The organism is Vibrio sp. 1069 (assembly GCF_033340555.1).
Genome location: NZ_JAWOWP010000007.1, coordinates 130,055 through 187,725 on the forward strand (window position 1 = coordinate 130,055; position 57,671 = coordinate 187,725).

Below are 57,671 nucleotides of genomic sequence, written 5' to 3' on the forward strand. Positions count from 1 at the left end.
GGCCAAGGAGACTGAACAATGTAGCGTGTGCCTATCAACATCGACGCAACGATATTGAAGAATGCAAACCAGTGACCCCAACCAACTAGTCGAGATACACGTTCGCCGTATGAGTTTCCGCTGTCTACCATGTATGTGTTCTATTGTCCGTGATTAGTGTGTTTTTGGTGTTTCTAAAGAAGACATCAGCGCCTGAGCAAATTTTTCAGCAATCGCTTTGCGTTGTGAAGCAGCAACACGTTGATTTAAGACATTGGTTGCGATATTTCCGGCAATCATTAGCGTCAACTCAGGAGAAGCAGCATGTTTTTCAAGAACTGTTGCTACTTCAGCAAGAATTTTTTCTACTTGCTCGTCAGTATATTTAGATGTAATCGGCATAAAGACTCTAATAATGATAGTAAAAGCGGCTTATGATAACCTACAATGCCCATCAACTAAAACCTTGTAGCAAGATAAAATCACTATGAGTCTTCATCTTTCAAACGTTATTCTGCATCAACTGTGCAAAAACGATCAGGACGAGCTGGTTGTAAACTTTCGTCCAGCATCATTAGAGAACGATGCATCTACAGAAAACTTAGTCGCTGAGCTTCACCGAGTATTCCATTCTAAAGCTGGTAAAGGTTTTGGCGCTTTCCAGTCAGACAGCGAATTTCAATTTTGGCTTCAAGAAATGCGCAAAGGAGAGCGAGATTTTTACGACTTCTCACAAATTAGTGCAAATCGCTTGAAAGAAGAGTTGATTAAGTACCCATTTGCGGATGAAGGTATCTTGGTTTTCGCTGAGTATCAGAGTTTAGCAACGGACTACTTGTTCATCGGTATCTTACCAATGAATCAGAGTTTAAAAGTGACCGAAGGTTTGGACATCAGTGCGACAGATTACTTAGATATCACCAAAATGGATATTGCCGCACGCATCGACCTGTCGAGCTACGAGACCGACAAGGAATCCAATCGTTATCTGCAATACATTAAAGGACGCGTTGGCCGTAAAGTGGCGGACTTCTTCCTAGATTTTCTGCAAGCGGATATTGGCTTAGATACTAAACAACAAAACTTAGTGTTGATGCAGGCGGTGGATGATTTTTGTGCTGACTCGAAGCTAGAAAAGCAAGAAGTGAACGAGTACAAGAAACAAGTTTACGACTACTGCAATGAGCAAATTAAATCCGGTGATGAGGTTCAAATCTCAGAGCTTTCCGGAGAGCTTCCTCAAAGCCAAGATGGCACGAGCTTTATGGATTTCACCAAAGAGCAAGGGTACGAGCTTGAAGAGTCTTTCCCAGGTGATCGTGCGACGGTTCGCAAACTGACTAAATTTGTTGGAGCTGGTGGTGGTTTGAATATTAGCTTCGATAGTCTCTTACTTGGCGAGCGTATTTTTTATGATCCAGAGACGGATACCTTAACGATTAAAGGGACGCCTCCAAATCTAAAAGATCAGTTAAGTCGCAATTAAAATCATATCGTTAAATAAAGAGAGCAAACGGCTCTCTTTTTTTATGTGAATAAGAAACATCCATAGTATATGCTTGTAATTAATGGAGATATGCGAGGGGCAAGTGTTGCTGAAGCTAAAAGAAGGAATACGGCGGTTTGTTTGGTTCTGGTTCGTTTTGTGGTGTGTTTTAGCACTTGGCATTTGGCTGCAAGCCAAACAAACGATTCAAACGATTTCGACTGTAAATGAGTTAGGAAGTAAAGTTGAAGAAGTCAGGCACTTTTTTAACTTCGATCTGCCTTACCGTGTTAAACACGTCGATCAAATTTCACTGAAACTTCAGTTGGCTTATGCAGTTCGCTTACAGCTTGAAAGTGAGTTTTCTGAAGGGAAAATCACACCAGACATCACTCAATTACTTTATACGACCGACCGATTTTTAGAAAGTGCTCGAGCTTTTGTAAGAAGTGACAGTGAATTGGTTTCGTTAGCAGAACAGTTACGAAGCAGCCGTGCTCGAACAGAAAACTCTGAGCAAATTCAGGCAATGTACTATCGCTTAGGTGCGCTTGTTTTTGAGTCTGTCTTTAGTGACTCTGCAACGAATAGCGATACTTACCGTGACTTAGACCGACTTTTTATTGAATCAGAGACGCTCTCTCCCGAAGAGAGAAGCGCTCTTCAGCGCCAGCTTGCTCAAACCTCAAGCGCACTATCTGCTCAGGCACAGGGCAGTTATTTATCCAATCACCTGCTTAATCCAGATTTCCCGAACCAGTTAACTTCGATAAATGATCAGTTGGAACAGAAGCTAATGACTTTTATTGTTTGGTTGTCTGTAATCAGTGGTTTGCTCCTTTTCCTCATTTCATGGGGAGCCTTCTCCCCAAAAACGAGTCAACCGATACGACTACCCAGAACCGATGATAAAAAGTCAGAGCAAGTTGGCGATGATGAAAATGGAGCTAACGCTGTTCCCTCAGCTCAGTCAGAAAATTTTCAAAACGTCCAAATGAACGAAGAAAGTTGTAATGAGGTGAATTCATCACAAGTGGAAGTAGTGGAACGTGAGCCGTACATAGATATCAATAAAATGTTAGATTCTCTGTCTGGTGACGAGGGCGCTGTGCGGATGTTACTGGAGGTCTTTATTCAGGACCACTCTGGCGATGGCACTAAAATGTATCAGCTGTTAGAAGAGGATAAAGAGCAAGCGCAAAGAGCCGCGCACAGTCTTAAAGGGGTCTCAGGGAGTTTAGGTGCAATGCCATTGCACTGTATTTCGGGTGATATTGAACTGTTGATTAAACAAGGGCAAAAAGTGCCGGAAGAGAAGTTGGCATGTTTAGATGATGTCCTAAAACAAACCATACTTTTTGCTAATAATGTTCTCAATAGTGAAAAGATAACAGAAGCGCTAACAGATTGATATTGCTCTGACTTAATGTCATAAGAGTTGAGGTAATAAAGGTTCGAACTATATGACTTAGTTCGCTTTATTCCTGTTCTATACAATTTGTTAAAGGTGTTTTCATGTCCGTTCGCCGAATGTCTTCAATGATGTTGATAGGGCTGGTTATGATGCTTTCAGGGTGCTCCCTGCTCGAAGTCAAGATCGAGAGTCAAACCGTCCCTCTTACCAAACAAGAGCTCAATATGCGTCTTTTGACTCGTGAGTATGCGCAGCAGTTTTTTGCTCAGGTTGAGCAAGCAGCAGACGCACTACACGAACAATATGAGCCTCATGATAAAGTTCATCAATCTTATATTTTACTTTGGAAGATAAATGCTGAAGAAGGCATCCAAGCTTCTGCATACCAAGTGTCCCCAATGGCTGCACTGATTGATACATGGACTTTCACGCTACAAATGGAACAGTTCTTTACTACCGCTTCTGGTAATGAGCTCTTTGCGTCTGATGAGGCTAAGTTAGTTTCCGTTTATTTAGCGAAAGAGGTAGATAAACTGGCTCAATCTTTATTGAAGAAAGAAGCATACATCAAGACAAAAACGTTTGTTGCAGAGTTCGCCAAGCAGCATCCATTCGCTGATTTAAGCATGATTAGGACTCCGGCTTACCGTAGGTGGTTAGATGCAAACCAAATTAGCGAAGAGGAAGCCGTTACAACGCTAGGCACGATGCCAGAAGCACTCGGGGATGTCTCTGATCGTCTAAGTCTGGTATCAGAGCAGACACCAAAAATTATGACGTGGAAAGCGCAGTTGTTGGCCTTGAATAGCTCTGCCAGTATCGAAAAAGTCAATGCGGCGCTCAATAGTTTGCAAGTTACCGCTGATTCGATGAGGGATTTTATCGATAACAACCCAGAGTACATGCGTTATTTGGCAGAACAAATGGCGCTGGAGTTACAACCTTTGGTTGACGATATCGATCAAAGGACGGAGGCGCGTTTATCTCAGTTGGGTGAAGAACGCCAAGCTATAGAGCTGATGGTTGCCAGAGAGCGCCAAGAAATCGCACAGATCATTACCCATGAGCGCGAGAAGTTTGCTCAAGATATGGATCGAGTGTCGCAAGAGGTTGTGAATCTCGCAATGACTAAGCTGATTGAACTTGTCAAAAGTACCATCATCTACTTTATTCTGTTCATTGCCGTTATATTCTTTGCACCGCTTGGCTTGGGCTATTGGTTTGGGAAGCGTGCAGCCGTGAAAACGCCAGTCAAAAAAAGCTAACGATTTGTTTTGGAAATAAAAAAAGAGCGCTTTAAAGCGCTCTTTTTTAGTATTGAATTCGAAAGGGAGGTTCTTCCTATCTCTGCGAAGTTAAGCGGTTTGCTGCTTTAATTCGCCTTCAGCTTCTTCAACTGCTTCTGCTGTTGGTTCGCACTTATCAACAAACCAACCCATGTAAGAAGTGAAGATCGTTACGATGATACATACAAAACTCAGCCACATGAACGGGGCATAAGACAGTGTAGCAACACCCAAAATACTGGCCATGTAGATACCGTTGTCACTCCAAGGGACCATACCTGAGGTTAGCGTGCCGCCAAATTCTGCGTTACGAGACAAATTCTTACGTTTGTAGCTTAGACGGTCATAGTTCTTCGCACAGATTTTTGGGGTCAGGATAAGTGAAACGTACATCGCTGAACCAAATACGTTGCCCATAAAGGCCGTACCAATTGTGCTTGTTGCCAATGAACCTGCACTTTGAACGCGTTTTTCAAACAGCTTCGCGATAGTCTCTAGCACGCCTACTTTATCTAGTAGACCACCAAAACCAAGGCCGAATACGATAACCGCTACCGACCCAAGCATTGAAGACATGCCGCCACGGTTAAGGATTGAGTCAATGAAATCTACGCCAGATGAGATTGCAAACGGAGCCCAAGCCGTGTTGAACGCGGTTAGGAAATCGACATCTTGGATCATCACTGCCCAAATAATACCTAGCAGAGAACCAAAACTGATCACTGGGAATGAAGGCATACGCATCGCTAGAAGTGACAATACGATGATCACAGGAACAAATGAGTAAGGGGTGATGTAGAACTGCTGTTCCATCGCTTTAATGACAGAGTCTACCTGGCTCATGTCAACTTGACCTGCGTAGTGGAAGCCAAATGCAGTAAACATAATGCCTGTAATAATGTAGCTAATGAGTGCTATCGGCAACATGCCTTTGATATGTTCCATCACTTCAACGTTAGACATAGATGAAGCAAGGATTACTGAATCCGATAGAGGCGACATTTTGTCACCAAAGTAACAGCCTGAAAGTACGGCACCTGCAGTGATTGGCGCAGGAACACCAAGACCTTGACCGATACCCATCATTGCAATACCTGCCGTGCCAGCCGCACCCCAAGACGTGCCAGTCGCTAGCGCAGTCAATGAACAGATGATCATGGTCGCGAGCAAAAAGATGGAAGGGTGGATTGCTTTAAGGCCGTAGTAAATAATGGTTGGAACAATACCACCAGAGATCCAAGTACCTACAAGCGCGCCAACGGCCAAAAGGATTAAAACGGCTCCAAGTCCATTGGAAATGCCATTTAGTGCTGCTTTTTCCAGATCTTTATACTGATGGCCAAGCTTTATGCCCAATATCATGACAATGAACCAACCGATGTATAGCGCTAGCTGAATCGGTAGGTCTAGCTTGGCTGTGAACGAAAATGCCAGCAGGAGAAATAAACCGAGCGAGATAAATACCTGTATCAAGCTTGGTAGGCGTGGTGTAACTTGCTTCATATGTGCCTCTGTCAATCTTGGAGCAATAGAGGAAGGCGCTCCTTGTTGTAATCGCGCATAACATACATTAACAAAAATTATATTTCGAACATTTGGTGTTTTATCTTGATGTTCGTCGGTAAAAACGTTTGCTTGTGAAATTAACTGTTAGTTTGTTTTAACTTTTTTGGTTTTAAATGTTGTGTAATGTGAAATTATTGTGCTTCATGTGTTATTTTCTCATTGAGTGGTAAGACCAATTAGGGGGCTAAAGTGCTTTCCCTACTTGAAAAATGGTTAAAACCGCAAACCAAACACTAAAAAATCTCGTGTCACCCGGTTTTTCAGAGGAAAAGGTTAAAAAACGCGCTTATTTACAAAATAGGGGTTGAGATTTTGCTGTGAAAAATTAACTATGGGGTAGGTTTTTTAATACATGGAGAGTTAATACGATGAGAGTTGGTTTAGTTGGTTGGCGCGGTATGGTTGGTTCAGTCCTTATGCAGCGTATGGTTGAAGAGAAAGACTTCGACCTAATCGAACCAGTATTCTACAGTACTTCTCAAGTTGGTATTCCTGCTCCTAACTTAGGAAAAGACGCAGGCTTACTGCAAGACGCGTATGATATTGAAAGCTTAAAACAGCTTGATGCGGTAATCACCTGTCAAGGTGGTAGCTACACAGAAAAAGTTTTCCCTGCACTTCGTCAGGCTGGTTGGAAAGGCTACTGGATTGACGCGGCCTCTACGCTACGTATGGCTGAAGATTCGATCATCACACTTGATCCAGTGAACTTAAAGCAAATCCAACAAGGCATCCACGGTGGCACGAACACATTTGTCGGTGGTAACTGTACGGTTAGTTTAATGCTAATGGGGCTAGGTGGTCTATTTGAGAAAGGCCTTGTTGAGTGGACAAGCGCAATGACTTACCAAGCCGCATCTGGTGCTGGTGCGCAAAATATGCGTGAATTGATCTCGCAAATGGGCGTTATCAATGACTCTGTGAGCTCTGAACTTGCAAACCCATCAAGCTCTATCCTAGATATTGATAAGAAAGTTGCGGATACAATGCGCAGCGGTTCTTTCCCTACCGATAAATTCGGTGTGCCACTAGCTGGTTCGTTGATCCCATGGATCGATGTGAAGCGCGATAATGGTCAGAGTAAAGAAGAGTGGAAAGCGGGCGCCGAGGCGAATAAAATTTTGGGTTCTCAAAGTTCACCTGTCCCAATTGACGGTACTTGTGTGCGTATTGGCGCGATGCGTTGTCACTCTCAAGCACTTACTATCAAGCTTAAACAAAATGTACCAATGGACGAAATCGAAGAAATCATCGCCACTCATAACGATTGGGTGAAAGTGATTCCTAACGACCGTGACATCACTGCTCAAGAGCTAACACCGGCAAAAGTTACGGGCACAATGTCTGTACCAGTGGGTCGTCTACGTAAGATGGCAATGGGTGATGATTTCCTAAATGCTTTCACTGTTGGTGACCAACTGCTTTGGGGTGCTGCGGAGCCGTTGCGTCGTACTCTGCGAATTATTCTGTCTGAGAAAGCATAATCACATCAATCCTTTATTTGATGACAAAATAAAAGAGCTCCTTAGGGAGCTCTTTTTTCATGCGTCGTCTTCCGTTCGAACGACTCTTTTGTCTGGATCGGCCAGTTCACTACCACAATGTTTACAGTAAATTGCGTCAGAGTCGTGCCCTGCGTGGGAGCAGTTTGGGCATTTCACCAATACTTTGTGCGATTGCATCTCTTGGTGCAGTTCGGCAGTGAAAATACCTGTAGGTACCGCCAAAATGGAATAACCCAGTAACATGGTGAGTGATGCAAGCCCTTTACCTAGGTCTGTTTGGGGGACCAAGTCACCATACCCAACCGTTGTGATGGTCACGATCGCCCAATAAATACTTTTAGGAATGCTAGTAAATCCGTTTTCAGGTCCTTCAATGATAAAAATCAACGAGCCGAAAATCGTTACCATAATGGCGACGGAACTAAAGAAGATAAAAATCTTTCTGCGCGCCATAAGCAGTGAACGTAAGAGGATATTGGACTCTTGGAGGTATCGGACTAACTTGAGTATGCGGAATATTCGCATCACTCGCAGCGCCCTGATCACACCCATAAACGAAGCGGATGGGAAGAAGAGTGCTAAATAAGTGGGCAAAATCGCAAGTAAATCGACGACACCATAAAAACTCTTTGCGTAGGCGGCAGGTTTGGGGGAGCAATAAAGCCTTAGAAGGTATTCAATCGTGAATAGGCCAGTAAATGTGTATTCAATAAACTTCAGCTCTTTTTCCCACTCGGCACGAACGGAGGGTATCGAATCTAACACCAGTACGATTAACGAGCTGATGATCGCGATAATGAGAGCAATATCGAACGTTTTACCAGCTTTGGTATGAGTACCAAAAATGGTGACATATAGAGTATGTTTAAGAGAGTCAGTCGTCATGACAAAGCGATCCATTGTTGAATCGCTCTATCATACAATTTTATAGAAACTCAGGCTAATCCTGGAAATAAGTTGCGTAAGCCATTCGCAATGAACTCTATGCCAAGCGCGCCCAATATCAAACCCATGATACGAGTAATGACGTTGATTCCAGTTTGACCTAAAAATCGTACGATCAATGGGGCAGAGCGGAACAATAGCCATGAACAAAGGCAGAACAAACCAATCGTAATACTAATGCCCACGGTATCGAACATGCTTGGGTAGCGTGCACCATAAACAATAGTCGAACTGATTGCACCAGGCCCTGCCATTAAAGGCATTGCAAGAGGGACCACACCAATCTGTTCACGACTGACGTATTCCGTTTTCTCTTGTTTGTTCTGCTTATCTTCCCCCAGTTTACCGCTCATCATCGAGAATGCGATGCTAAGTAATAGCAACCCGCCAGCGACACGAAACGAATCCAGAGAAATACTGAACATGTCTAACAGTAACTGACCAGCAAAAAGCGAAATGATCAGGATGATCGCAACAGCCACATTTGCTGTTGTTGCCGTATTGCGCTTTTCGTCTGGAGTCATATGCCCGGTTAGTGACACAAACACAGGCATGATACCAACAGGGTTTACTGCGGCGACCAAACCGAGAAAAAACTGCAAGAAGATAGCAAGTTCAAAAGTTTGCATGTTGCGTACTCATCAAAGTTCACATTAGTGAAAAGGAGAAGGGGTAATTTGGGCGTAATGTAAGGCAAAAGTTAGGTTGTAAGAAATGAAAAAAACTAACGCATTCCCTGCCATTTAAGTGAGAAAAACTAATTCTTTAATAAACTGTATCTAATCTGGAAAGGAAATGTTACGTATAAAGTTGCTGATAAATTGCGCTGTTTTACATAAACGTTAACATTCGCACATTTTTGATAAAAACCAAGGTGGTTTGTAGAGAGATGTATTCGGTTCGATATACTCTCAGTAGCACAAAGAATTGGGCCTACATGTAATTTTGTTGGTTAAAAATGAAACTTTTTTACAGGTTGTTGTAGTTTCTTTTATTTATTTGTCCATTTGCTTCTTTTTTACTCAATAAAAAATGAAAGTTAATTTATTTGTTTATCAGTGATTTATGTCATTTTGGTGTGGTGAGGCACCACTTTGGTAGTATTTAGGTGGTGAGAACTGATCCAAGTCAATTTTTTTCACACTATGAAATATTATACTCAGTCCTGAAAGCAATTTACTAAGACGTTTGTTTTCTAAGTGACTGATAAACAGTAAAAACGATAAGTAATAGCCTTAGTAAAAAGTTTTTAATATTTGTTAATTTTAGGAGATTCCCTATGCCTGTAACTAATATGGCTGAACTAGATGCAATGGTTGCTCGCGTTAAGAAAGCGCAAGAAGAGTTCGCTACTTACTCTCAAGAGCAAGTAGATAAAATCTTTCGTGCAGCATCGCTTGCAGCTAACCAGGCCCGTATCCCGCTAGCTCAACAAGCGGTAGAAGAATCTGGTATGGGTATTGTTGAAGATAAAGTAATCAAGAACCACTTCGCTTCTGAGTTTATCTACAACAAATACAAAGACGAACAAACGTGTGGCATCTTAGAAGAGGATGACAACCTAGGTACTATGACTATCGCTGAGCCTGTAGGCATCATCTGCGGTATCGTACCAACGACTAACCCAACTTCCACAGCGATCTTCAAATCTCTAATCTCTTTGAAGACTCGTAACGGTATCATCTTCTCACCACACCCACGTGCGAAAAACTCAACTAACGATGCAGCTAAACTCGTTCTAGATGCAGCAGTAGCAGCAGGCGCACCAAAAGACATCATCGGTTGGATCGACCAGCCTTCTGTTGAGCTTTCAAACGCTCTAATGAAACACGATGACATCGCGCTTATCCTTGCAACTGGTGGTCCAGGCATGGTTAAAGCCGCTTACTCTTCTGGTAAGCCAGCAATCGGTGTAGGTGCAGGTAACGTTCCTGTTGTTATCGATGAAACAGCAGACATCAAACGTGCTGTTGCTTCTATCCTTATGTCTAAGACTTTCGACAACGGTGTAGTATGTGCTTCTGAGCAGGCTGCAATCGTAGTTGACGAAGTATACGACGAAGTGAAAGAGCGTTTTGCTTCTCACAAAGCGTATGTCCTAAGCAAAGCAGAAGCTGATAAAGTTCGTAAAGTGCTTCTTATCGATGGCGCGCTAAACGCGAAAATCGTAGGTCAGCCAGCAGCAGCAATCGCTGAAATGGCAGGCGTTAAAGTTCCAGCAGACACTAAAGTTCTTGTTGGTGAAGGTCTGGGCAAAGTATCTCACGATGACGCATTCGCTCACGAGAAACTATCTCCAACTCTAGGTCTATTCCGTGCTGACAACTTCGAAGACGCGGTTGCTCAAGCGGTAACTATGGTTGAGATTGGTGGTATCGGCCACACATCTGGTCTTTACACTAACCAAGATACTAACGCTGACCGTATCCGTTACTTCGGTGACAAGATGAAGACAGCTCGTATCCTAATCAACATCCCGACTACTCACGGCGGTATCGGTGACTTGTACAACTTCAACGTTGCGCCATCTCTAACGCTAGGTTGTGGTTCTTGGGGTGGTAACTCTATCTCTGAGAACGTAGGTCCTAAACACCTAATCAACAAGAAAACTGTAGCGAAGCGAGCTGAAAACATGTTGTGGCATAAACTACCTAAGTCAATCTACTTCCGTCGTGGTAGCCTTCCAATCGCACTGGGCGACCTAGAAGGTAAGAAACGTGCATTCCTAGTAACTGACCGTTTCCTATTCAACAACGGTTACGCAGATGACGTAGTAAGCCTACTAAAAGCTCAAGGCATGGAAGTTCAAACATTCTTCGATGTTGAAGCTGACCCAACACTGTCTGTAGTAGAAAAAGGTGCGGCTCAAATGGCTAGCTACCAACCTGACGTTATCCTAGCGCTAGGCGGTGGTTCACCAATGGATGCAGCGAAAATCATGTGGGTAATGTACGAGCACCCAGAAACTCACTTTGAAGAACTAGCAATGCGCTTTATGGACATCCGTAAACGTATCTACAAGTTCCCTAAAATGGGTAAAAAAGCTGAGCTTGTATGTATCACTACAACTTCAGGTACTGGTTCAGAAGTTACTCCATTCGCGGTTGTTACTGACGACAAGACTGGTGCGAAATACCCACTAGCTGACTACGAAATCACGCCAAACATGGCAATCGTTGATGCGAACCTAGTAATGAACATGCCTAAGTCTCTAACAGCATTTGGTGGTTACGATGCCGTAACTCACGCTCTAGAAGCTTACGTTTCTGTTCTTGCTAACGAATACTCAGATGGCCAAGCTCTTCAAGCACTTAAGATGCTAAAAGAGTACCTACCATCAAGCTATGCGAACGGTGCAAATGACCCAATCGCTCGTGAGAAAGTACACAACGCAGCTACTATCGCTGGTGTTGCATTTGCGAACGCATTCCTAGGTGTTTGTCACTCAATGGCTCACAAACTGGGTGCTGAGTTCCACTTGCCACACGGCCTAGCTAACGCACTACTTATCTCTAACGTGGTACGTTACAACGCGAACGACAATCCAACTAAACAAACTGCGTTCTCTCAATACGACCGTCCACAAGCACGTCGTCGTTACGCTGAAGTTGCTGACCACCTAGGCCTAAGCCAAGAAGGTGACCGCACTGCTCAGAAGATTGAACGTCTACTAGCATGGTTGGATGAACTAAAAGTTAACCTAGACATCCCAATGTCTATCCAAGCGGCAGGTGTTGCTGAATCAGATTTCGTAGCGAAACTGGATGAGCTAGCGGTAGAAGCGTTCGATGACCAATGTACTGGTGCGAACCCACGCTACCCTCTAATCAGCGAACTTAAAGATGTGTTGATGGCTTCTTACTACGGTAAAGCATTTGTTGAAGGCGAAACTTTCGAAGGTACAACTGTTATCAAGAAGAAAGCAGACCAAGAAGCAGCAAAAGCAGCACCTAAAGCAAAGAAAGAAAAAGCTGACGCGTAATTAAAAAATCGAGTGAGCAAGGTTTTCGCTAGCACGAAACCTTAATCGGGAAAAGGTTAAAGCCCCAGTCAAGTGACTGGGGCTTTTTTATTTTGGTGCAGGAGTTACATCTGGCTCGGGAAAACAGAGTTGCTGTGTATGCTTACACTTCGGTCGCAACTACTCGGCCACTGAAGTATTCATTCGCGACGATGTATGCTGTGTTGCGGACTAGTTCGTCTTGGATCTCAGCCCAGTGCCTCTCGTTGAGCTCTTCTTTTGTATGATTTACCGAGGGAATAACGCCGCCCACTCGAATGTTGAATGGTGTGAGTTCTTTTGCCCAGCTGTGAGTAAAACCTGACACCAACGCCGCCATGCTTTCAACTCCCGTAAAGTCTTCATGGTTGTCATGAGAAATGACGTTAACAATGACGCCTTTCTTGTTTCTGGCTCGAAAGCGCTCTGCTCCTACTTGGCCGTAGGTATAAAGGAAGCGTGCCGCAGACGACAAGTGATCAATGTAAGTACTCATTGGTTCTGGCGCCATTAAGCCAGGCATAGGGGAGCTGGTCCAGCAATTAACAATCACATCTGGTGTCGCACGTAGCTGTGATTCTATCTGGTCAAACAATAAGTTAATGGACGTTGTGTTATCACTACACACATTCATCGCATACACTTTGTCAGTGAAAGCGCTGATTTGCTCATAGCTCGCTCTCAAAGCGCTAGAATTTTGGTCACAAAGAATCAACGTTGCTCCAAGGTGAGCAAAGTGATTTGCACAGGTTCTTCCTATAACCGAACCTGCAGACGTGACGAGAATAATTGATTCTTTGATATCCATAGCACCTTCACTGTATCCATATGTGAAAAACAATACACCAGTGGTTTGTGCTAATAGCATGGTTGAAATTCGTTGGGTTCAGTGTGAAAGGCTTCAAACTAACGCTTTCGAGTGAGGACTATTGTGCGGTAATTTGTAAGATGTCACATTTCTGACGTGTAGGTATTGCAAGCTATTGGATAAAAAGCGGATCTCTATGCTTTAGCTTGAATTTGATGCTGACGTTGAGCCGTCACTAGCTGATTATATAGCCCAGCATCTGGGATCAGTTGTTTGTTGCGTTCGCCCAATCTGCGTCGCTCATGACCAGATAGGTTGTGATAAACCTCCTCTGGTAGGTTGAATGTGTCTTCAGGCAGGTAAGTCAGCGCATCTGGTTTTAGGTAATGGCTCAGCTTTGCGGAAGGCAATCCTGCATCGTGAAACTGTTTCGCTTGTTCAGCTGCGAGTTCATAGCTGCTGCTATCAGAACGAAGAGCTTGAGGTTGCGATAAACCCAATTGTTGGCGAAGAATACTGTCACTGGTGATGACTTCCTGGACCTCTTCAACTGGGACCACATCGCGAACATCATTAGAGAACATAGACAGAATCAGCGAGAAATCCGCACGACGACCTTCGTGTACGGCATGGTTAATACCATTACCGAACTGAAGTTCGTTGATAATTGCAGCTTTGTCTAACGTATGAATTTGCATGATGTTCCTCGCTCGATGCTCTTTTAACGGCGTGGATAAGAAAAACTTTAGTAAAAGAGGGAATTATTTAAAGGTGCTAGGGAAGGCGAAACAAAAAAGCCCGCTAAATAGCGAGCTTTTGAATAAGACTAAATTGAACTTAGGGGGAAGTATATTACTTCGCTAGGTTCTCAGCTACGAAGTCCCAGTTTACTAGAGCCCAGAAGCCGTTCATGTAATCAGGACGTACGTTGCGGTAATCGATGTAGTACGCGTGTTCCCATAGGTCAACAGTTAGAAGTGGTGTTGTACCTTCTTCTGTTAGAGGAGTAGCAGCGTTAGATGTGTTAACGATCTCTAGAGAGCCGTCAGCTTTCTTAACCAGCCAAGTCCATGAAGAACCGAAGTTGTTGATTGCTGAATCAGTAAACTTCGCTTTGAATTCTTCAAAAGAACCGAATGCTGCGTTGATAGCGTCTGCAACTGCGCCAGTTGGCTCGCCGCCCGCATTTGGAGCAAGACAGTGCCAGTAGAACGTGTGGTTCCAGATTTGCGCTGCGTTGTTGAATACGCCACCAGTAGAAGTCTTGATGATCTCTTCTAGAGTTTTGCCTTCGAACTCAGTACCAGGGATAAGACCGTTAAGCTTAACAACGTAAGTGTTGTGGTGCTTACCGTGGTGGTAGTCTAGAGTCTCTGCTGAGATGTGTGGTTCTAGTGCGTCTTTCGCGTAAGGAAGAGCTGGTAGTTCAAATGCCATTACTCGATTCTCCATTGATTTGAAAGGATGACCTTTCGATTGCTTCCAGTGTTTTTTATAGCTATGTCGCCTTTAAGGCTGACTTGCTAAGTATTTTAGCAAGTTTTTACTTTATTAAAACCCCGATATGAAAATATTTTAAGAGGTTAGCAGTGGTGAAGTGCTGCATTGCTCGCCAATAAGCAACCTAAAATTAAGCCTTATTAATTATATGGTTTTTATTCTGTCGTTATTGAGTAGAATGTGGCAAATAAATAAAGTTCAAACCCATGAATGAGGAAGCGATGGAAACTATCGACAAAATCAAACAGCAGATCTCTGAAAACTCAATCCTGCTGTACATGAAAGGATCACCGAAACTACCTAGCTGTGGTTTCTCTTCTCAAGCGTCACAGGCACTAATGGCATGTGGTGAGAAGTTCGCTTACGTAGACATTCTGCAAAACCCAGATATCCGTGCTGAGTTACCAAAGTACGCGCAATGGCCAACTTTCCCTCAACTATGGGTTGAAGGTGAGCTTATCGGCGGTTGTGACATTATTCTAGAAATGTTCCAAAAAGGTGAACTGCAGCCTCTAATCAAAGAAGCAGCAGCGCGCGCTGAAGATCAAGCTGAGTAATTCGTAAATACTCACATTTAGCGATAGAATACGAAGGAGCCGTACTGGCTCCTTTTTCTTTTTAGGTTAGTGGAATGAACATAAAGCTTTGTTCTGACTGCCTATCTCGTAAACCTCGCGAAGCCATGTAAATTCCGCCTAGTGTATACAAAAACTTCAATATGCATTTTAATGCATTTTGGCGCGTAATTACGATGTATGCCGCCATCTATTTCGTAAAGTCGTTTTCAAACATCATTGCTTACAGGTCTTGACAAGGGAGTTGCTACAAATGGTATTTGGTTAAGGAATTACACTAAAGGCAATTTGAGTCCCCCAGAATTTTGAGGCCAACTTATTTCGGTACAAAATGCACTCGAAGAGTAAGCCCCATCATAAATCGGCATTGGACGCTAAAAATCAAGTTTTGGAAGGATTATGACAGTTTACAAGATAATAGATAATTTAAGAGAATTTCAAACGATCTGCTCTGGTCCCGATGAAATCGCTAGCCAGTTAGGTGACTTCGACTATTTTGAGAGGATCTTGTTACAGGCAATTAAAAATCAATCTCTGCAAGATATTTGGAAGCCTGTGGAGGTAAAGTTTCAAGATGTATTTAAGTACAATTCTCTATTGCCTGATATTAGTTTGTGGGCGCGAACATATCTTGTTTTATCTCCGAGGGCATATGAAATATTGAATGCTTATCTAACTGAACACGGAGAGTTTTTACCTGCTAACTACCAAGGTGGGCAATGGTATTTATATGCATCACTGACTTTTGGACAAGAAAACAAGAGAAAGTGCGTAGAAAAAATCGCATATGGGAGCCGAGATGGGTTAGATACCCTTGTTTTTATTGACGATGATGTTAAAGACAAAATGGTTTTCAAGTCTCGGCTAGAAGGAGCGGGCACCTTGTACTGTACAGATAAGTTTAAGGCTTTGTGTGAACAAAATCAGCTCAATGGCATCATGTTTTCTTCTAATTTGACAGACCCATTTAATTAGTGATTTTTATTAATATGAAAATACTATTTCTCTGATACTGGGGTTTGGAAGCACTGTAATGGTCGACGAGAAAATTAGCTTTCTCCTCTAAAACGCAGCTTTTTTAGGCCTGTTTCCTTCATGAAGAATGATTTGAAAAGTAACTTACCCATAGGTAGCACCTGGTAGTAAAACATGAGGAGTTGATAGATTAATGACGGTTTATAAAATTTTCGACTGTCACAATGAATATAAAATCGTGAGCACTACGCTTAGTTCTGTAGCTAGGCAGTTAGGTGACATTGATTTAATAGAAAAAATCGTTGTGCAGCCATTAGAAAACTTTTCTTTCAAAAGTATATGGGGTGAAGTAGATATTGAGTTTGAAGATGTTCTCAAGAAAGACTCATTACTTCCTGATATCAGTTTATGGTTACGGGTTTTCTTAGTGCTTTCCCCTAAAGCTTATGCATCTTTAAAAGAGCCATTGAGCAAAGTAGGCGAGTTCTTATCGATTCGTTATAAAGGAGAGGAATGGTACCTGTATACACCGTTGGAGTTTGGGCAAGAAGATGAAGATAAGTGCGTCCAAAAAATTGAATATGGCAGCTTAGCAGGTGTAGAGGTGTTAGTATTTAATGAAAGCGACGTTGCAGAAAAGGTTGTTTTCAAGTCAAAGATGCTAGGAGCGAGCTTTCTGTATTGTACTGAACATTTTAAGAGTTTGTGCGAACAAAATGAGCTAGGTGGGCTAGAGTTCTCAGCTGACAGACTTGTTTATCTAACCTAAGATCTACAATGAAACTTAACACGCCTCGTATAGACTGGCTTTAGAGCGAATTATTAAGATACAGCAGTTTTTCAACTTATGAGACTGTATAATTACTCTGAGATTTTGAAATGATTTTAAAGGTTTAATTATTAAAGTGGATATAAAGCTTTACTACGTGCATGACCCAATGTGCAGTTGGTGTTGGGGTTACAAACCAACGCTGGATAAACTAAAACAGCAACTGCCAGGTGTGATTCAGTTTGAGTATGTGGTTGGTGGTCTTGCGCCAGATACTAATTTACCGATGCCGCCCGAGATGCAACAAAAACTCGAAGGTATTTGGAAGCAGATTGAGCGCCAGTTAGGCACTAAGTTTAACTACGATTTCTGGAAGCTTTGTACGCCAGTTAGAAGCACTTACCAATCTTGTCGTGCGGTTATTGCAGCGGGCTTTCAAGACTCTTATGAGCAGATGCTAGAAGCGATTCAGCATGCGTATTACTTACGTGCGATGCCTCCTCATGAAGAAGCCACTCACTTGCAACTAGCGAGAGAAATTGGCTTGAATGTTCAGCAATTCAAGAATGACATGGATGGCTCTTTCTTAGAGGGTGTGTTCGAAGATCAATTGAGCCTTGCAAAGAGCCTAGGTGTGAACTCTTACCCTAGCTTGGTTCTTAAAATTAACGACGCTTATTTTCCGATTGCCATCGATTACCTGTCGACAGAAGCAACCTTGAAGCTGATTCGTGAGCGTATTATTGACAATATGCCAGCGCAATAACCACAGTTATGAATAACAAAAAGCCGCTCATTGAGCGGCTTTTTCGTAACTAAATGTATATCCATCCAAGCAATAGTATTAAAGCACCATTGCTGCAATCCAACCAAAGATGATTAGAGGGATATTGTAATGGATAAAGGTTGGAACGACTGTTTCCCAAATGTGCTCATGTTGACCGTCGGCATTTAGACCAGATGTAGGGCCTAATGTAGAGTCAGAAGCTGGAGAGCCTGCATCACCTAACGCAGCCGCAGTACCTACCAGTGCAATCGTTGCCATCGGCGAGAAGCCGAATGCTAGCGCAAGAGGCACATAGATAGTTGCAAGGATTGGAATCGTAGAGAACGATGAACCAATGCCCATTGTTACCAACAGACCAACGATCAGCATCAGTAGTGCAGCTAAAGGCTTATTGTCACCGATGCTGGTTGATAGCGATTGTACTAGTGTTTCAACACCGCCAGTTTGCTTCATTACTGCTGCAAAACCTGCCGCTGCAATCATGATGAAGCCAATCATTGCCATCATGTGTACACCTTTAGTGAACACGTCGTGCGTCTCTTTCCATGCAATAACGCCGCCGAAAGTAAACACCATAAAGCCAGCTAGAGCACCGATAATCATTGAACCCGTGTAAAGCTGAACACCCAATGCAGCGACAATACCAAGTGCCGCAACTAAGATGTGCTTTTTATTGATGACATGATCGGTTTCGTCAACGACAGTCAACTCAGTTTCTTTGTAGACACGCGGTTTACGATAGCTAACAAAGATAGCCAGTAATAGACCAAACAGCATGCCTGCACCTGGCAGTAACATGGCGGTTGGGACTTGGCTTGCAACCACGTTTTCCAAACCGTTGTCATGTAGGTTCTTTAATAGAATGTTGTTTAAGAAAATACCGCCGAAACCAACAGGTAAGATCATGTAAGGTGTGATCAAACCGAAGGTAAGAACACACGCGACCAAACGTCGGTCGAGCTTAAGTTTCGCGAATACGCCCAAAAGAGGTGGAATCAAAATTGGAATAAAGGCGATATGGACCGGAATTACGTTCTGAGATGACATCGTGACAAGCACTAACGCCACCAACACGGCGTACTTTAAGCCAGTAGTGGAAGCGGAGTTTTCTTTACCATTTAAGCGCTTGATAACACTTTTGGCCAGTAGATCCGTGATGCCTGATTTCGAGATGGCAACAGCGAAAGTACCTAACATGGCGTAGCTTAGCGCGATAGTTGCACCGCCACCTAGACCACTTTCAAATGCGGCAACCGTATCCCCAAGGCTCATGCCTGCGACTAGGCCGCCTACGATGGCACTAAACGTGAGGGCAACCACCACGTTTACGCGCATCAATGCTAACACGAGCATGACGCACACTGATATAACGACAGGATTCATACTTTTCCTAATATGTTGTGTTTACTTATTATTCTTCGTCGACAAGCGGCCAACCGCCGAGGGCCTTCCATTTGTTGACAATACCGCAGAATAATTCTGCTGTTTTTTGTGTATCGTAAAGCGCAGAGTGTGCTTCACGGTTATCAAATTCCATCCCGGCTGTTTTGCATGCTTTAGCGAGAACTGTTTGGCCATAAGCAAGGCCACTTAATGTAGCCGTATCAAAAGTAGCAAAGGGATGAAAAGGGACTCTTTTTAGTTTACAGCGTTCATTTGCTGCATTTACAAAACCCAAGTCGAATGCTGCGTTATGAGCAACCATAATTGCACGTGAGCAATCTGCGGCTTTTTGTTCTTTGCGAATAAGCTTATAAATTTCCTTTAGCGCCTCTTGCTCAGAAACAGCACCACGAAGAGGGCTGAAAGGGTCACGAATACCATTGAATTCAAGCGCTTCTTTTTCTAAGTTAGCGCCTTCAAATGGCTCCACATGAAAATGAATGGTGGAGGCCGGATGCAACACGCCATGTTCGTCCATTTTCAACGTAACGGCACAGATTTCTAAAAGTGCATCAGTTTGAGCATTGAAACCAGCGGTCTCAACGTCTACTACCACAGGGAAATAACCACGAAAGCGTTTTTTCAAGGTTAGAGCTTCATTTTCTAGTGTCATGTTGGCTTATTTTTGTGTGACGAAGGCTGCATTATTGCAGATTATACCGATGAGAAAAACCGCAATTTAAGAGAAAACCGGAATTCTATTTTGCATCCAATCAATAAGTTTGTATTGCATATTATGTAGACGTTTATTCGCCATACTTTGCATCATGTAAACCGATAAAACATGAGGAAGTAAAACGCTAAGTGGCGGTTAAGGTGATTGGAACACGGTGGCTCACATTAATGGCAGTGTGACAGATAACCCTATATTGGCGAGATTTTTGCATTCCGGTTGAAGTGGTTTTATTGATGCAAATTGACGGCAACAGACTGCCGTTTAAGAGACAGTATTAGATGAAGAAATGGCTGATTACCAGTGGTGTTGTATTTTCGTTGTTTAGCACAAGCAGCTTCGCTTTGATGGGCAAACGTTATGCTGCAACTCCACAGCAATCTCAATGGGAAATGGTGGTCAATACACCATTAGAATGTCAGCTTGTACACCCCATTCCAAGCTTTGGAGATGCGGTATTTTCATCTCGTGCAAATAAAAAAATCAATTTAGACTTTGAGTTAAAAATGCGTCGCCCGATGGGAGAAACACGTAACGTCAGTCTCATTTCTATGCCGCCACCTTGGCGACCAGGTGAACACGCCGATCGAATTACAAACTTAAAGTTTTTTAAACAGTTTGATGGTTATGTCGGAGGGCAAACAGCATGGGGCATTTTGTCTGAGCTGGAAAAAGGCCGTTATCCGACTTTTAGTTACCAAGATTGGCAGAGCCGAGATCAGAGAATTGAAGTCGCATTGTCATCAGTACTATTTCAAAACAAGTACAACGCGTTTAGCGACTGTATTTCCAACTTATTGAAATATAGTTTTGAGGACATTGCTTTTACGATTTTGCACTACGAAAGACAAGGTGATCAGTTAACCAAGGCTTCTAAAAAGCGTTTATCACAAATTGCAGATTATATCCGACATAATCAAGATATCGATCTCGTGCTGGTGGCGACGTACACAGATTCAACCGATGGTAAAAGTGCGAGTCAAAGTTTATCAGAGCGACGTGCAGAGTCACTTCGTGACTATTTTCAGTCTCTAGGGCTACCGGAAGATCGAATTCAAGTGCAAGGGTACGGCAAGCGTCGTCCTATTGCAGATAACGGTTCGCCAATAGGAAAAGACAAAAACCGCCGAGTCGTGATATCTCTAGGGCGAACCCAAGTGTGATGCATATAAAAACGCCGAAGCTGAAAGCTTCGGCATTTTTGATTTACTGACGTTGTTAATAATATTTTAGTGGTATTTTGCCAAGCACGTTTCGGTGATTCCTGCTGTATAATTTGAATGTTAGTTTAAGCGGAATTTGGCAATGACTTCGCAATTGGTGGCGGTATCGATTTTTTCAACCTGTTTGGCAATAGCCGGATTAGGGTGACGCTTCATAAAGTCTATCAACGCCTTAGTACAGCATCCTATCGAGTCGATAAAGTTTGCACACTCTTTATTTGGGCATTGTGGGATAAGTGTTAAGACCTTCTCAGAGGCCAGTTGAAGGTATTTGAGTTCATAGTCAGTATCTCCAGCCCAACGCCAGAACTGAGCTAAGTTATGACAAGAAATCACAGAAATTAATAATCGCTCGTCCGCCTCAATTTCCACACATTCGCTGATATCTTCACTCAGGCTTAGGGCTTGCTGGTAATGAAGAATGCTGCGAACAGGGTCATCTAGTTGAAGTGCCGTATCGGCTAGAAGTGTGTGTTTTTCCCATTCACTGATCATTATCGTAATCCCGCATATCGAAGTTGCGGATAAATCTAAACGATAACTATTATCAAGTAAAGGGTTTTGTTTATAAAAGGACAGGCAGATCGCAGACCTGCCTGTAATCGGAGTTCAACTTGCAGTACAAGTGATTATTAGAAGTGCCGCTTAGCCTTCAAGACCTGATGAAGCTTGCTTGTTTTGAATAAGCTCAATCATATAACCATCTGGGTCTTTTACGAATGCAATGTGCGTGCTTCCGCCTTTTACTGGACCTGGCTCACGCGTCACATTACCGCCCGCCGCTTTGATAGCGTCGCAAGTTGTGTAGATATCATCAACACCAATGGCGATATGACCAAAAGCAGTACCTAGGTCATACTCAGTTTTACACCAGTTGTAAGTCAGTTCGATCACTGCACCTTGGGATTCGTCACCATAACCAAGAAACGCTAGCGTGTATTCGTACTCTTTATTTTCGTTAGTACGAAGCAGCTGCATGCCCATAACTTCAGTGTAAAACTTGATGGATTTGTCTAGATCACCTACGCGAAGCATAGTGTGGAGAATTCGACCGTTTGACATTTTTTGCTCCTAGCTTTGATTTACAAATAGCATTAGCTATCTGGGTATACTTTCTCTTTATATTCGCACAAATCTTCGATAATACAGCTACCGCAGCGAGGCTTTCTTGCTACGCACGTATAACGACCATGAAGAATGAGCCAGTGGTGCACATCGAGTTTGAACTCTTTTGGCACAACTTTTAATAGCTTCTGCTCGACATCATCAACCGTTTTTCCCATCGCAAATTTAGTGCGATTCGACACGCGATAAATGTGCGTATCGACGGCAATAGTTGGCCAACCAAAAGCGGTGTTGAGCACGACGTTTGCGGTCTTGCGACCTACGCCTGATAGCGCTTCTAACGCGGCACGATCTTCAGGAACTTCACCATTGTGTTTTTCCAACAAGATCTTACAAGTCTTGATTGTGTTTTCTGCCTTTGAGTTAAACAAACCGATGGTCTTTATGTATTCTTTTAAGCCATCGACTCCCAAATCAAGAATGCTTTGAGGTGTATTCGCTACAGGGAAAAGCTTGTCGGTGGCTTTATTGACGCTTACATCGGTTGCTTGAGCTGATAGTAATACAGCGATTAGCAGCTCAAAAGGGGAGCTCCAGTTAAGCTCAGTTTGAGGATTCGGATTGTTTTCTCGTAATCGCTCAAGAATTTCGATTCTTTTTATTTTGTTCATTGCTGACTTCCAATACCGTCTCTGCGGTTTATGAAAAAGGCTCCTATGACAGAGCCTTATCTTGTTATGCGTTAGTGACGCGAGCACGTTCTATGGTTGGTTTTTCTTCTTTTGGTTGACGTGCCTGAATTGAATTATCTATGACATTTTTGAGCGCTATCAACAGCCCAACACCGATAAATGCACCAGGTGGGAGAAGCGCTAACAGGAAGCTATTGTCAAATTGGAAAACTTGAATCCGTAGAGCTGAAGCCCAGTCTCCTAGGAGAAGGTCTGCTCCGTCGAATAGTGTGCCATTACCAATCAATTCGCGCATGGCACCTAAAACAACCAAGACGCTCGTCATACCAAGGCCCATCCACAAACCATCTAGCGCAGCGGGTGCAACATCATTTTTTGACGCGTAAGCTTCTGCTCGGCCAATAATAATGCAGTTCGTTACAATCAGAGGAATAAAGATACCTAGAGACAGGTACAAACCGTACGCATAGGCATTCATTAACAACTGAACGCAGGTAACGAGTGAGGCAATGATCATAACGAATACAGGTATACGGATCTCTTTTGGCACATAGTTACGAATAAGAGAAACTGTTACGTTGGATCCAACTAGCACGAGTAAGGTTGCAATACCAAGACCTAATGCATTGGTTATCGTGGAAGAAACCGCTAGTAGTGGACACAGACCCAGCAGCTGTACGAGAGCAGGGTTATTGCTCCACATACCGTTTTTCATCAGCAATTTATTTTCACTCATTACTGCTCTCCTTCACAGCCCAAAGGCTGGCTAAGAATGTCTTCACGAGATTGGTTTACGTAGTTAACGGTATTTCGCACCACTTTTACGACGGCTCTAGGCGTGATCGTTGCACCAGTAAATTGATCGAAATCACCACCATCTTTACGAACTTTCCATGAGTTCCAATTGTTTTCCGTGACTTGTTTGCCCGTAAAGCTCAGGATCCAGTCGGTGACACGAAGATCGATTTTATCGCCCAGACCAGGGGTTTCTTGGTGGTTTAGGACGCGTGTCCCCAAAATATTGCCCTGATTATCAATCCCAGTAATCACTTTTATCTCACCATTGTAGCCATCTGGCGCGATAGATTCTATTGCGATTGCTGTTGGTTCACCATTCTTCGTGGCGAGGTAGGCTGGCATCGCACGTAATGTCCCCAGATCTGGAGACGTGACCATTGTACAAGCTTGTGTGAGTGCGTTGTCATGCATGTTTTCTGGAATGACTTGATTCAAAACAGAAAGTAATTGTTTTTGCTCTTGTTCCTTGATTTGGTCTTTTGTTAGGTACTGAGTAAGGGCGACTAATCCGGTTGTTGCACATGCAAATATCGCGAGTGTCAGACCATTTTTTCTAATAGCGGTTAACATGTTTACCTCAGTGACCGTAAGTTCTAGGTTTGGTGTAGTAATCGATCAGTGGCACACACATATTTGCAAGCAACACTGCAAATGCAACACCATCTGGGAAACCGCCCCAACTGCGAATGATAAAAACCAAAGCACCAATAAGCGCACCGAAGATTAAACGTCCTTTGACGGTGGTAGACGCCGAAACGGGATCGGTTGCAATAAAGAATGCGCCAAGCATGGTTGCACCAGATAACAAGTGTAAAACTGGCGACGCAGTTTCCCCTGGCGTCAGCAACGTGAACACTAGGCTAAACAGAGTCAGACTCGCAAGGAAACCTGCTGGAATATACCATTGGATGATACGCTTTTTGATCATGACTATGCCGCCAAGAAGGTAAGCAAGGTTTACCCATTGCCAACCAATACCACCTAAGCCATCAAATATTGGCTGCGACATTACTTCGCTTGGAGTGGCACCTGTAAGAATGCCAGTCTTAAATGCATCAAGTGGTGTCGCCATTGTCACGCCGTCAACTCCTGAGCGAACTTGCTGAAGTGATAAGCCGTCGTAATCATAGCCCGTAAAAATTAAAGAGAGTGTATCTGCAAAATTTACATGATCAGGTATGAGTGATGTCGGTGCACTCCAACTCGTCATTTGTACTGGGAAAGAGATCAACAAGACCACATAAGCGACCATTGCAGGGTTGAATAAGTTTTGTCCAAGGCCACCATAGAGGTGTTTAGCGATTACTATCGCAAAAATAAGCCCGATCACCATAATCCACCACGGAGACCATGGTGGTATAGCAACGGCTAACAACCAAGCGGTAACTATTGCACTGTTATCACGTAGCGCTCTCATTGGTGAGCGTTTACGACAGATCATGACTAAGGCTTCAAGGGATACAGCGACTGCAATGGCAAAAATCAGTTGAATAAGCGTACCCCAGCCAAAGAAGTAGGTTTGAGCTACTAAACCTGGAAGTGCGCAAAGTGCCACCCATTTCATTAAGTCTGGCGTACTACGACGACTGTGGGTATGCGGTGAACTGGCAATAAAAAACGACACTACTCGTTCTCCTCAGTATTATTTTTATTAGCTTCTTGTTGCGCTTTGCGTGCCTTCGCGCGCGCAATTGCTGCGGCAACCGCGGCTTTCTTCGGATCCTCTTCTGGTTCTTCGGAAGCTGCTTCTTCAACAGGCTCTGTTTGCGTTTCTTGCTTCGCTTTGCGCGCTTTGGCACGTGCAATGGCAGCTGCCACGGCGGCTTTTTTCGGATCTTCGGTTTGCTCGGCAGGTGCTTCAGCTTCTTCCGCTTCAGTTGAGTCTGCTTGTTTCGCTTTACGAGCCTTCGCGCGTGCAATTGCTGCGGCAACCGCGGCTTTTTTCGGATCCACTTCTGGTTCTTCAGAAGTTGCGTCTTCAACAGGCTCAGTTTGCGTTTCTTGCTTCGCTTTGCGCGCTTTGGCTCGAGCGATGGCAGCAGCCACGGCAGCTTTCTTCGGATCTTCGGTTTGCTCGGCAGGTGCGTCAGCTTCTTCCGCTTCAGTTGAGTCTGCTTGTTTCGCTTTACGCGCTTTGGCACGTGCAATGGCAGCAGCCACTGCGGCTTTCTTCGGATCGTCGGTTTGCTCAGCAGGTGCTTTAGCTTCTTCCGCTTCAGTTGAGTCTGCTTGCTTCGCTTTTCGCGCTTTGGCTCGAGCAATTGCAGCGGCAACTGCGGCTTTTTTCGGATCGTCGGTTTGCTCGGCAGGTGCGTCAGCTTCTTCCGCTTCGGTTGAGTCTGCTTGCTTCGCTTTGCGCGCTTTGGCTCGAGCAATTGCAGCGGCAACTGCGGCTTTTTTCGGATCGTCGGTTTGCTCAGCAGGTGCTTCAGCTTCTTCCGCTTCAGTTGAGTCTGCTTGCTTCGCTTTGCGTGCTTTGGCACGTGCAATGGCAGCAGCAACCGCGGCTTTTTTCGGATCGTCGGTTTGCTCAGCAGGTGCGTCAGCTTCTTCCGCTTCAGTTGAGTCTGCTTGCTTCGCTTTACGTGCTTTGGCACGTGCAATGGCAGCAGCAACCGCGGCTTTTTTCGGATCGCCGTCTTGCTGCGCAGACGTTTCCGATTCTACAGATTCAGTTGAATCTTCTTGTTGTGCTTTTTTCGCTTTAGCTCGGGCGATGGCGGCCGCAACTGCCGATTTTTTATCATCAGCGTTATTGTCTGGCGTTTCGCCTTGTTCTTTTTGCGCTTTCCGTTCGCGAGCAAGACGTTTGCGTTCTTCGCGCAGTTTTGCCATTTCTGAGTTATCAGGTTCACTAGAGCCTGCTTTAGCTGCTGCCGCTTGTTTAGCCTTCGCTTTGGCAATGGCTGCCGCTACGGCTGGTTTTACTGCTGGCTCTGCTTTTTCAGTGGTTTCTGTCTTTTGAGCTTTCACTCGTGCGATCGCTGCTGCTATCGCATCATCGCTACCAGAAGACTTCATCTCTTTTCGGCGTTGATCGGCAGCTTTCTTGAAGCGATTTTCACGTTCTGCTTTTTCGCGTTCCATACGCGCTTTTTTCTCTTCAAAACGCAGTTTTGCTCGCTCTGCAGCTTCCGCTTCTTGTGTTCTAGTTCTAATTTCTGCTTTCGCTTGGCGGTAGTACTGTACAAGCGGAATTTCACTTGGACATACAAACGCACAAGCGCCGCACTCGATACAATCCTTTAAGTTTAATTCTTCGAGTTTGTCATACTCTTCAGCTTTCGCATGCCATTGCAGTTGTTGAGGCAGCAGCGAAGCAGGGCACGCTTCTGCACATTGGCTACAGCGAATACATTCCATCTCATACTGGTGCGGAGAGATCTCACGACGAGTCGGAGCAAGGATACAGTTTGCTGTCTTGGTAATCGGCACTTGGGAGTGAGGAAGGGTAAAGCCCATCATTGGCCCACCCATAATTAAACGCTGTAACTTCTTATCTGCTTTATAGCCAAACTCATCCAACAGTGCTTGTACTGGTGTCCCTAACAATGCCCAAACGTTGCGTGGTTGTTTGAAGGTTTTACCAGTGAGAGTCACGATGCGCTTTATCATCGGTTCACCGTCGATGACTGCGCGTTTTATAGCGTAAAGAGAACCAACATTCTGAACCAAAATACCAATATCGGCTGGAATCGCGCCACTTGGTACTTCTTTATTGGTTAAAATTTTGATCAGCTGTTTTTCACCGCCAGAAGGGTATTTAGTCGGGATAACGCGAATAACGATATCTTTGTTTATAGCCGCAGCTTCTAGCGCTTTGATTGCTTCTGGCTTGTTGTCTTCAATGCCAATAATCGTGAGCTTTGGTGTCAGGATATGTTCGACAATTTCGATACCTTGAATAAGCTCTTCGGCATGTTCTTGCATGAGCTTGTCATCAGACGTGATGTATGGCTCGCACTCTGCTGCATTAACGATAAGAATCTCGGTACGAGCAAAACCTGATTGGATTTTTTTTGCAGTAGGGAAGCCTGCGCCACCCATACCAGAAATACCAGCGAGACGAATAATATCAATCAGTGCGTCAGGGGTTTCTTGTTGGTAATCTGCGACGGGTTTTCTCTCACACCACGCATCTTTCCCATCAGGCGTGATGACTGCGCACAACTCACTTAACCCAGAAGGGTGCGCGACAGTTCGTGGCTCAATCGCGGTGAGCGTACCGGATGTTGGAGCATGCACTGGAACCGTAAAGCCGGTCTCCGATTGCGTTAATGGCTGACCTTTTAATACGTAGTCACCTTCGGCAACCAGTAGGTTACCCGCTTTACCAATGTGCTGTTTTAGCGGCAATACAATTTCTGACGGGATAGCCGCATGAGCGAGTTCAGTTTTGTTGGACTGCTTTTTATTTTCTGCCGGATGCACACCACCTGGGAAATCCCAAAGCGCGCCTGTACGAATTTGTTCAATCAAAGACAACATGTGAAACCTTACTTAATTGAATCTTTCACGTTCGCTGCATTGTCGGCAGCATCCGTAATGTTAAGTACTGGAATGGAGTGAAGTTGCCACTTCCAGCTTTCTGTGGTCGTTGCCACAGGAATCATTTCAATACAATCAGTCGGACATGGGGCAACACACAAGTCACAGCCCGTACATTCGTCTTTGATTACGGTATGGACCGCCTTTGTTCCGCCTACAATTGCATCCACCGGACACGCCTGAATACACTTAGTGCAGCCAATACACATGTCTTCATGAATAAACGCAACGGTTGGAATTTTGCTGTCGAGATCGTGCGCAGATTCTTCTGGCTCAACACCCATTAAGTCGGCGAGCTTTTCGATTGTTGCCTGGCCTCCAGGGGGACATTTGTTGATGTGGTCGCCATTTGCAATTGCTTCAGCATAAGGACGGCAACCAGGGTAGCCACATTGACCGCATTGAGTTTGCGGTAAAATGGCGTCGATTTGATCCACAATAGGGTCCGCTTCAACTTTAAAGCGAATAGAAGCAAAACCAAGTATCGCGCCGAAAATCGCAGCCAGAACCGCTAACGCGATAATCGCAATTAAAATCGTACTCATCGCTTACTTCACCAAACCTGTAAAGCCCATAAAGGCGAGTGACATTAAACCTGCTGTAATCATTGCTATTGATGCACCTTTAAAAGGTACAGGAACGTCGGCGGCGGCTATGCGCTCTCGCATGGATGCAAAAAGTATCAACACCAATGAGAAACCAACAGCGGCGCCGAAGCCGTAGATGATCGATTCAATAAAGTTATGGTTTTCATTAATGTTAAGAAGTGCCACGCCCAATACTGCGCAGTTTGTTGTGATCAGCGGTAAGAAAATGCCAAGCAAGCGATAAAGCGTCGGGCTGGTTTTGTGCACAACCATTTCGGTGAACTGCACCACAACGGCTATCACCAAAATAAAACTCATGGTTCGAAGGTACTCAATACCCAGTGGACGAAGGATGTAGCTTTCCACTAAATACGCACACACTGACGCGAGCGTTAGCACAAAAGTTGTCGCTAAGCCCATACCTATTGCTGTTTCCAGTTTTTTGGACACGCCCATGAAAGGACATAGGCCCAAAAACTTCACCAGTACAAAGTTGTTCACCAGCACAGTGCCGACCAACAACAAAATATATTCGGTCATAGTTATTACGTTCTTAAAATCCGATCTTGATATTATCGTGTTTTGTGACACCAATAACAACCAGTGAACGATGTGGTTTTACATACACGATGGAAAAATAGTCGTCTATTTGATCTATTTTGATGAATCAATAAGAAATTGAATCGTTTGCTGAATGTATTGTTAGCGAGAGGATACTACCTATTAATTTTCATCTAATGTGTGATTTTAAAAAAAGCCCGCCTCTTCCAGGTAGAAAAGAGAGGCGGGCAACGCATATTTACAAGCTAATTATTTAAACTTTCTGAGTGCTTGATGGACTGTGTTTATATCTTACTTGTGAAGGTACGAGTGATGACGTCTTGCTGTTGCTCTGTCGTTAGAGAGTTAAAACGTACCGCATAACCAGACACTCGAATCGTCAACTGAGGGTATTTCTCTGGATGTTCAACCGCATCCAATAACATCTCTCGGTCCAGAACGTTGACGTTAAGGTGTTGACCACCTTCAATCGCAATGCCCTCGTTGCTTGCTTCGTGATGGAAGTAACCATCCATTAGCGCGGCTAGGTTTTTCTTCTGACTTAATTCATCTTTACCCAGTGCGTTAGGCACAATTGAGAAGGTGTAAGAAATACCATCTTTCGCGTAAGCAAACGGCAGTTTAGATACCGATGCCAAAGACGCAACCGCCCCTTTTTCATCACGACCGTGCATTGGGTTTGCACCCGGCCCAAAAGGCATACCTGCGCGACGGCCATCTGGTGTATTACCCGTTTTTTTGCCGTAAACCACGTTAGATGTGATCGTTAGGATCGATTGAGTTGGCACTGCTTCGCGGTAGGTGTGCATCTTCTGAATTTTCTTCATGAAGCGCTCAACCAGATCACAAGAGATGTCATCAACACGGGCATCATTGTTACCAAATTTTGGATAATCACCTTCGATTTCAAAATCAACGGCGATGCCATCTTCATCACGAACAGGTTTCACGGTCGCGTATTTAATTGCCGCCAAAGAGTCAGCGACAACAGACAGACCTGCAATACCACACGCCATGGTGCGGTGCACGTCGCGATCCATCAATGCCATCAGTGACGCTTCGTAGCTGTAACGGTCATGTGAGTAATGGATGATGTTCAACGCTGTGACGTATTGCGTTGCTAGCCACTCCAACATATTGTCGAAACGAGGCATCAAAGCGTCAAAGTCGAGAATTTCATCTTGAACTTTGTCCACTACCGGACCCACTTGCGCTTTCGATTTTTCATCGATACCACCATTGATGGTGTAAAGCAGTGCTTTTGCAAGGTTGGCACGTGCACCAAAGAATTGCATGTGCTGACCAACAACCTGCGGGCTCACACAACAGGCAATCGCGTAGTCGTCATTGTTGAAATCAGGGCGCATTAGATCGTCGTTTTCGTATTGAACCGAAGAGGTATCAATCGACACTTTTGCAGCGTATTGCTTGAACGCTTCAGGTAATTGCTCTGACCAAAGAATCGTCATGTTTGGCTCAGGAGCAGGGCCCATAGTATGTAGTGTATGTAAGTACCGGAATGTCGTTTTAGATACTAGCGTACGGCCATCAACGCCCATACCAGCCATGGCTTCGGTTGCCCAGATTGGGTCGCCAGAGAACAATGAATCGTATTCTGGTGTGCGTAGGAAGCGAACCATGCGTAGCTTCATGATGAAGTGGTCAATCATTTCTTGCGCTTGTGATTCATCAATCAAACCGTTTGCGATATCGCGTTCTAGATAGACGTCTAGGAAAGTCGAAGTACGGCCCAGTGACATTGCTGCGCCGTTTTGCGATTTAACCGCCGCTAGGTAGCCAAAGTAGGTAAATTGGATCGCTTCTTGTGCTGTTTTTGCAGGTAGCGACATATCAATACCGTATTTCAGACCCATTTGACGAATGTCTTCAAGTGCTTGAACTTGATCGGCTATTTCTTCGCGAAGACGAAGTGTTTTCTCAAGATCGTTGCCTTGTTCTAAGAACGTTTGTGTTGAATTGTATTGTTCTTTTTTGTCTGCTTTTAAGAAGTCGATACCGTATAGGGCGAGACGGCGATAGTCACCAATAATACGACCACGGCCATAGGCATCAGGAAGACCCGTAATGATGCCGGATTTACGACACGCTAGGATTTCTTTGGTGTAAAGGTCGAAACACGCTTTGTTGTGAGTTTTACGGTATTCAGTGAAGATTTTTTCAACCGTTGGATCCAGCTCGCGGCCATAAACTTCGCAAGAGTTTTTGACCATGCGAATCCCGCCATTGGCGATGATTGCACGTTTTAGCGGTTGATCAGTTTGTAAGCCAACGATCTTTTCCAGATCTTTGTTGATGTAGCCTGCATCGTGGGAAGTGATTGTTGAGGGCAAGTCTGTGTCAAAATCAATAGGGGCGTGTGTGCGGCTTTCTTGTTTTATGCCTTCAAGCACTTGGTTCCATAATGCTGAAGTGGATTCGCTAACTTCAGCTAAGAAAGTCTCGTCTCCCTCATAGGGTGTATAGTTTTTTTGGATGAAGTCACGAGTGTTGACAGAGTTTTGCCATTCACCAGCAGTAAATCCAGCCCATGCATCTAGCATGTCAGTTGTCGGAATAGTCATAAGTAAATCCCTAAGTTATTGATAATTAGAATGGAGGCGACGAGTAGGACGGAACCATTCTTAACCCTTTTAATCGTATGGATTTATTTATTATGATTAAAATGAATGCTTTTCATTTTTTTAATGATTAAATTGCATTAATAATAGATTCAAATATTTACGATTGTGTTTTGCTAGAAAAGAGACAGAATTAAATGTGTGGTGCTGTGAGAACACTATCTATGACAATGTTATGAGTTCTGTAATTTGAACTTATTTCGGTGTGATTTTATGGCGCCTAGATTGGCTTAGATTTCATGGTGATTAAGATACAAAAAAGCCGTGTCTTGCGACACGGCTTTTCTATAATCTGGCTCCTCCTGCTGGGCTCGAACCAGCGACCTGCGGATTAACAGTCCGTCGCTCTACCAACTGAGCTAAGGAGGAATTGCTTTGCTTGAAAGCGGGAAGAATCTTACCGAGCACTCAAACTACTGTCAACAGTAAAAAAATACATTTTTAGCAAAAAATATTGATTTAAGGGCTTTACTTTTCTGTATGGCTTGCCAGTAAAGGCTCGAGGTTAGTTATCCACTAAATTTGTGGATAAGTATGTTGATGAGATCTGGGTAAAGAAAATTGATATGCAACTAAGTTTTTATTTAATGAATTTTTAGTCGGAGTTATGCGTAAAATAAGCAAATAAAACAGAGATTTATCGATGTTAATCAAAAGGTATTCAAAGTGGATAAAAATCAATCTTTTGGGGATAAGAAAGTTTTAAGCTAATTTTTGGGGAAAAGTTGTGGAAACTATAATGTGAAGAATGTGTGTGGCTCTTCAACTAGGGCGAAGTAGTATATCAGAGTCACTTTTGTATGGCTATAGCATTCTAGACAAACAAGAAAATTTATTAACAATGATGGTTAAATTCTCGATAGACGTAGATTTCATTAGCTAAGGTGTATATATATACAGCCTTAGCGCAGTAAAATTGAGGAAGGGTATGAGTAAAGTCTATGAATTGGTCTCCGATTATCAGCCGTCGGGCGATCAACCAGGAGCGATCAATCAGTTGCTTGAGGGGCTCGATGCTGGGCTAGCACATCAAACATTGTTGGGGGTCACAGGCTCAGGTAAAACCTTCACACTAGCGAATGTGATTGCTCAAGCCCAACGACCTGCAATATTACTTGCGCCAAACAAAACGCTTGCTGCTCAGTTATATGGTGAGATGAAGTCATTCTTTCCTAATAATGCGGTTGAGTATTTTGTTTCTTACTATGATTACTACCAACCTGAAGCATACGTTCCCACAACAGATACTTTCATTGAAAAGGACGCTTCGGTTAACGCCCACATTGAGCAAATGCGACTGTCTGCCACTAAAGCTTTATTGGAACGGAAAGACGCTATTATCGTTGCTTCGGTTTCAGCTATCTATGGTTTGGGTGATCCGGAATCCTACTTACAAATGATGCTTCATTTGCGACGTGGAGATGTGATTGATCAGCGTGATATGCTTCGTCGCCTAGCGGAGCTCCAATACTCGCGCAATGATGTTGCTTTTGAGCGAGGGCAGTTCCGTGTCCGTGGCGAGGTGATTGATATATTCCCTGCTGAATCAGACCAAGACGCTGTACGCGTTGAGATGTTTGACGATGAGGTGGATTGCATCAGTGTGTTCGACCCATTGACAGGCGTGGTCAAACAACGAGACTTGCCGCGCTATACCATCTATCCCAAGACGCACTATGTGACGCCAAGAGATCGCATTCTTGAAGCGATTGAAAATATTAAAGTCGAACTAGAAGTGCGCAAAAAGCAGCTTCTAGCTAACAACAAGCTACTGGAAGAGCAGCGAATTAGCCAGCGCACTCAATTCGATATCGAAATGATGAATGAGTTGGGCTTTTGCTCCGGTATCGAAAACTATTCTCGTTATCTCAGTGGACGCTCGGAAGGTGAGCCGCCACCAACCCTGTTTGACTACTTACCTCATGATGGCTTGTTGATCATCGATGAATCTCACGTGACAGTACCGCAGATAGGTGCCATGTATAAAGGCGACCGTTCGCGTAAAGAAACGCTGGTGGAGTTTGGTTTCCGGTTACCTTCAGCTTTGGATAATCGTCCACTGAAGTTTGAGGAGTTTGAAGCACTAGCGCCACAAACGATTTTCGTCTCTGCTACTCCTGGAAATTACGAACTAGAAAAATCGGCGGGTGATGTAGCGGATCAAGTCGTTCGTCCTACAGGCTTGCTTGACCCTGAGTTGGAGGTTCGCCCAGTAGCGACCCAAGTCGACGACCTATTGTCTGAGATCCGTATTCGCGCTGCTAAAGATGAGCGAGTTCTGGTTACAACACTGACCAAACGAATGGCTGAAGATCTCACCGAATACCTTCACGAACATGATGTTAAGGTACGTTATTTACACTCAGACATTGATACTGTTGAGCGTGTGGAAATTATCCGTGACCTTCGTCTTGGGGAATTTGACGTGCTGGTGGGAATAAACTTATTGAGAGAGGGCCTGGATATGCCAGAGGTCTCGTTAGTTGCAATTTTGGATGCGGATAAAGAGGGCTTCTTGCGGTCTGAACGCTCACTCATTCAGACCATTGGTCGTGCTGCACGAAACATCGAAGGTAAGGCGATTTTATACGCTGACCGAATCACCAACTCAATGAAAAAGGCGATGGATGAAACTAACCGTCGTCGCGAGAAGCAGGAAGCGTACAACGAAGAAATGGGTATTTCGCCACAAGCGCTCAAACGAAATATCAAAGACATCATGGAACTTGGCGATATCACTAAGTCTAAACGCCAGCGTAACACTAAACAGGTACCATTATCGAAAGTGGCGGAGACTTCGCAAACTTACGAGGCACTGTCCCCTCAGCAGCTAGAAAAAGAAATCAGTCGACTGGAGGCAGCGATGTATCAGCATGCGCAAGATTTAGAATTTGAGTTAGCGGCACAAAAGCGTGACGAGATTGAAAAACTACGAGCGCAGTTCATCGCAAATAGTTGAACAAACTTACCGATTTAACTATCCAAGCATTTTAGGTCGCTTGTAAAAAAAAGAAGCCAATAGGCAGTCGGGTCTATTGGCTTGTTTTGTGAACATATCGTTCACTAACAACGTCAGTTGGCTAGGTGACCCGAGGGGTCACTATCGTTACAGCATGGTTTGTGCCACTTTTTAAATAATTGATATTATTTTTGAATTTTTTCCTTTGCCCATAATTTAGCTAATGTTATTTGCAAAATGCAAAGCGTAATGCGATTATTGTTTAAAACACAACAAAATAATAGCTAGGTTATGCAACAAAAACCCGAAGGCCCAAAGTCTCGTTACCTTTTAATGGTCGAGGACACCGCATCTGTTGCGGCTCTGTACCGCTCATACCTGACACCGCTTGGCATAGATATCAATATTGTCGGCACAGGTAGGGATGCCATTGAGAGCCTAAATCATCGAATTCCAGATCTTATTTTACTCGATCTCCGTCTGCCAGATATGACGGGGATGGACGTTTTACATGCCGTTAAAAAGAGTCATCCCGACGTACCTATAATCTTTATGACAGCGCATGGTTCTATCGATACCGCGGTCGAGGCCATGCGTCATGGCTCACAAGACTTTCTAATTAAACCGTGTGAAGCAGACCGTTTACGTGTCACGGTTAACAATGCAATTCGTAAAGCGACCAAGCTAAAAAATGAAGCCGATAATCCAGGCAATCAGAGCTATCAGGGGTTTATCGGCAGTAGCCAAACCATGCAGCAGGTTTACCGTACGATAGATTCAGCGGCGAGCAGTAAAGCGAGTATTTTTATCACAGGTGAAAGTGGTACTGGTAAAGAGGTATGTGCTGAGGCTATTCACGCAGCAAGTAAACGTGGTGACAAACCTTTTATTGCAATTAACTGTGCTGCAATTCCAAAAGATTTGATTGAGAGTGAACTGTTTGGTCACGTAAAAGGGGCCTTTACTGGCGCTGCGAATGATCGTCAAGGGGCAGCTGAGTTAGCGGATGGCGGCACACTTTTTCTAGATGAGCTTTGTGAGATGGACTTGGATTTACAAACCAAGTTGCTACGATTTATTCAAACGGGCACATTCCAAAAAGTGGGTTCCTCAAAAATGAAGAGCGTGGATGTGCGCTTTGTGTGTGCCACTAACCGTGATCCCTGGAAAGAGGTACAAGAAGGTCGATTCCGTGAAGATTTGTACTATCGTTTGTATGTCATTCCTTTGCATTTACCGCCTTTACGCGAACGAGGCGAAGATGTTATTGAAATTGCATACTCACTGCTAGGTTACATGTCACACGAAGAAGGAAAAAGCTTCATACGTTTTGCGCCTGATGTCATCGAGCGATTCAACAGCTATGAGTGGCCGGGTAACGTTCGTCAGTTACAAAACGTGCTACGCAACATCGTTGTTCTAAACAACGGTAAAGAGATTACGTTGGACATGTTACCGCCACCGTTGAATCAACCGCTTGACCGTCCGTCGTCTGTGGCTAAATTAATTGAGCCGAAAGCGATGACCGCATCTGAGATTATGCCATTATGGATGACGGAAAAAATGGCAATCGAGCAAGCGATTGAAGCATGTGATGGCAATATTCCTCGAGCGGCGGGATATCTTGATGTCAGTCCGTCGACGATTTACCGCAAGTTACAGGCATGGAACGGCAAGGAAGAGCGGCAAAAAGTATGAGTGTAAATGTATTAAATCAGCAAAAAATAGATGAACTGTCGATGGAAATTGGCAGTGACAACGTACCTGTACTGTTCGATATCTTCCTAGGAGAAATGGATACCTATATCGAGAACTTATCCCAACTGCAGGGGGCAGAGCGATTAGCTTACTCAAAAGAAATCAGCCACGCGTTGAAAAGTAGTGCTGCGAGCTTTGGGGCAGATCGCCTTTGTGAACTGGCTATGTCCATAGACAAAAAAGCGAAAGCCGGTGAGTTGACTGCGGAGTCTGAGGAGTTAGAGGCTATGTTCGATCTTTTGCACGAAACTCGAGATGCTTATCGCTCTTGGCGACAGTAGCTATTTTTTCTATTAACCATTTTTTCTTAGTAAACATCTGTTTTTACTGGATGCCTGAACTAAAACCCTTCGATGACAGAAGGGTTTTCATTATCAATAAACACCTTAAAAGAGGGCGCTAGCCAGGTAACGTGCTCTTAAATAGAAAGTTGTAGCTGATTTTCAATCGCTAGTTTGAGCTTGTTTCTATCGTGACGCCAGTCTCGGTTAGAGGAGGCGAGTGACTCCGTCACTACATTCCATTGACTTAAGACGTCTTGCTCGGTTTTCTCTGCTAGAACCACGTCTATTTTTCTTCCTTGACAGGCACGTTCACACCATTCTAATTTTTGAGCCATCGTCATTCGTCCCGCTGGGCCGTATTCTGGACTCAGGTTAGCAACAAAAATGACTTTTGCTTTTGTGTTTGCTGCAATCGCTTTGCCGAGTTCAGGCAGCAATAAAGGAGGCATGATACTAGTTAAAAAACTGCCAGGGCCAAGAATAATCGCGTCCGCTTCCGCCAAAGCTGTGATGGCTTCTTTGGTAGCAGGCACTTCTGGTGAAAGATCCAAACGTCGCAAGTCTGCTTTCATTTCGTCGACATTTGTTTCTCCCGTAACCCACTTCCCATCTACGGATAACGCGGAAAGATCCGAAGGGTGTTCGGACATAGGAAGGATGTTAACGTCGACTTTTAACATATTGCGAATCAGATTAATGGCATCTAAAGGTCTGACCGATAAGTTATCGAGTGCAGTAAGCATCAAATTACCAAGATTATGACCATCAAGTTCGCCAGTGCCTTTGAAGCGATATTCAAACATCATAGAACTGATCGAAGGCTCTGTAATGAGCTGATTAATACAGTTACGTGTGTCTCCCCAAGCGATTCCTCCTTGGCAGTGACGAATTCTTCCTGTTGAACCACCATTGTCAGTCGTGGCAACAATCCCAGTTGCATTGCTGCCAAAATCTCGTAATGCGGCCAGCATTCGACCTAAGCCATGACCACCGCCAACAGCGACCACTTTTTTATCTGTGTAGATATTCATTATGTTCTTCTAATAATCTAATAAAAAACGGCTACAATTTATCTTAAGGAGTGTCTTAAAGGTACTCACTTAGCGGTAAATTGTGTCTCTAGAGAGTTTTTTATCACTCAAGTCTGGATTCCATTACAAATATTAAGTATTTTACACCGCAAAGCTATCAGAGATTTCATATCTCTGGTTGCCATAACTCCGAGCTCACTATTGCTAAGTCCTTGGATAAGCGTTTTGAGCCAGTGGCATACTGTCACAAGGGCATGATTGGAAATGGCCATGCCTCCCGTGTTTGGAAAGGTGTTCCGTGGCGCAACAATTCGAAGACAAATTTCATCGTAAGTTTTATTACTTGCGTCTGTCTGTGACCGACGTATGTAATTTCAAATGTACCTATTGCCTTCCTGATGGCTATAAGCCTTCGGGCAATAAAAACTCGTCTTTTTTATCTCTCCCTGAAATCAAACGGGTCGTAAAAGCATTCGCTGATTGTGGCACGTCAAAAGTGCGCATCACTGGTGGTGAGCCTAGCTTACGCAAAGATTTTACCGACATTATCCATTCAGTAGCGGCGACGCCTGGCATTCAAAAAGTTGCAACGACAACCAATGGCTATCGTATGGCAAAACAAGTCGCAGATTGGCGTGAAGCGGGTTTAACCCACATTAATGTCAGTGTGGATAGCCTTGACCCGCGTATGTTTCATCAAATCACAGGTGAAAATAAGTTTACTGAAGTCATGAATGGTATCGAACGTGCGTTCGAGGTCGGTTATGAGCAAGTAAAAGTTAATGTGGTGTTGATGAAAGATCTGAACCATCACGAGCTGCCAGCGTTTCTTAACTGGATAAAAGATCGTCCAATCCAACTGCGTTTCATTGAGTTGATGCAAACGGGTGAGATGGATGAGCTATTTAATAAGCACCATGTATCCGGAGTGGCAATTCGTAACCAGCTAATTGCAAATGGTTGGTTGCTGAAAGTGCGCTCGCATAATGATGGTCCTGCGCAAGTATTTGTTCATCCTGATTACAAGGGTGAAATAGGTCTTATCATGCCTTATGAAAAAGACTTTTGTGAAAGCTGCAACCGACTGCGCGTTTCTGCGATGGGTAAGCTGCACCTATGTCTGTTTGGAGACCACGGTGTAGAAATGCGTGATCTTTTGGAACGTGATGAGCAAGAGAGTGAGCTTATTGAACGTATCCAGGCGCAGTTACAAACCAAGTCGGTAAGCCATTTCTTGCATGATGGCAATACTGGTATGACGCCACACCTCGCGTCTATCGGCGGCTAACTTCATTCAATTTTTAGAGCGAGCTCACTGATAAGCTGGCTCTAACTTTTTCCGAATCGATACCAAGCGTATCAAAGCTAATTAAGAGAATAGGTGAACAAATGGGTCACGCTGAAAGCAAATTCCAACCTGCAAATATTGCCGTTCTAACGGTATCTGACACTCGTACTGAAGAAAACGATACCTCTGGTCGTTACCTAGCTGAGCATGCTCAAGAAGCGGGTCACAACGTAGTAGACAAGCAAATTGTTATTGATGACATGTACAAGATCCGCGCGATTGTTTCTCAATGGATTGCTGATGAAAGCGTACAAGCGATCATGATTACTGGCGGTACAGGTTTCACCTCACGTGATAGCACGCCAGAAGCACTTAAGCCTCTATTTGATAAAGAAGTTGAAGGTTTTGGTGAGTTGTTCCGTATGGTGTCGTACGAAGAGATCGGTACGTCTACGATTCAGTCTCGTGCGATTGCTGGTTTTGCTAACCACACCGTGATCTTCGCAATGCCAGGTTCAACTGGTGCGTGCCGCACAGGCTGGACAAAAATTATTAAACAGCAGTTGGATGCAAGTCATCGCCCTTGTAACTTCATGCCACACCTATCTGTATAACCTTTCCTAAAAGCGAAGGAAAAACAATGACCCAATTTACACATATCAATGCTTCTGGCGAAGCAAACATGGTTGACGTGTCAGCAAAAACGGAGACGGTTCGTGAAGCTCGTGCTGAAGCATTTGTTCACATGGCCCCAGAAACACTTCAACTGATTGTCTCTGGCCAGCACCATAAAGGTGATGTATTTGCGACGGCTCGTATTGCTGGTATTCAAGCTGCGAAGAAAACCTGGGATTTGATTCCACTTTGTCATCCGCTACTACTCTCTAAAGTTGAAGTTCAACTGGAAGCTATCGAAGCAGAAAACAAAGTTCGCATCGAATCAGTATGTAAACTTGCGGGTAAAACTGGCGTGGAAATGGAAGCGCTCACGGCAGCTTCCGTTGCTGCTCTAACGATTTACGATATGTGTAAAGCAGTACAAAAAGACATGGTTATTGGTCAAGTTCGTCTATTAGAGAAAACGGGTGGTAAATCTGGTCACTTTAAGGTGGAATCATGATTAAAGTACTTTTCTTTGCTCAAACTCGCGAACTGATTGGCATCGACAGTGTCGAGTTAGACGGGCCGTTTGAGACGGTTGAATCAATTCGTGCACATCTAGTGGAAGAAGGCACTGAGAAAGATGGCAAGTGGGATTTAGCGCTCGAGCCAGGAAAGCTACTTGCTGCAGTGAACCAATCCATCGTCCCTTTGGATACACAAGTAAAAGCAGGTGACGAAGTTGCGTTTTTCCCGCCGGTAACTGGGGGTTAAGATGGATTCTCGTGTTTCTGTACAAATTGAAGATTTTTCGGTTGAGCAAGAATATCAACGTCTATCTGAAGGGACGGCTGCCGGCGCTGTCGTTACATTCGTTGGTAAAGTTCGAGATATGAACCTTGGGGATAATGTCATTGGTTTACATCTAGAGCACTATCCGGGGATGACAGAGAAGAGCTTGAGCGACATTTGCGATCAAGCTGAGTCTCGCTGGCCACTATTAGGTGTACGCGTGATTCATCGTGTCGGAGACATGGATAGCGGTGATCAAATTGTATTTGTGGGCGTTTCCAGTGCGCACCGCGGCGCGGCATTTGATGCGTGCGAGTTCATCATGGATTATCTGAAAACCCAAGCACCATTTTGGAAAAAAGAGCGTACGACGAATGAAGATCGTTGGGTTGAGTCGCGCGACACCGATCATCAAGCTGCACAGCGTTGGGAAAAATAGAACTAACCCGCATTCTAGTGAAAAAAGCTAAGTGCTAATGGCACTTAGCTTTTTTTGTATTTATCTTCATTGTATTGCTCACTTTGTTTCGATATTTCCTATCTTTTGTCTGGTGATATTCTTCACAATAAAAGTTTTTTGCCCAATATATAAACAATTATTTGTTAGACTTGATTTGTCATAAATGTTAAATGATGTGTAAATATCTAGCATAAGATGCTAGTAAATAGTTTAAACTCAGATTAATCGAAAGTTTCGCCTGTTAAATGTCGCTTCTGGTCTTTATTTGGCTGGTGAATGCTTTGGGGTTAGAGTTTACTGCTATATATGTGTGGTTTAGTCAGCATTATTGGTTTTTTTGCTACATTTTTATGGCAAATTACTTCAATGATTGCTAATGTGTGCCGCAGTCTTTGTAAGGTTTTAGACTTTTGTGCTCAGAAAGTGCACTAAAAAAATCTAAAACTCTGACCGTTCCAGGCCCTTACAAAGAAGTCATGGATGCTAACGAAAAAATTTGGAGTTTTACGCATGTATAAGAATAAAATCACGCGCGCTTTATTTATTGGTGCTGGTCTTTCTCTCGCTCTAGCTGGTTGTGGTGAAAAGCCTGCGGAGAAACAAGCTGCTGAGCCTGCTCCGGCTCCAGCCCCTGAAGCTAAATCTGATTCTAAAGAGCCAAAACTTGCTGCTGTTCAAGAATTGGTGCGTGGTAACGGTACAGAAGTTGCGACAATAGACCCTCATAAATCTCAAGGTGTTCCAGAATCCCACGTGATTCGCGATCTTCTTGAAGGCCTTGTAAACCAAGATGCGGACGGTAACACTATCCCTGGTGTTGCAGAATCTTGGGAAACTGAAGACAACAAAACATACACTTTCCACTTACGTGAAGACGCAAAATGGTCAAACGGTGATCCTGTCACTGCAGGTGATTTCGTTTACAGCTTCCAACGCGCAGTCGATCCAGCAACCGCCTCTCCATATGCTTGGTACATGGAATACACCAAGATGAAGAACGCAAAAGACATTGTTGCGGGTAAAAAAGATAAGAGCGAGTTAGGTGTTAAAGCGGTTGACGATCACACGTTAGTGGTTGAGTTAGATACTGCAGTACCATATTTTGTAATGATGATGGGCCACACGACAGTGAAACCTGTTCATCAAGCAACTGTTGAAAAGTTCGGCGATCAATGGACGAAGCCAGAGAACTTTGTAGGTAACGGTGCTTATGTTGTTGACAACTGGGTTGTAAACGAGCGTTTGGTTCTAAAACGTAACGAACAGTACTGGGACAACGAAAACACGACGCTTGACCAAGTTACTTTCCTACCAATCGAGAACCAAGTAGCGGAAATGAACCGCTTCCTAGCGGGTGAAATCGACTTCACGAACGAGCTGCCTACAGAGCACTTCAAGCGTCTGAAGAAAGAGCACCCACAAGAAGTGTCTGTAACCGGTAACTTATGTACTTACTACTACATCTTCAATACGAAGAAAAAGCCGTTTGATGATGTTCGTGTGCGTAAAGCGATTTCTTATGCGATTGACCGTAACATTGTGACCGATGCGATTTTAGGTCAAGGTCAAAAGCCAGCTTACTTCCTAACACCTGAAATTACGGCAGGTTTCAACCCAGAAATTCCTGCATACGGCAAAATGACGCAAGAAGAGCGTAACGCAGAAGCTGCGCGTCTATTGGAAGAAGCGGGTTACGGCGCAGACAACCCTCTTGAATTTAACCTTCTATACAATACATCAGAGAACCACAAGAAACTTGCGGTTGCACTGGGTTCAATGTGGAAGAAGACACTTGGTCTAGACGTTACGCTAGAAAACCAAGAGTGGAAAACTTACCTATCTACCAAAGATTCTGGCAACTTTGAGGTTGCTCGTGCAGGTTGGTGTGGCGACTACAACGAAGCTTCATCTTTCCTAACGCTGATGATGAGTAATAACACTACTGGTGGTATTCACTACGACAGCAAAGAGTACGATGCGATCATGAACAAAGCATTTGCTTCAACTTCTGACGAAGAGCGCCAAGCACTTTACCTAGAAGCAGAGAAGTTGATGGCAAAAGATATGCCAATCGCACCTATCTACCAGTACGTGAAATCACGTCTACTATCACCGAAAGTTGGTGGCTTCCCAGTAAATAACGCGGAAGACAAGATTTACTCTAAAGATCTCTACATCACAGAGTAATTCGTAACTCGATAGAACTATAAAAATGAGGCCCTACATGTGAGAAATTGCATGTAGCGCCTATCTTTAGTCCAAAAGAATTGGACGACTTCTTTAATTTAACTGTCACAGACTGAAAGAGTGAGTTTATGCTTAAATTCATCGCAAAAAGGATATTTGAGGCGATCCCAACAATGTTGGTTTTGATCACCGTATCTTTCTTTCTTATGCGCTTTGCACCGGGAAACCCTTTCTCGACAGAGCGTCCATTGCCACCCGAAGTAATGGCAAACATCGAAGCTAAATATGGCTTGGATAAACCTGTATTTGAACAATACACCACGTATTTGACCAATGTTATCCAAGGTGATTTCGGACCGTCATTTAAATACCTTGATTACTCAGTAAACGAGCTGATCGCGGTTGCCTTACCTGTTTCGGCTAAAGTGGGCTTCATCGCCTTTATCTTTACTTTGATAATGGGGGTTACCGTCGGTACCATTGCTGCGCTCAAGCAAAATACTTGGATTGATTACACCATTATGTCGACTGCGATGCTTGGTGTCGTAATGCCATCCTTTGTATTAGCGCCTGCGCTTATCTACATATTCTCGCTTCATTGGAATATCTTCCCTGCGGGCGGTTGGCAAGATGGTAGCTGGCAGTATTTAGTGCTTCCTGTTATTGGTATGTCGCTACTGTATGTTGCTACCTTTGCTCGTATCACGCGTGGTTCGATGATTGAAACCCTAAACAGTAACTTTATTCGTACGGCACGTGCTAAAGGTCTAAGTTACCGTTATATCATTATCAAACACGCTCTTAAGCCGGCACTTCTCCCTGTTGTTTCTTACATGGGCCCAGCTTTCGTAGGTATCATCACCGGTTCCGTTGTTATCGAAACCATTTTTGGTCTGCCTGGTATTGGTAAACTATTCGTTAACGCTGCGTTTAACCGTGACTACTCGCTAGTAATGGGGGTAACCATTCTGATTGGTTTCCTATTCATTCTATTCAACGCGATTGTAGATATTTTACTTGCAATGATTGACCCGAAAATTCGCTACTAACAGGGACGTTTGGTTATGTTAACGAAAAAAGAAAACCTAGAAGCGATTGAGAAATTCTCCGAAAACTTGGAGATTGAAGGTCGCAGTCTTTGGCAAGATGCTCGTATCCGTTTCATGCGCAACAAAGCGGCGATGGTGAGCTTATTCCTTCTTGTTCTAATGACGTTGGCGGTTATTATCCTGCCAATGATCGCACCGTACACATTTGATGATACTGACTGGTACGCGATGCACGTTGCACCGAATGCTGACCATTGGTTTGGTACTGACAGCTTAGGCCGTGATTTATACGTGCGTACGCTAATTGGAGGTCGTATTTCGTTGATGGTAGGTGTTATGGGTGCATTTGTAGCGGTACTGATTGGTACGCTCTACGGCGCAGCATCTGGTTTCATCGGCGGTAAAGTTGACCGCGTAATGATGCGTATTCTAGAAATTTTATACGCGGTACCGTTTATGTTCCTGGTGATTGTACTGGTAACATTCTTCGGTCGTAACATCATGCTGATCTTCGTTGCGATTGGTGCTATCGCATGGCTAGATATGGCGCGTATCGTACGTGGCCAGACTCTTAGTCTACGTAGCAAGGAGTTTATCGAAGCGGCACATGTGTGTGGTGTAAGCAACTGGAAAATCATTACTCGTCATATCGTACCGAACGTACTGGGTATTGTAGCGGTATACTCTACGCTGCTTATCCCAAGTATGATTCTAACGGAATCATTCCTATCATTCCTTGGTCTTGGTGTCCAGGAACCAATGACAAGTTGGGGCGCTCTTCTACAAGAAGGTGCACAGACAATGGAAGTAGCAATCTGGCAGCTGGCATTCCCAGCAGTGTTCATGGTTGTGACGCTATTCTGCTTCAACTACGTTGGTGACGGCCTGCGCGATGCGCTGGATCCAAAAGACAGATAATTAAAAGATAAGATTAAGGAAGCAATGATGAGCTTATTAGATGTCAAAGATCTGCGCGTCGAATTCACCACGCAAGATGGTATCGTAACCGCAGTAAACGATTTGAACTTCTCTCTCAACCAAGGCGAAACCTTAGGTATCGTTGGAGAGTCGGGATCAGGTAAATCTCAAACCGTATTCGCAATCATGGGCCTTTTGGCTAAGAATGGTATTATTTCTGGTAGCGCAAAGTTTGAAGGCAAAGAAATCCTAAACTTACCAGAAAAAGAACTGAACAAAGTGCGTGCGGAACAGATCGCAATGATCTTCCAAGACCCAATGACATCACTGAACCCTTACATGAAAGTCAGTGATCAGTTGATGGAAGTGCTTATGCTGCACAAAGGCATGGGCAAAGCGGAAGCATTTGAAGAATCAGTACGCATGCTGGAAGCGGTAAAAATCCCTGAAGCGCGTAAGCGTATCACGATGTACCCGCATGAGTTTTCAGGCGGTATGCGTCAGCGTGTAATGATCGCGATGGCGTTGTTATGTCGTCCTAAACTGCTTATAGCCGATGAGCCAACAACAGCACTTGATGTGACGGTACAAGCACAGATCATGGACTTGTTGAATGAGCTGAAATCTGAGTTCAACACAGCGATCATCATGATCACTCACGACCTTGGTGTGGTTGCAGGTTCGTGTGACAAGGTGCTGGTGATGTATGCAGGCCGTACCATGGAGTACGGCAACGTAAACGAAATTTTCTACAATCCAAGCCATCCTTATGCGGAGGGGCTGCTGAAGGCGATTCCTCGCCTCGATACTGAGGGTGAAATTCTGCCGACCATTCCTGGTAATCCACCAAACTTGCTTCGTCTACCGCCGGGCTGCCCTTATCAAGAGCGCTGTCACCGTGTGATGGATCGTTGTAAGCGCGAGGCGCCAATTCTGACACCATTTGGTGATGGTCGTCAGCGTGCATGTTTTTCTGAATGGGAGGCTTGGAACAAATGAACGCAGTAGACAAAAAACTAATTCTGGACATTTCTGAGCTGAAAGTTCACTTCAGCATTGCCTCAAAGTCGGCATGGCCGTGGTCAAAGCCTTCGAGCCTGAAAGCGGTAGATGGCGTGAACGTTCGACTATACGAAGGGGAAACGCTTGGTGTAGTAGGTGAATCAGGTTGTGGTAAATCGACGTTTGCTCGTGCCATCATTGGTCTGGTTGAAGCTACTGACGGCCAAGTAGTTTGGTTGGGTCAAGACCTTACTAAAATGAAAAGCGTTCAGCGCCGTGAGACGCGTAAAGAAATTCAGATGATTTTCCAAGACCCATTGGCATCGCTGAATCCGCGTATGACTGTTGGTGATATCATTGCTGAACCTCTTGAGACATTCTATCCAGAACTGTCTAAGCAGGAAGTGAAAGATCGCGTTAAAGAGATGATGGCGAAAGTTGGCCTATTACCTAACGTGATTAACCGTTACCCACACGAGTTCTCGGGTGGTCAGTGTCAGCGTATCGGGATAGCGCGTGCGCTTATCCTTAAGCCTAAGATGATCATTTGTGACGAGCCAGTATCGGCGCTTGATGTATCTATTCAAGCTCAGGTGGTTAACCTACTTAAAGAGATTCAAAAAGAGTTAGGGCTTTCTCTGGTATTCATTGCGCATGACTTGTCTGTCGTTAAACACATTTCAGATCGCGTTTTAGTTATGTATTTAGGTAATGCCGTGGAACTTGGCGAGGCCGAGGCTCTGTTTGCTGATCCTAAGCACCCATATACGCGTGCGCTGATGTCTGCGGTTCCGATCCCGGACCCGGATATTGAGCGCAATAAGAAAATCCAAATGCTAGAGGGTGATCTTCCTTCACCTATCAACCCACCGTCGGGTTGTGTATTCCGCACTCGTTGCCCACAAGCAACCGAAGAGTGTGCGAAGACAAAGCCAACCATTTTAGGTAATGACGTTCACGCGGTATCTTGTTTACACGTTAGTGTATAAATTCAGCCTGTGACGGGCTTAAGCGCGACACCTTCATCGGGTCGCGCTTTTTTTATGTGTCTGATTTATACATTCGAATTTCTTGAACATGATGTCCTAAGTTCGATGATTCTCTGTTTGATAGGAAACGCTAATATAGACACAAACAGAACGAGAGGAGAGCAATCATGGGTAAGTTGGTTGAAGGTGTTTGGCAAGATGTCTGGTATGACACAAAATCAAATGGTGGCAAATTTGTGCGCGAAGATGCCGGATTCCGTAACTGGGTTAAAAACGACCCTGATGCGGAGTTTACACCAGAGTCCGGTCGATACCATTTGTATGTCTCTCTTGCTTGTCCGTGGGCACATCGAACCCTCATTTTCCGCAAGCTGAAAGGTTTAGAACCACATATTGATGTCACGGTCGTTTGCCCTGATATGCTCAGCCAAGGTTGGCAAATGGGGCTTCCTGAGCCATTGTTTGGTCACATGCGCATGTATCAAATTTACACGCAGGCCAAACCCGATTACACGGGCCGCGTAACCGTGCCTGTACTTTGGGATAAAAAGACCAATACTATTGTGTCAAACGAGTCGTCAGAGATCATTCGCATGTTCAATTCGGAATTCAATGCGTTAACAGGGAATCACGACGACTACTATCCAGATCATCTAAAACACGTTATTGATGAGTGGAACGATTTTGTTTATCCGAATGTCAACAACGGAGTGTATCGTTGTGGCTTCGCGACTACACAAGAGGCGTATGAAGAAGCGTTTGATTCTTTGTTTAATGCGTTAGATAAAATCGATGCTCACTTAGCGACGCATCGTTACTTAGCAGGGAACACAATTACTGAGGCTGATTGGCGTTTGTTTACGACTCTTATTCGTTTTGATGCGGTGTATGTGGGGCATTTCAAGTGTAACAAGCAGCGCATCGCAGACTACGAAAATATACAAGGCTACTTAAAAGAGTTATATCAAGTTGAAGGCGTCGAAGACACGACGGATTTCTATCACATTAAACGCCACTACTACTTCAGCCACACTGGGATTAATCCGACGCAAGTTGTACCAAAAGGGCCTGATTTAGACCTAAATACTCCTCATGGAAGAGAAAGGATTGGCTAGTTTGCTGCTTCCATCGCAAATGAAAAAGTACTTAACGGTTAGCAATGCCGTTAAGTACTTTTGTGTCATCTAAATACCGGGAGTAGGAGTTTACTTTTTCATTCATCGTCACCTTACTTAGCGCGTACGATGTCCATCACTAGCTTTCCGTCCACTTTTACAGGACCGTCCTCTTTAGCGCCGAGCGTATACTCAAACACACCAGTCTTCATGCCACCTTTCTCTCCGTGGACCATTAACATCAGCATATCGCCTGATTCTACTGGTTCCATCAAAATTGCATTTACGTTTTCATTCTTTCCCATTTTTAACGGAGCGTAGCCGATAACAGGACCAGGCTTCATTGATTCGTCTGTTCGGTGGACAACCATCCACCCATTGTCATCAGCATGAGCCATTTCAGCGGTCACCGTTCCTCCGGACATATCTTGATCGACGCCTTTAATACTCGGGGCGGAAAAGCTGAATGAAGAAAAACTAATCAGAAACGCAGCTAAACCAAACTTTATCAGTGATGTATTGATGAAATCCTTCATATATATTCCTTAGCAGTCAATGAGTTTGTGCATTGCAGTAGCTTTTACGTATTTCCTAGCAAAAAAGTTTAGCTAAAACGTAAATAATGTCGATAAATTGAACAGGGACCGTGCTGCTTTGGAGCCAATGCATTTTTGGGAGTGGGTCAATCGGTGTAAGAACAAGCACGAGCAATGTCGATTAGGTATGGGGGCGATAGGGAGAAAGCTTTGTGCACCAGTAATTATAGGTTGTGCAGTGATTGGTATAAAAAACAAATAAGTGTTCTGGCCAGCAATAGAAAAAGCCCTCGACGAATCGAGGGCTTTGTATCTATATCCAACTAGATGTCAGAAGCGATTATTTAGCTTCTTGGTCTGCTTGGATAGCTGTTAGAGCGATGGTGTACACGATGTCGTCTACTAGCGCGCCACGAGACAAGTCGTTTACAGGCTTACGCATACCTTGCAGCATTGGACCGATAGATACTAGGTCAGCTGAACGTTGTACCGCTTTGTAAGTTGTGTTACCCGTGTTTAGGTCTGGGAATACAAATACTGTCGCTTTACCTGCAACTGGAGAGTTTGGTGCTTTAGAAGCAGCAACGTTTTCCATAATAGCAGCGTCGTACTGTAGAGGACCGTCAATGATAAGATCAGGACGTTTCTCTTGAGCCAGTTTTGTTGCTTCACGTACTTTATCAACATCTGCACCCTTACCAGATTCACCAGTAGAGTAAGAGATCATTGCAACGCGTGGTTCGATACCGAATGCTGCTGCGGAGTCAGCAGATTGGATAGCGATTTCAGCAAGCTGTTCAGCAGTTGGATCTGGGTTGATTGCACAGTCACCGTAAACCAGTACTTGATCAGGCAGAAGCATGAAGAATACTGAAGATACGATAGACGCATTTGGTGCCGTCTTGATGATTTGGAACGGAGGAACGATAGTGTTCGCCGTAGTGTGAACAGCACCAGAAACTAGGCCGTCAACTTCGTCGTTCTCAAGCATCATTGTGCCTAGGAATACTGAATCTTGTAGCTTCTCACGAGCCACAACTTCAGTCATGCCTTTCGCACCGCGCAACTCAACTAGGCGAGCAACGTAGTTTTCACGAACAGCATCTGCATCAATGATGGTTACACCAGTACCTAGCTCAACGCCTTGTTGAGCCGCTACGCGACGGATTTCATCTGGGTTACCTAGAAGTACACAGTCTGCAATGCCGCGTTCAGCACAGATTGCCGCTGCTTTAACTGTGCGTGGTTCGTCACCTTCTGGAAGAACGATACGCTTACCTGCTTTACGAGCAAGTTCAGTTAGCTGGTAACGGAACGCTGGTGGGCTTAGACGACGAGACTTCTGAGTGCCTTCAGTCATAGACTCGATCCAGTTACCGTCGATGTGGCCAGCAACGTGTTCGTTGATGAACTCGATACGCTCTTTATCGTCTGCAGGTACTTCGATGCTGAAGCTCTGTAGGTTTAGAGACGTTTGCCAAGTGTTACCTTGTGCTTTGAAGATAGGTAGACCAGTGTCGAATGCTGGTTTACATAGGCCTTCGATTTCGCTAGGGATATCGTAACCGCCAGTTAGCAGTACTGCACCAATATCCACACCGTTCATTGCAGCAAGAGAAGCAGCAACGATAACATCAGGACGGTCTGCAGAAGTAACAAGTAGAGAGCCCGGTTTGAAGTGCTCAATCATGTTTGGCAGAGAACGTGCACAGAAAGTGATGCTCTTGATGCGACGAGTGTTGATGTCACCTTCGTTGATGATATCTGCTTTCAGGTGCTTAGCCATGTCGATTGCACGAGTCGCAATCAGATCAATGCTCCATGGCACACAACCTAGTACACGAATTGGAGAAGTGTTAAAAATTTCCATCACTTTCAATTCGTTTTGTTTCGCGCTGTCTGCATCGTCAAAGATTTCAGATAGGTCAGGGCGAGTACGGCCAGCTTCGTCAACAGGAGCGTTTAGCTTGTTGATGATAACACCTGAGATGTTTTTGTTTTTAGTGCCGCCGAAGTTAGAACATGCTACTTCGATACGCTCTTTCAGTTGCGCAGGGTTATCAGTACCTGGAGTCGCAACTAGCACGATTTCTGCGCCAAGTGTTGCCGCGATTTCCGCGTTTACTTGGTTTGCAAATGGGTGCTTACGAGTAGGTACAAGACCTTCGATTAGCGTAACGTCTGCGTCTTTGTTGATTTGGTTGTAACGTTCAACAACGGTTTCTAGCAGCTCGTCCATGTTGTCGTTACCGATTAGGCTTTCAGCAACAGACATCGCCATTGGTTCACCGATCTTCATATCGCTGTTACGACCAACGATAGTTGAAGTCAGATCTGGCTGATCACCACCTGAACGTGGCTGACAGATTGGCTTGTAGAAAGAAACTTTAACGCCTTTACGCTCCATAGCGCGAAGAACACCCATGCTAACGCTTGTTAGGCCAACGCCTGCGCTAGTAGGGATAAGCATAATAGTACGAGACATTCGTAGAGTACCTTTAGCTATTTGGGGGATAAAAGCTCAACTCTTATTCCATGAAGCTCGAAGAATAGGAGTTGAGCCCCTAAGAAATTCGTTTGAATGAAAATCTGGCTAGCCGAGTGGCTAGCCAGGAATTCAATTAAAGACCTGTCAGGCGAGCAGTGTCTTCAGCGATGACTAGCTCTTCGTTAGTAGAGATAACCATTGCAGGGATACGGCTGTTTTCAGTCGTGATAACGCCTTCGCCGCCGAAGCGAGCTTTAAGGTTAGCTTCGCTATCTACTTCGATACCGAAGATGCCAAGACGGTTTAGAACCATTTCACGGATAGGGCCAGAGTTCTCGCCGATACCGCCAGTGAAAGTGATTGCGTCTAGACGGCCTTCCATTGAAGCAGTGTAGCCAGCAACGTATTTAGCTAGACGGTGGCAGAACACGTCCATTGCGCGTGTTGCTTCTTCTTTTTGACCGTAGTTGTCTTCAACGAAACGACAGTCAGAAGTCACTTCAGTTAGACCTTGAAGACCAGACTCTTTAGTTAGCATCGTGTTGATTTGATCAACAGAGTAACCTAGAGCGTCGTGTAGGTGGAAGACGATAGCAGGGTCGATGTCGCCACAGCGAGTACCCATTACCAGACCTTCAAGTGGAGTAAGACCCATAGAAGTGTCTACAGATTGACCGTTCTTGATCGCACATACAGATGCGCCGTTACCTAGGTGACAGTTGATGATGTTTACTTCTTCAACTGGTTTGTTTAGTAGGCCTGCAACTTCACGAGTGATGAACAAGTGAGAAGTACCGTGCATGCCGTAACGACGGATACCGTGTTCTTTGTATAGGTTGTATGGAAGAGCGTATAGGTAAGACTCTTCAGGCATAGTTTGGTGGAACGCAGTGTCAAATACAGCAACGTTTTTCAGCTCTGGGAAGTTTTTCTTAGCCGCTTCGATACCGATGATGTGAGCAGGGTTATGAAGAGGTGCAAATGTTGCAGCGTCTTGAATACCTTTTAGAACTTCATCAGTAATTAGTGCAGATTGAGTGAACTGCTCGCCGCCGTGAACGATACGGTGACCGATTGCGCCTAGGTTAGCTTTAAGCTCTGGCTTAGAAGCAAGAATAGTTTCTACCATAAACGCTAGTGCTTCTTCGTGAGCTGCACCATTGCCTAGTTGAGCTTCGTGCTTGCCATCAAGTTTCCACTTGATGCGAGCTTCAGGAAGGTGAAGACACTCAGCAAGACCTGACAAGTGCTCGTCGCCGTTCTCGGCATCAACAACGGCAAATTTAAGAGAAGAACTACCGCAGTTTAAAACTAAAACTAGCTTAGACATGTATGACTACCTGTTATTCGTCTGATAAAAAATCAGTTAAAGAATGAAAAATTAATCACAAGAATAGCCGATACCCAGAAGGCTGCGTACTAATCCTGGTCAAAAATTGTTCTAATTCCATATAAAGAAATAGTGATGAACCCTTCCATCACTATGATGCGATCCGTGCAGATAGATATCTCGGAGTTGCTTAAATTGTAAATAACAGCAACAATGAGATTGAGGGTCTGCAAAGGATAGCGATAATAAGCAATGATAACAAAAAAAATTTGAAAGAATATTAACTTTCATCAATTTTTTGTACCTTCAGTTGAAATGTTCAACTATTTTTTAGTGAGAGAGCGGTATGAGTAATAAAGTCGGATTGATCCATAGCCTGAAAGATGGCCAGAATTACATGGAGATCTGGCCGGTTCGTAAAGAGCTAAGCGCCATATTTCCGGAACAGCGTATCATTAAGGCGACTCGCTTTGGCATTAAAGTCATGCCGGCCGTTGCTGCGATCAGCGTACTCACTCAAATGGCATTCAACAATTACCACGCGTTACCTCAATCCATTGTTGTCGCCTTGTTTGCGATTAGCTTGCCACTTCAAGGCATTTGGTGGCTTGGTGCTCGATCCAACACGAAATTGCCGCCTTCTTTGGCCTCTTGGTATCGGGAGTTGCATCAAAAAATTGTGGAAACAGGTTTTGCATTAGAGCCTGTCAAAGCTCGCCCTCGTTACAAAGAGCTTGCGATAATACTGAACCGAGCGTTTCGCCAGCTCGATAAATCGTCATTAGAGCGTTGGTTCTAATTTAAATTGTTTGAAATGGAGTGTGCACTGGCCGCTCCATTTTTGATCCTGCCTCTATTACCTACTTTGACGGTCGTTGATGAAGCGAGCGAAGCTTTGTTTACCAAAGATTCTTTCCGGATGAAGAAGTCCCCCCGATCACAAATGTTGCTTTAGTGTTAAATCTTTCTTTTCTTTACTAAGACTTAGTAGTAATAATAAAAACAAGATGCGCAAGAAGTACACAGTTATATGAACACAACAATACCGCCTTCAAACATTTGAATTCACGAGTCGATACACATATTGAAAGCTCGTGAAACAAGGACGAAGTCACATCAAGGAGTTATGATGAAAACGAAACGTTTATTAGCCACTGCCGTTCTATCAGCTACTGCTATTTTCTCTTCTACCAATGTACTGGCCGCCACTGCAACTGTCGCAGTTTCACAGATTGTCGAACACCCGGCGTTAGACGCGACGCGCCAAGGATTGCTTGATGGTTTGAAAGCGAAAGGCTACGAAGAAGGCAAAAATCTAGAATTTGATTATAAGACCGCACAGGGTAATCCAGCTATTGCGGTGCAAATTGCCCGTCAGTACGTCGGTGAAAATCCTGATGTGTTAGTTGGCATCGCTACACCTTCGGCACAAGCTTTGGTGTCGGCTACTCGCTCTATTCCTGTTGTCTTTACTGCGGTAACAGATCCGGTTGGTGCGAAATTGGTTAAGTCGATGGAACAACCAGGTAAAAACGTAACTGGCCTGTCTGATCTTTCACCCGTTGCTCAGCATGTCGATCTCATCCAAGAAATTCTTCCTCAGGTGAAAAGCATCGGGGTTGTATTTAATCCCGGTGAAGCTAATGCCGTGACTTTAGTTGAATTACTAAAAGAAAGCGCAAAAGCAAAAGGCATACAAGTGGTTGAAGCGACCGCACTAAAAAGTGCTGATGTTCAGTCTGCGACTCAAGCGATTGCAGCGAAATCAGACATTCTTTACGCCCCAACAGACAATACAGTTGCAAGTGCGATTGAAGGGATGATTGTGGCAGCGAATCAAGCGAAGAAACCTGTATTTGGTGGCGCGACGTCGTATGTCGAAAAGGGTGCAATTGCAGGCTTAGGTTTTGACTACTACCAGGTTGGTGTACAAACCGCGGATTACGTGGCGGCGATTCTTGATGGTCAAGAACCAGGCAAGCTGGATGTAAAAGTCGCGACGGGCTCTGACCTTGTAATTAATGAAAGCGCAGCATCTAAGCTCGGTATCAAGCTGCCAAGTTCTGTGATTGAACGTGCGACAAGCATGCAATAAGTAACGCTTTTTGGGGTTAAGCCTGTCACGTTGGTTGATAGAGGGTTGCCCCAAAATTGATACTCGCCAGATTTCTCGTGTAAAGCATTCTGCTAGAGAAGAAGGGGAGTATACGTTAGAAGTCTTAAGTTCAGGTTGGTATTAGCCAGCCTGAGCATGCAGAAAGGAGCAGTTATGTCTGCATTTGCTTTTTTTGGTGCACTCGAAATTGGCTTGATTTATGGCCTAGTCGCTCTGGGTGTGTATCTTACGTTCCGTGTTCTCGATTTCCCCGATTTGAGTGTGGATGGCAGCTTTCCAATGGGAGCTGCGGTAGCTGCAACGGCGATTGTCGCAGGTATTAATCCTTGGCTTGCGACAATAATGGCGATGATAGCTGGTAGTATGACGGGGTGGGTAACCGCTTTTCTGGCTGTTCGGTGTGGTATTTTACACCTGTTAGCTTCCATTCTTACCATGATCGCTGCATTTTCAATTAATATTCGTATTATGGGCAAACCTAATATGGCGTTGCTTGGAGAGGATACGATTCTCACTCCGTTTGAAGCATTGGGCGATGCGATGTTTATTCGCCCTCTGGTTGTTGGGGCCTTAGTTCTTCTGTCCGCTTTCTTTGTCATTCGCCTGCTGAACAGCGACTTTGGTCTTGGTTTACGAGCCACGGGTGTGAATGCGCGTATGGTTTCTGCGCAAGGGGCGAGCACTGCCTTTTATACCTACTTTGGCTTGGCTTTATCCAACGGGTTTGTGGGATTCGCAGGCGCGTTGTTTGCACAAACGAACAGCTTTGCAGATGTGACCTCTGGCGTGGGCACCATTGTCGTTGGTTTGGCAGCTGTGATTTTGGGGCAGACCCTTATTCCCGGGCGCAAGATTTGGGTTGCGGTATTTGCGGTCATCATCGGTTCGGTACTTTATCGCCTTGCAGTGGCTTTCGCTTTGAGCTCTGGCATGTTTGGTTTACAAGCTTCAGACCTCAACCTGGTTACCGCAGTATTGGTGGCTGTGGCGCTTATTGCTCCAAAGCTAAAACAGAGCATGAGAGCGAAACAACGCGTTACTGATGCTAAACAAGCGGCATCAAAAAATGGTTCTGGGGAGGCATTATGATCGAACTAAATAATATTCAGGTCACGTTCAACCCTGGGACGATTTTGGAAAATCGTGCATTGAAAGGCGTCTCTTTAGAGGTTCCAGAGCATCAATTTCTTACCGTGATTGGTTCTAATGGCGCAGGAAAATCGACGTTGCTTGGTGCGGTGACAGGTGAGACGCCGATGATAGGTGGTCAGGTGATCATTGATGGCAAAGACGTCACCAAGCAGACGGTTGCCCAACGTGCGACGCAATGCGCCCGAGTGTTTCAAGATCCATTGGCCGGGACTTGTGGTGAACTGACGATAGAAGAGAACATGGCTCTAGCGCACATGCGTGGTAAAAAACGCAGCTGGGGGTTGGCGCTCTCTACCAAACGTCGCAAGCTGTTCCAAGAGCGAATTAGCATCCTCGGTCTTGGTTTAGAAGACCGCTTGGGCGATAGCATTGGGTTGCTGTCTGGTGGACAACGACAAGCCGTTAGCCTTGTGATGGCGACGTTATCGGAGAGTAAGTTGTTGTTGCTTGATGAACACACGGCTGCGCTTGATCCTCGTATGGCGGCGTTTGTTATCGACTTAACTAAACGTATTGTCGATGAGTTCGATTTAACCGTGATGATGGTGACGCATTCGATGAAAGACGCATTAGCATGTGGCGATAGGACCGTAATGCTTCACCAAGGTGAAATTGTGCTTGATGTGGCTGGAGAGCAGCGCGCTAACATGCAAGTACCAGACTTGTTGGATATGTTCTCCAAAGTGCGTGGTGAAGAGCTGGCAGATGACAGTCTTTTGTTGAACTAAGCGGTATCCGACAAGTCACTACGCCTACTAAGTGTGATCCTCCTTGCGAAAATTGGCTGATATGTCAACTCGCAGGGAGGATTTCTTGTCTCTAATTCTTCAATAAAATAGTGGCATATCCGATGACGAGGAGTGCCCATAATGAACCTGCCATTTATTTTTCATAGTCAAACTATTGATGGTTTAGCTTTTAATGACGAGCAAGTTACAGTCAGGCTGAAAACCGAGACATTGGATTTTGATTCCGTCTATGTGCGTATTGAGCCGGACAATGAAGAATATCTGGTCGACATGGCTCAAATTGGAACAGCTGGGGAATTGTTACTATGGGAGGCATCGTTTCGACCAAATCGAGATCGAGATGTCACACATTATGTGTTTAAGATCCTCAAAGACGGACAACAATACTGGCTCGATGCACGGGGTGTGCAAAAGCGTATTCCACCCAAAGAGTTCCACTTTAAGTTGAATGTAAACCATCAACCACCAAGCTGGGTCCAAGAGCAAGTTTTCTATCAAATCTTTCCTGACCGTTTTTCTGCTAGTAAAAGTGAGTCTGATATTCGCCACGCTTATGCTCAGTATGATTCTGCCTCGGTCGTCAAGGCGTGGGGAGACGCGGTAGGCTCTCACCAAAATACCGGGGCACGTGAATTCTTTGGCGGCGACCTCAAAGGTGTAGAACAAAAGTTGGACTATCTTGAACAGCTCGGCGTTACTGCGCTTTATTTCAACCCGATCTTTTCTTCACCAAGTAATCATAAATACGACACCACCGATTACTTCACTGTTGACCCTATGCTCGGCACCAACGATCAGTTTGCTGAACTGTGTGAGAAAATCCGTGGTAAGAATATGAAGATTGTCTTAGACGCGGTGTTTAACCACACGTCAGTGCATCATCCTTGGTTTGATATCCAACAAAAAGGAGAAGGAGCGTATGGCAATCCGCAGTCAAAGTTCCGTGATTACTACTTTTTCGAAGGTGAAACCAATCACTACATTGGTTGGAAAGGCATTGGTAACTTACCGGTTCTGAACTTTGAAAATGAACAGGTGCGCGAC

53 protein-coding genes, 1 tRNA gene and 1 riboswitch (2 of these 55 running past the window's edge) are annotated in these 57,671 nt (G+C 44.4%); of the genes, 29 read left to right on the forward strand and 25 right to left on the reverse strand.

Annotation, left to right across the window (positions count from 1 at the left end; genetic code table 11):
• Positions 1-131: the 5' end (the start) of a DUF3413 domain-containing protein gene (locus R7040_RS13150; protein WP_005380721.1), read on the reverse strand. It extends 1,678 nt beyond the left edge of the window; the window shows 131 of its 1,809 coding nt (coding positions 1-131); its start codon is at positions 129-131; the stop codon falls past the left edge of the window.
• 22 nt (positions 132-153) lie between these two features.
• A complete protein-coding gene (locus tag R7040_RS13155; protein WP_005380722.1) occupies positions 154-381 on the reverse strand; it encodes a YejL family protein in 228 nt (75 codons plus the stop codon).
• An 85-nt stretch (positions 382-466) separates the two neighbouring features.
• Between R7040_RS13155 and yejK the strand changes: the two genes are divergently transcribed.
• The 3 genes from yejK to R7040_RS13170 all read left to right on the forward strand — a co-directional run bounded on the left by yejK (position 467) and on the right by R7040_RS13170 (position 4,144).
• Positions 467-1,465 carry a nucleoid-associated protein YejK gene (yejK, locus tag R7040_RS13160; RefSeq protein ID WP_005380723.1) on the forward strand — a complete coding sequence of 333 codons (999 nt, stop codon included), beginning with the start codon at positions 467-469 and terminating at the stop codon, positions 1,463-1,465.
• A gap of 82 nt (positions 1,466-1,547) precedes the next feature.
• Complete coding sequence (locus R7040_RS13165) at positions 1,548-2,876, forward strand: Hpt domain-containing protein (RefSeq protein ID WP_213872122.1); 1,329 nt, start codon at positions 1,548-1,550, stop codon at positions 2,874-2,876.
• Positions 2,877-2,980: 104 nt separating this feature from the next.
• Positions 2,981-4,144, forward strand: coding sequence for a chemotaxis protein (locus tag R7040_RS13170; protein WP_213874814.1), 1,164 nt, complete (start codon positions 2,981-2,983; stop codon positions 4,142-4,144).
• A 90-nt stretch (positions 4,145-4,234) separates the two neighbouring features.
• Here R7040_RS13170 and nhaC read toward each other — a convergent pair whose 3' ends face one another.
• Positions 4,235-5,668, reverse strand: a complete 1,434-nt coding sequence (nhaC, locus tag R7040_RS13175; protein WP_318081397.1) for a Na+/H+ antiporter NhaC — start codon at positions 5,666-5,668, stop codon at positions 4,235-4,237.
• Between the two features lie 431 nt (positions 5,669-6,099).
• Here nhaC and asd point away from each other — a divergent pair, with 431 nt between their 5' ends.
• The gene (gene asd, locus R7040_RS13180) at positions 6,100-7,215 is read left to right on the forward strand and encodes an aspartate-semialdehyde dehydrogenase (protein ID WP_005380727.1); all 1,116 of its coding nucleotides are present in this window, start codon (positions 6,100-6,102) and stop codon (positions 7,213-7,215) included.
• 57 nt (positions 7,216-7,272) lie between these two features.
• Here asd and R7040_RS13185 read toward each other — a convergent pair whose 3' ends face one another.
• Positions 7,273-8,136, reverse strand: a complete 864-nt coding sequence (locus R7040_RS13185) for an ion transporter (protein ID WP_005380728.1) — start codon at positions 8,134-8,136, stop codon at positions 7,273-7,275.
• A 35-nt stretch (positions 8,137-8,171) separates the two neighbouring features.
• The gene (locus R7040_RS13190) at positions 8,172-8,810 is read right to left on the reverse strand and encodes a YchE family NAAT transporter (RefSeq protein ID WP_005380729.1); all 639 of its coding nucleotides are present in this window, start codon (positions 8,808-8,810) and stop codon (positions 8,172-8,174) included.
• Between the two features lie 650 nt (positions 8,811-9,460).
• On the opposite strand from R7040_RS13190, the gene adhE reads away from it, so the two are divergent.
• Complete coding sequence (adhE, locus tag R7040_RS13195) at positions 9,461-12,163, forward strand: bifunctional acetaldehyde-CoA/alcohol dehydrogenase (protein WP_005380731.1); 2,703 nt, start codon at positions 9,461-9,463, stop codon at positions 12,161-12,163.
• Between the two features lie 142 nt (positions 12,164-12,305).
• On the opposite strand, the gene R7040_RS13200 is transcribed toward adhE, so the two are convergent.
• The 3 genes from R7040_RS13200 to sodB form a co-directional block, all read right to left on the reverse strand.
• Positions 12,306-13,049, reverse strand: a complete 744-nt coding sequence (locus tag R7040_RS13200; protein ID WP_005380732.1) for an SDR family oxidoreductase — start codon at positions 13,047-13,049, stop codon at positions 12,306-12,308.
• Between the two features lie 134 nt (positions 13,050-13,183).
• Positions 13,184-13,687, reverse strand: coding sequence for a VC2046/SO_2500 family protein (locus tag R7040_RS13205; protein ID WP_033907342.1), 504 nt, complete (start codon positions 13,685-13,687; stop codon positions 13,184-13,186).
• Between the two features lie 154 nt (positions 13,688-13,841).
• Positions 13,842-14,426 carry a superoxide dismutase [Fe] gene (gene sodB, locus R7040_RS13210; RefSeq protein WP_005396533.1) on the reverse strand — a complete coding sequence of 195 codons (585 nt, stop codon included), beginning with the start codon at positions 14,424-14,426 and terminating at the stop codon, positions 13,842-13,844.
• Positions 14,427-14,710: 284 nt separating this feature from the next.
• On the opposite strand from sodB, the gene R7040_RS13215 reads away from it, so the two are divergent.
• The 4 genes from R7040_RS13215 to R7040_RS13230 all read left to right on the forward strand — a co-directional run bounded on the left by R7040_RS13215 (position 14,711) and on the right by R7040_RS13230 (position 17,574).
• Entirely contained in the window at positions 14,711-15,046 is a 336-nt protein-coding gene (locus R7040_RS13215; RefSeq protein ID WP_017635833.1) for a Grx4 family monothiol glutaredoxin, read from the forward strand.
• A 417-nt stretch (positions 15,047-15,463) separates the two neighbouring features.
• Positions 15,464-16,039, forward strand: a complete 576-nt coding sequence (locus tag R7040_RS13220) for a hypothetical protein (RefSeq protein WP_053349607.1) — start codon at positions 15,464-15,466, stop codon at positions 16,037-16,039.
• 193 nt (positions 16,040-16,232) lie between these two features.
• The gene (locus R7040_RS13225; protein WP_064354204.1) at positions 16,233-16,808 is read left to right on the forward strand and encodes a hypothetical protein; all 576 of its coding nucleotides are present in this window, start codon (positions 16,233-16,235) and stop codon (positions 16,806-16,808) included.
• A gap of 136 nt (positions 16,809-16,944) precedes the next feature.
• Entirely contained in the window at positions 16,945-17,574 is a 630-nt protein-coding gene (locus tag R7040_RS13230) for a DsbA family protein (protein ID WP_213896241.1), read from the forward strand.
• A gap of 78 nt (positions 17,575-17,652) precedes the next feature.
• On the opposite strand, the gene R7040_RS13235 is transcribed toward R7040_RS13230, so the two are convergent.
• Both R7040_RS13235 and rnt read right to left on the reverse strand, forming a co-directional pair.
• Entirely contained in the window at positions 17,653-18,978 is a 1,326-nt protein-coding gene (locus R7040_RS13235; RefSeq protein ID WP_017821192.1) for a Na+/H+ antiporter family protein, read from the reverse strand.
• Positions 18,979-19,006: 28 nt separating this feature from the next.
• Positions 19,007-19,651 carry a ribonuclease T gene (gene rnt, locus R7040_RS13240; protein ID WP_005384888.1) on the reverse strand — a complete coding sequence of 215 codons (645 nt, stop codon included), beginning with the start codon at positions 19,649-19,651 and terminating at the stop codon, positions 19,007-19,009.
• Between the two features lie 341 nt (positions 19,652-19,992).
• Here rnt and motY point away from each other — a divergent pair, with 341 nt between their 5' ends.
• On the forward strand, positions 19,993-20,874 hold the full coding sequence (gene motY / locus R7040_RS13245) for a flagellar protein MotY (protein WP_005384887.1): 882 nt from the start codon (positions 19,993-19,995) through the stop codon (positions 20,872-20,874).
• A 120-nt stretch (positions 20,875-20,994) separates the two neighbouring features.
• Here motY and R7040_RS13250 read toward each other — a convergent pair whose 3' ends face one another.
• From R7040_RS13250 to R7040_RS13300, 11 genes are all read right to left on the reverse strand, one after another.
• On the reverse strand, positions 20,995-21,429 hold the full coding sequence (locus R7040_RS13250) for a DUF2753 domain-containing protein (RefSeq protein ID WP_318096887.1): 435 nt from the start codon (positions 21,427-21,429) through the stop codon (positions 20,995-20,997).
• Positions 21,430-21,579: 150 nt separating this feature from the next.
• Positions 21,580-21,996, reverse strand: a complete 417-nt coding sequence (gene gloA / locus R7040_RS13255) for a lactoylglutathione lyase (RefSeq protein WP_213967588.1) — start codon at positions 21,994-21,996, stop codon at positions 21,580-21,582.
• Positions 21,997-22,028: 32 nt separating this feature from the next.
• On the reverse strand, positions 22,029-22,670 hold the full coding sequence (gene nth, locus R7040_RS13260; protein ID WP_213967587.1) for an endonuclease III: 642 nt from the start codon (positions 22,668-22,670) through the stop codon (positions 22,029-22,031).
• 64 nt (positions 22,671-22,734) lie between these two features.
• Positions 22,735-23,427: an electron transport complex subunit E gene (locus R7040_RS13265; protein WP_005384881.1), complete on the reverse strand. Its 693-nt coding sequence runs from the start codon at positions 23,425-23,427 to the stop codon at positions 22,735-22,737.
• A complete protein-coding gene (gene rsxG, locus R7040_RS13270) occupies positions 23,427-24,059 on the reverse strand; it encodes an electron transport complex subunit RsxG (protein ID WP_318081396.1) in 633 nt (210 codons plus the stop codon). The genes R7040_RS13265 and rsxG overlap by 1 nt, the downstream gene beginning before the upstream one ends.
• Positions 24,060-24,066: 7 nt before the next feature.
• Complete coding sequence (gene rsxD, locus R7040_RS13275) at positions 24,067-25,113, reverse strand: electron transport complex subunit RsxD (protein WP_005390256.1); 1,047 nt, start codon at positions 25,111-25,113, stop codon at positions 24,067-24,069.
• The gene (gene rsxC / locus R7040_RS13280; protein WP_213967585.1) at positions 25,113-27,977 is read right to left on the reverse strand and encodes an electron transport complex subunit RsxC; all 2,865 of its coding nucleotides are present in this window, start codon (positions 27,975-27,977) and stop codon (positions 25,113-25,115) included. The genes rsxD and rsxC overlap by 1 nt, the downstream gene beginning before the upstream one ends.
• A gap of 8 nt (positions 27,978-27,985) precedes the next feature.
• On the reverse strand, positions 27,986-28,582 hold the full coding sequence (gene rsxB / locus R7040_RS13285; RefSeq protein WP_005380760.1) for an electron transport complex subunit RsxB: 597 nt from the start codon (positions 28,580-28,582) through the stop codon (positions 27,986-27,988).
• 3 nt (positions 28,583-28,585) lie between these two features.
• Positions 28,586-29,164, reverse strand: coding sequence for an electron transport complex subunit RsxA (gene rsxA, locus R7040_RS13290; protein ID WP_042523119.1), 579 nt, complete (start codon positions 29,162-29,164; stop codon positions 28,586-28,588).
• 305 nt (positions 29,165-29,469) lie between these two features.
• Positions 29,470-31,767, reverse strand: coding sequence for a formate C-acetyltransferase (pflB, locus tag R7040_RS13295; RefSeq protein WP_318081395.1), 2,298 nt, complete (start codon positions 31,765-31,767; stop codon positions 29,470-29,472).
• Positions 31,768-32,117: 350 nt separating this feature from the next.
• Positions 32,118-32,193: transfer RNA gene (locus tag R7040_RS13300), tRNA-Asn, on the reverse strand.
• A gap of 559 nt (positions 32,194-32,752) precedes the next feature.
• Here R7040_RS13300 and uvrB point away from each other — a divergent pair.
• The 3 genes from uvrB to luxU all read left to right on the forward strand — a co-directional run bounded on the left by uvrB (position 32,753) and on the right by luxU (position 36,822).
• Positions 32,753-34,783 carry an excinuclease ABC subunit UvrB gene (gene uvrB, locus R7040_RS13305; protein WP_054574801.1) on the forward strand — a complete coding sequence of 677 codons (2,031 nt, stop codon included), beginning with the start codon at positions 32,753-32,755 and terminating at the stop codon, positions 34,781-34,783.
• A 291-nt stretch (positions 34,784-35,074) separates the two neighbouring features.
• Positions 35,075-36,481, forward strand: a complete 1,407-nt coding sequence (gene luxO, locus R7040_RS13310) for a quorum-sensing sigma-54 dependent transcriptional regulator LuxO (RefSeq protein WP_005380768.1) — start codon at positions 35,075-35,077, stop codon at positions 36,479-36,481.
• Positions 36,478-36,822, forward strand: a complete 345-nt coding sequence (luxU, locus tag R7040_RS13315) for a quorum-sensing phosphorelay protein LuxU (protein WP_017636054.1) — start codon at positions 36,478-36,480, stop codon at positions 36,820-36,822. The genes luxO and luxU overlap by 4 nt, the downstream gene beginning before the upstream one ends.
• Positions 36,823-36,959: 137 nt before the next feature.
• Here the strand turns inward: luxU and R7040_RS13320 are convergent, their stop codons facing one another.
• Positions 36,960-37,856 carry a YvcK family protein gene (locus R7040_RS13320; protein WP_005388931.1) on the reverse strand — a complete coding sequence of 299 codons (897 nt, stop codon included), beginning with the start codon at positions 37,854-37,856 and terminating at the stop codon, positions 36,960-36,962.
• Positions 37,857-38,031: 175 nt separating this feature from the next.
• Positions 38,032-38,166, forward strand: a riboswitch (molybdenum cofactor riboswitch).
• Between R7040_RS13320 and moaA the strand changes: the two genes are divergently transcribed.
• The 11 genes from moaA (at position 38,155) to R7040_RS13375 (ending at position 48,256) form a co-directional block, all read left to right on the forward strand.
• Positions 38,155-39,144, forward strand: a complete 990-nt coding sequence (moaA, locus tag R7040_RS13325) for a GTP 3',8-cyclase MoaA (protein ID WP_064354189.1) — start codon at positions 38,155-38,157, stop codon at positions 39,142-39,144. (Overlaps the previous riboswitch by 12 nt.)
• Positions 39,145-39,245: 101 nt before the next feature.
• A complete protein-coding gene (moaB, locus tag R7040_RS13330) occupies positions 39,246-39,758 on the forward strand; it encodes a molybdenum cofactor biosynthesis protein B (protein WP_005388935.1) in 513 nt (170 codons plus the stop codon).
• A gap of 26 nt (positions 39,759-39,784) precedes the next feature.
• On the forward strand, positions 39,785-40,264 hold the full coding sequence (gene moaC, locus R7040_RS13335; RefSeq protein WP_005380779.1) for a cyclic pyranopterin monophosphate synthase MoaC: 480 nt from the start codon (positions 39,785-39,787) through the stop codon (positions 40,262-40,264).
• The gene (gene moaD / locus R7040_RS13340; protein WP_017636051.1) at positions 40,261-40,518 is read left to right on the forward strand and encodes a molybdopterin synthase sulfur carrier subunit; all 258 of its coding nucleotides are present in this window, start codon (positions 40,261-40,263) and stop codon (positions 40,516-40,518) included. The genes moaC and moaD overlap by 4 nt, the downstream gene beginning before the upstream one ends.
• Before the next feature lies 1 nt (position 40,519).
• Entirely contained in the window at positions 40,520-40,975 is a 456-nt protein-coding gene (moaE, locus tag R7040_RS13345) for a molybdopterin synthase catalytic subunit MoaE (RefSeq protein WP_017821374.1), read from the forward strand.
• 531 nt (positions 40,976-41,506) lie between these two features.
• Positions 41,507-43,183 (forward strand): ABC transporter substrate-binding protein, encoded by a 1,677-nt coding sequence (locus R7040_RS13350; protein ID WP_017633862.1) that lies wholly within the window; start codon positions 41,507-41,509, stop codon positions 43,181-43,183.
• Between the two features lie 128 nt (positions 43,184-43,311).
• On the forward strand, positions 43,312-44,232 hold the full coding sequence (gene oppB / locus R7040_RS13355; protein WP_005380786.1) for an oligopeptide ABC transporter permease OppB: 921 nt from the start codon (positions 43,312-43,314) through the stop codon (positions 44,230-44,232).
• A gap of 15 nt (positions 44,233-44,247) precedes the next feature.
• Positions 44,248-45,150 (forward strand): oligopeptide ABC transporter permease OppC, encoded by a 903-nt coding sequence (gene oppC, locus R7040_RS13360; protein ID WP_017633861.1) that lies wholly within the window; start codon positions 44,248-44,250, stop codon positions 45,148-45,150.
• 27 nt (positions 45,151-45,177) lie between these two features.
• The gene (locus tag R7040_RS13365) at positions 45,178-46,149 is read left to right on the forward strand and encodes an ABC transporter ATP-binding protein (protein WP_005380792.1); all 972 of its coding nucleotides are present in this window, start codon (positions 45,178-45,180) and stop codon (positions 46,147-46,149) included.
• A complete protein-coding gene (oppF, locus tag R7040_RS13370) occupies positions 46,128-47,141 on the forward strand; it encodes a murein tripeptide/oligopeptide ABC transporter ATP binding protein OppF (RefSeq protein ID WP_005387265.1) in 1,014 nt (337 codons plus the stop codon). The genes R7040_RS13365 and oppF overlap by 22 nt, the downstream gene beginning before the upstream one ends.
• A 167-nt stretch (positions 47,142-47,308) precedes the next feature.
• The gene (locus R7040_RS13375) at positions 47,309-48,256 is read left to right on the forward strand and encodes a glutathione S-transferase family protein (RefSeq protein WP_213896229.1); all 948 of its coding nucleotides are present in this window, start codon (positions 47,309-47,311) and stop codon (positions 48,254-48,256) included.
• A 113-nt stretch (positions 48,257-48,369) separates the two neighbouring features.
• On the opposite strand, the gene R7040_RS13380 is transcribed toward R7040_RS13375, so the two are convergent.
• From R7040_RS13380 to R7040_RS13390, 3 genes are all read right to left on the reverse strand, one after another.
• Positions 48,370-48,792 (reverse strand): hypothetical protein, encoded by a 423-nt coding sequence (locus tag R7040_RS13380; protein ID WP_005380804.1) that lies wholly within the window; start codon positions 48,790-48,792, stop codon positions 48,370-48,372.
• 340 nt (positions 48,793-49,132) lie between these two features.
• Complete coding sequence (pta, locus tag R7040_RS13385) at positions 49,133-51,277, reverse strand: phosphate acetyltransferase (protein ID WP_005380805.1); 2,145 nt, start codon at positions 51,275-51,277, stop codon at positions 49,133-49,135.
• 136 nt (positions 51,278-51,413) lie between these two features.
• Entirely contained in the window at positions 51,414-52,610 is a 1,197-nt protein-coding gene (locus R7040_RS13390; protein WP_005380807.1) for an acetate kinase, read from the reverse strand.
• A gap of 346 nt (positions 52,611-52,956) precedes the next feature.
• On the opposite strand from R7040_RS13390, the gene yfbV reads away from it, so the two are divergent.
• The 5 genes from yfbV to malZ all read left to right on the forward strand — a co-directional run.
• Positions 52,957-53,409 (forward strand): terminus macrodomain insulation protein YfbV, encoded by a 453-nt coding sequence (gene yfbV / locus R7040_RS13395; protein ID WP_005380809.1) that lies wholly within the window; start codon positions 52,957-52,959, stop codon positions 53,407-53,409.
• A 330-nt stretch (positions 53,410-53,739) separates the two neighbouring features.
• On the forward strand, positions 53,740-54,705 hold the full coding sequence (locus R7040_RS13400; protein ID WP_005380811.1) for an ABC transporter substrate-binding protein: 966 nt from the start codon (positions 53,740-53,742) through the stop codon (positions 54,703-54,705).
• A gap of 174 nt (positions 54,706-54,879) precedes the next feature.
• Positions 54,880-55,815 carry an ABC transporter permease gene (locus R7040_RS13405; RefSeq protein ID WP_213896228.1) on the forward strand — a complete coding sequence of 312 codons (936 nt, stop codon included), beginning with the start codon at positions 54,880-54,882 and terminating at the stop codon, positions 55,813-55,815.
• Positions 55,812-56,606 (forward strand): ABC transporter ATP-binding protein, encoded by a 795-nt coding sequence (locus tag R7040_RS13410; protein WP_005387275.1) that lies wholly within the window; start codon positions 55,812-55,814, stop codon positions 56,604-56,606. The genes R7040_RS13405 and R7040_RS13410 overlap by 4 nt, the downstream gene beginning before the upstream one ends.
• A 141-nt stretch (positions 56,607-56,747) precedes the next feature.
• Positions 56,748-57,671: the 5' portion of a maltodextrin glucosidase gene (gene malZ / locus R7040_RS13415; RefSeq protein WP_213896226.1), read on the forward strand. The gene runs 903 nt beyond the window's last position; only the first 924 of its 1,827 coding nucleotides appear in the window; its start codon is at positions 56,748-56,750; its stop codon lies beyond the right edge, outside the window.

What these genes read in the sequence shown, in the direction of transcription:
- R7040_RS13200 (WP_005380732.1), bottom strand. Translation starts at nt 13,049, where the DNA reads ATGCTATTAGCACAAACCACTGGTGTATTGTTTTTCACATATGGATAC.
- R7040_RS13365 (WP_005380792.1), top strand. Translation starts at nt 45,178, where the DNA reads ATGAGCTTATTAGATGTCAAAGATCTGCGCGTCGAATTCACCACGCAA.
- R7040_RS13320 (WP_005388931.1), bottom strand. Translation starts at nt 37,856, where the DNA reads ATGAATATCTACACAGATAAAAAAGTGGTCGCTGTTGGCGGTGGTCAT.
- R7040_RS13390 (WP_005380807.1), bottom strand. Translation starts at nt 52,610, where the DNA reads ATGTCTAAGCTAGTTTTAGTTTTAAACTGCGGTAGTTCTTCTCTTAAA.
- nth (WP_213967587.1), bottom strand. Translation starts at nt 22,670, where the DNA reads ATGAACAAAATAAAAAGAATCGAAATTCTTGAGCGATTACGAGAAAAC.
- asd (WP_005380727.1), top strand. Translation starts at nt 6,100, where the DNA reads ATGAGAGTTGGTTTAGTTGGTTGGCGCGGTATGGTTGGTTCAGTCCTT.
- rsxA (WP_042523119.1), bottom strand. Translation starts at nt 29,164, where the DNA reads ATGACCGAATATATTTTGTTGTTGGTCGGCACTGTGCTGGTGAACAAC.
- R7040_RS13155 (WP_005380722.1), bottom strand. Translation starts at nt 381, where the DNA reads ATGCCGATTACATCTAAATATACTGACGAGCAAGTAGAAAAAATTCTT.
- sodB (WP_005396533.1), bottom strand. Translation starts at nt 14,426, where the DNA reads ATGGCATTTGAACTACCAGCTCTTCCTTACGCGAAAGACGCACTAGAA.
- moaD (WP_017636051.1), top strand. Translation starts at nt 40,261, where the DNA reads ATGATTAAAGTACTTTTCTTTGCTCAAACTCGCGAACTGATTGGCATC.
- R7040_RS13410 (WP_005387275.1), top strand. Translation starts at nt 55,812, where the DNA reads ATGATCGAACTAAATAATATTCAGGTCACGTTCAACCCTGGGACGATT.
- moaC (WP_005380779.1), top strand. Translation starts at nt 39,785, where the DNA reads ATGACCCAATTTACACATATCAATGCTTCTGGCGAAGCAAACATGGTT.
- oppF (WP_005387265.1), top strand. Translation starts at nt 46,128, where the DNA reads ATGGGAGGCTTGGAACAAATGAACGCAGTAGACAAAAAACTAATTCTG.
- rnt (WP_005384888.1), bottom strand. Translation starts at nt 19,651, where the DNA reads ATGACACTAGAAAATGAAGCTCTAACCTTGAAAAAACGCTTTCGTGGT.
- pta (WP_005380805.1), bottom strand. Translation starts at nt 51,277, where the DNA reads ATGTCTCGTACTATTATGCTTATCCCTACTAGCGCAGGCGTTGGCCTA.
- R7040_RS13380 (WP_005380804.1), bottom strand. Translation starts at nt 48,792, where the DNA reads ATGAAGGATTTCATCAATACATCACTGATAAAGTTTGGTTTAGCTGCG.
- R7040_RS13375 (WP_213896229.1), top strand. Translation starts at nt 47,309, where the DNA reads ATGGGTAAGTTGGTTGAAGGTGTTTGGCAAGATGTCTGGTATGACACA.
- R7040_RS13225 (WP_064354204.1), top strand. Translation starts at nt 16,233, where the DNA reads ATGACGGTTTATAAAATTTTCGACTGTCACAATGAATATAAAATCGTG.
- R7040_RS13170 (WP_213874814.1), top strand. Translation starts at nt 2,981, where the DNA reads ATGTCCGTTCGCCGAATGTCTTCAATGATGTTGATAGGGCTGGTTATG.
- R7040_RS13215 (WP_017635833.1), top strand. Translation starts at nt 14,711, where the DNA reads ATGGAAACTATCGACAAAATCAAACAGCAGATCTCTGAAAACTCAATC.
- R7040_RS13350 (WP_017633862.1), top strand. Translation starts at nt 41,507, where the DNA reads ATGTATAAGAATAAAATCACGCGCGCTTTATTTATTGGTGCTGGTCTT.
- motY (WP_005384887.1), top strand. Translation starts at nt 19,993, where the DNA reads ATGAAGAAATGGCTGATTACCAGTGGTGTTGTATTTTCGTTGTTTAGC.
- oppB (WP_005380786.1), top strand. Translation starts at nt 43,312, where the DNA reads ATGCTTAAATTCATCGCAAAAAGGATATTTGAGGCGATCCCAACAATG.
- uvrB (WP_054574801.1), top strand. Translation starts at nt 32,753, where the DNA reads ATGAGTAAAGTCTATGAATTGGTCTCCGATTATCAGCCGTCGGGCGAT.
- moaE (WP_017821374.1), top strand. Translation starts at nt 40,520, where the DNA reads ATGGATTCTCGTGTTTCTGTACAAATTGAAGATTTTTCGGTTGAGCAA.
- R7040_RS13185 (WP_005380728.1), bottom strand. Translation starts at nt 8,136, where the DNA reads ATGGATCGCTTTGTCATGACGACTGACTCTCTTAAACATACTCTATAT.
- luxO (WP_005380768.1), top strand. Translation starts at nt 35,075, where the DNA reads ATGCAACAAAAACCCGAAGGCCCAAAGTCTCGTTACCTTTTAATGGTC.
- gloA (WP_213967588.1), bottom strand. Translation starts at nt 21,996, where the DNA reads ATGTCAAACGGTCGAATTCTCCACACTATGCTTCGCGTAGGTGATCTA.
- R7040_RS13250 (WP_318096887.1), bottom strand. Translation starts at nt 21,429, where the DNA reads ATGATCAGTGAATGGGAAAAACACACACTTCTAGCCGATACGGCACTT.
- R7040_RS13265 (WP_005384881.1), bottom strand. Translation starts at nt 23,427, where the DNA reads ATGAGTGAAAATAAATTGCTGATGAAAAACGGTATGTGGAGCAATAAC.
- moaB (WP_005388935.1), top strand. Translation starts at nt 39,246, where the DNA reads ATGGGTCACGCTGAAAGCAAATTCCAACCTGCAAATATTGCCGTTCTA.
- R7040_RS13205 (WP_033907342.1), bottom strand. Translation starts at nt 13,687, where the DNA reads ATGCAAATTCATACGTTAGACAAAGCTGCAATTATCAACGAACTTCAG.
- R7040_RS13405 (WP_213896228.1), top strand. Translation starts at nt 54,880, where the DNA reads ATGTCTGCATTTGCTTTTTTTGGTGCACTCGAAATTGGCTTGATTTAT.
- nhaC (WP_318081397.1), bottom strand. Translation starts at nt 5,668, where the DNA reads ATGAAGCAAGTTACACCACGCCTACCAAGCTTGATACAGGTATTTATC.
- rsxC (WP_213967585.1), bottom strand. Translation starts at nt 27,977, where the DNA reads ATGTTGTCTTTGATTGAACAAATTCGTACAGGCGCGCTTTGGGATTTC.
- R7040_RS13235 (WP_017821192.1), bottom strand. Translation starts at nt 18,978, where the DNA reads ATGAATCCTGTCGTTATATCAGTGTGCGTCATGCTCGTGTTAGCATTG.
- R7040_RS13190 (WP_005380729.1), bottom strand. Translation starts at nt 8,810, where the DNA reads ATGCAAACTTTTGAACTTGCTATCTTCTTGCAGTTTTTTCTCGGTTTG.
- adhE (WP_005380731.1), top strand. Translation starts at nt 9,461, where the DNA reads ATGCCTGTAACTAATATGGCTGAACTAGATGCAATGGTTGCTCGCGTT.
- luxU (WP_017636054.1), top strand. Translation starts at nt 36,478, where the DNA reads ATGAGTGTAAATGTATTAAATCAGCAAAAAATAGATGAACTGTCGATG.
- R7040_RS13220 (WP_053349607.1), top strand. Translation starts at nt 15,464, where the DNA reads ATGACAGTTTACAAGATAATAGATAATTTAAGAGAATTTCAAACGATC.
- oppC (WP_017633861.1), top strand. Translation starts at nt 44,248, where the DNA reads ATGTTAACGAAAAAAGAAAACCTAGAAGCGATTGAGAAATTCTCCGAA.
- R7040_RS13165 (WP_213872122.1), top strand. Translation starts at nt 1,548, where the DNA reads ATGGAGATATGCGAGGGGCAAGTGTTGCTGAAGCTAAAAGAAGGAATA.
- yfbV (WP_005380809.1), top strand. Translation starts at nt 52,957, where the DNA reads ATGAGTAATAAAGTCGGATTGATCCATAGCCTGAAAGATGGCCAGAAT.
- rsxB (WP_005380760.1), bottom strand. Translation starts at nt 28,582, where the DNA reads ATGAGTACGATTTTAATTGCGATTATCGCGTTAGCGGTTCTGGCTGCG.
- rsxG (WP_318081396.1), bottom strand. Translation starts at nt 24,059, where the DNA reads ATGTTAACCGCTATTAGAAAAAATGGTCTGACACTCGCGATATTTGCA.
- pflB (WP_318081395.1), bottom strand. Translation starts at nt 31,767, where the DNA reads ATGACTATTCCGACAACTGACATGCTAGATGCATGGGCTGGATTTACT.
- yejK (WP_005380723.1), top strand. Translation starts at nt 467, where the DNA reads ATGAGTCTTCATCTTTCAAACGTTATTCTGCATCAACTGTGCAAAAAC.
- R7040_RS13400 (WP_005380811.1), top strand. Translation starts at nt 53,740, where the DNA reads ATGAAAACGAAACGTTTATTAGCCACTGCCGTTCTATCAGCTACTGCT.